Source organism: Microseira sp. BLCC-F43 (assembly GCF_041929235.1).
Classification (GTDB): domain Bacteria; phylum Cyanobacteriota; class Cyanobacteriia; order Cyanobacteriales; family Aerosakkonemataceae; genus Microseira.
In genome coordinates this window covers 1-57,671 of record NZ_JBHFNP010000255.1, presented here as the reverse complement: position 1 = coordinate 57,671, position 57,671 = coordinate 1, and the positions used below count along the sequence as shown (strand labels likewise).

General features: G+C 44.8%; 48 protein-coding genes and 4 pseudogenes (1 of these 52 running past the window's edge). 28 read left to right on the top strand and 24 right to left on the bottom strand.

Annotation, left to right across the window (positions count from 1 at the left end):
• The 4 genes from ACE1CM_RS34235 to prfC all read right to left on the bottom strand — a co-directional run.
• A protein-coding gene (locus ACE1CM_RS34235; RefSeq protein WP_374883348.1) for a M48 family metalloprotease crosses the window boundary here: on the bottom strand, positions 1-635 show its beginning. 1,846 nt of this gene lie to the left of the window's left edge; only the first 635 of its 2,481 coding nucleotides appear in the window; it begins with the start codon at positions 633-635; the stop codon falls past the left edge of the window.
• A gap of 108 nt (positions 636-743) precedes the next feature.
• The gene (locus ACE1CM_RS34230) at positions 744-914 is read right to left on the bottom strand and encodes a hypothetical protein (RefSeq protein WP_374883346.1); all 171 of its coding nucleotides are present in this window, start codon (positions 912-914) and stop codon (positions 744-746) included.
• Between the two features lie 179 nt (positions 915-1,093).
• Positions 1,094-1,753, bottom strand: a complete 660-nt coding sequence (locus ACE1CM_RS34225) for a PEP-CTERM sorting domain-containing protein (protein ID WP_374883370.1) — start codon at positions 1,751-1,753, stop codon at positions 1,094-1,096.
• A 504-nt stretch (positions 1,754-2,257) separates the two neighbouring features.
• Positions 2,258-3,886 carry a peptide chain release factor 3 gene (gene prfC / locus ACE1CM_RS34220; RefSeq protein ID WP_374883345.1) on the bottom strand — a complete coding sequence of 543 codons (1,629 nt, stop codon included), beginning with the start codon at positions 3,884-3,886 and terminating at the stop codon, positions 2,258-2,260.
• 176 nt (positions 3,887-4,062) lie between these two features.
• Here prfC and ACE1CM_RS34215 point away from each other — a divergent pair, with 176 nt between their 5' ends.
• Entirely contained in the window at positions 4,063-4,398 is a 336-nt protein-coding gene (locus ACE1CM_RS34215) for a DUF4870 domain-containing protein (protein ID WP_374883344.1), read from the top strand.
• A gap of 505 nt (positions 4,399-4,903) precedes the next feature.
• Here the strand turns inward: ACE1CM_RS34215 and ACE1CM_RS34210 are convergent.
• A complete protein-coding gene (locus ACE1CM_RS34210; RefSeq protein ID WP_374883343.1) occupies positions 4,904-5,434 on the bottom strand; it encodes a hypothetical protein in 531 nt (176 codons plus the stop codon).
• A 248-nt stretch (positions 5,435-5,682) separates the two neighbouring features.
• Between ACE1CM_RS34210 and cruF the strand changes: the two genes are divergently transcribed.
• From cruF to ACE1CM_RS34195, 3 genes are all read left to right on the top strand, one after another.
• Entirely contained in the window at positions 5,683-6,624 is a 942-nt protein-coding gene (gene cruF / locus ACE1CM_RS34205; protein ID WP_374883341.1) for a gamma-carotene 1'-hydroxylase CruF, read from the top strand.
• Positions 6,621-7,817, top strand: a complete 1,197-nt coding sequence (gene cruG, locus ACE1CM_RS34200) for a 2'-O-glycosyltransferase CruG (protein ID WP_374883340.1) — start codon at positions 6,621-6,623, stop codon at positions 7,815-7,817. Before cruF ends, cruG begins: the two co-directional genes overlap by 4 nt.
• A gap of 120 nt (positions 7,818-7,937) precedes the next feature.
• Positions 7,938-8,228 carry a hypothetical protein gene (locus ACE1CM_RS34195; protein ID WP_374883339.1) on the top strand — a complete coding sequence of 97 codons (291 nt, stop codon included), beginning with the start codon at positions 7,938-7,940 and terminating at the stop codon, positions 8,226-8,228.
• Between the two features lie 60 nt (positions 8,229-8,288).
• Here ACE1CM_RS34195 and ACE1CM_RS34190 read toward each other — a convergent pair whose 3' ends face one another.
• Positions 8,289-8,687 (bottom strand): hypothetical protein, encoded by a 399-nt coding sequence (locus ACE1CM_RS34190; RefSeq protein WP_374883338.1) that lies wholly within the window; start codon positions 8,685-8,687, stop codon positions 8,289-8,291.
• A gap of 273 nt (positions 8,688-8,960) precedes the next feature.
• On the opposite strand from ACE1CM_RS34190, the gene ACE1CM_RS34185 reads away from it, so the two are divergent.
• Entirely contained in the window at positions 8,961-9,263 is a 303-nt protein-coding gene (locus ACE1CM_RS34185) for a LysR substrate-binding domain-containing protein (protein WP_374883337.1), read from the top strand.
• A gap of 136 nt (positions 9,264-9,399) precedes the next feature.
• Positions 9,400-10,023, top strand: coding sequence for a hypothetical protein (locus tag ACE1CM_RS34180; protein ID WP_374883335.1), 624 nt, complete (start codon positions 9,400-9,402; stop codon positions 10,021-10,023).
• 267 nt (positions 10,024-10,290) lie between these two features.
• Here the strand turns inward: ACE1CM_RS34180 and ACE1CM_RS34175 are convergent, their stop codons facing one another.
• The 3 genes from ACE1CM_RS34175 to ACE1CM_RS34165 form a co-directional block, all read right to left on the bottom strand.
• Complete coding sequence (locus ACE1CM_RS34175) at positions 10,291-11,178, bottom strand: bestrophin family protein (protein ID WP_374883334.1); 888 nt, start codon at positions 11,176-11,178, stop codon at positions 10,291-10,293.
• A gap of 285 nt (positions 11,179-11,463) precedes the next feature.
• Complete coding sequence (locus ACE1CM_RS34170) at positions 11,464-11,865, bottom strand: nucleoside hydrolase (protein WP_374883333.1); 402 nt, start codon at positions 11,863-11,865, stop codon at positions 11,464-11,466.
• A gap of 16 nt (positions 11,866-11,881) precedes the next feature.
• Positions 11,882-12,451, bottom strand: coding sequence for a nucleoside hydrolase (locus ACE1CM_RS34165; protein ID WP_374883332.1), 570 nt, complete (start codon positions 12,449-12,451; stop codon positions 11,882-11,884).
• Between the two features lie 1,377 nt (positions 12,452-13,828).
• Between ACE1CM_RS34165 and ACE1CM_RS34160 the strand changes: the two genes are divergently transcribed.
• Positions 13,829-15,163, top strand: coding sequence for a DUF4347 domain-containing protein (locus tag ACE1CM_RS34160; RefSeq protein ID WP_374883331.1), 1,335 nt, complete (start codon positions 13,829-13,831; stop codon positions 15,161-15,163).
• A gap of 38 nt (positions 15,164-15,201) precedes the next feature.
• On the opposite strand, the pseudogene ACE1CM_RS34155 reads toward ACE1CM_RS34160, so the two are convergent.
• From ACE1CM_RS34155 to ACE1CM_RS34145, 3 genes and pseudogenes are all read right to left on the bottom strand, one after another.
• A pseudogene (locus ACE1CM_RS34155) lies at positions 15,202-15,681 on the bottom strand (RDD family protein); the annotation flags it as partial.
• 4 nt (positions 15,682-15,685) lie between these two features.
• Positions 15,686-16,090, bottom strand: coding sequence for an RDD family protein (locus ACE1CM_RS34150; protein WP_374883369.1), 405 nt, complete (start codon positions 16,088-16,090; stop codon positions 15,686-15,688).
• A gap of 117 nt (positions 16,091-16,207) precedes the next feature.
• Positions 16,208-17,005: pseudogene (locus ACE1CM_RS34145) on the bottom strand (protein kinase); the annotation flags it as partial.
• A 341-nt stretch (positions 17,006-17,346) separates the two neighbouring features.
• Here ACE1CM_RS34145 and ACE1CM_RS34140 point away from each other — a divergent pair.
• The 5 genes from ACE1CM_RS34140 (at position 17,347) to ACE1CM_RS34120 (ending at position 19,439) form a co-directional block, all read left to right on the top strand.
• Positions 17,347-17,856 (top strand): helix-turn-helix transcriptional regulator, encoded by a 510-nt coding sequence (locus ACE1CM_RS34140; RefSeq protein WP_374883330.1) that lies wholly within the window; start codon positions 17,347-17,349, stop codon positions 17,854-17,856.
• 185 nt (positions 17,857-18,041) lie between these two features.
• Positions 18,042-18,386 (top strand): hypothetical protein, encoded by a 345-nt coding sequence (locus ACE1CM_RS34135; RefSeq protein WP_374883329.1) that lies wholly within the window; start codon positions 18,042-18,044, stop codon positions 18,384-18,386.
• On the top strand, positions 18,383-18,592 hold the full coding sequence (locus tag ACE1CM_RS34130; protein WP_374883328.1) for a hypothetical protein: 210 nt from the start codon (positions 18,383-18,385) through the stop codon (positions 18,590-18,592). The genes ACE1CM_RS34135 and ACE1CM_RS34130 overlap by 4 nt, the downstream gene beginning before the upstream one ends.
• Positions 18,593-18,771: 179 nt before the next feature.
• A complete protein-coding gene (locus ACE1CM_RS34125) occupies positions 18,772-19,074 on the top strand; it encodes a DUF433 domain-containing protein (protein ID WP_374883327.1) in 303 nt (100 codons plus the stop codon).
• On the top strand, positions 19,071-19,439 hold the full coding sequence (locus ACE1CM_RS34120; RefSeq protein ID WP_374883326.1) for a DUF5615 family PIN-like protein: 369 nt from the start codon (positions 19,071-19,073) through the stop codon (positions 19,437-19,439). The genes ACE1CM_RS34125 and ACE1CM_RS34120 overlap by 4 nt, the downstream gene beginning before the upstream one ends.
• A gap of 18 nt (positions 19,440-19,457) precedes the next feature.
• Here ACE1CM_RS34120 and ACE1CM_RS34115 read toward each other — a convergent pair whose 3' ends face one another.
• From ACE1CM_RS34115 to ACE1CM_RS34105, 3 genes are all read right to left on the bottom strand, one after another.
• Positions 19,458-19,760: a hypothetical protein gene (locus ACE1CM_RS34115; protein WP_374883325.1), complete on the bottom strand. Its 303-nt coding sequence runs from the start codon at positions 19,758-19,760 to the stop codon at positions 19,458-19,460.
• Positions 19,761-19,889: 129 nt separating this feature from the next.
• Complete coding sequence (locus ACE1CM_RS34110) at positions 19,890-20,249, bottom strand: hypothetical protein (protein WP_374883324.1); 360 nt, start codon at positions 20,247-20,249, stop codon at positions 19,890-19,892.
• Positions 20,246-20,581, bottom strand: a complete 336-nt coding sequence (locus ACE1CM_RS34105; protein ID WP_374883323.1) for a DUF433 domain-containing protein — start codon at positions 20,579-20,581, stop codon at positions 20,246-20,248. The genes ACE1CM_RS34110 and ACE1CM_RS34105 overlap by 4 nt, the downstream gene beginning before the upstream one ends.
• 179 nt (positions 20,582-20,760) lie before the next feature.
• On the opposite strand from ACE1CM_RS34105, the gene ACE1CM_RS34100 reads away from it, so the two are divergent.
• Entirely contained in the window at positions 20,761-21,564 is an 804-nt protein-coding gene (locus ACE1CM_RS34100) for a DUF4058 family protein (protein WP_374883322.1), read from the top strand.
• A 531-nt stretch (positions 21,565-22,095) separates the two neighbouring features.
• Here the strand turns inward: ACE1CM_RS34100 and gap are convergent.
• The gene (gene gap, locus ACE1CM_RS34095) at positions 22,096-23,124 is read right to left on the bottom strand and encodes a type I glyceraldehyde-3-phosphate dehydrogenase (RefSeq protein WP_374883321.1); all 1,029 of its coding nucleotides are present in this window, start codon (positions 23,122-23,124) and stop codon (positions 22,096-22,098) included.
• Positions 23,125-23,609: 485 nt separating this feature from the next.
• On the opposite strand from gap, the gene ACE1CM_RS34090 reads away from it, so the two are divergent.
• Complete coding sequence (locus ACE1CM_RS34090; RefSeq protein ID WP_374883320.1) at positions 23,610-23,804, top strand: hypothetical protein; 195 nt, start codon at positions 23,610-23,612, stop codon at positions 23,802-23,804.
• A 120-nt stretch (positions 23,805-23,924) separates the two neighbouring features.
• Here the strand turns inward: ACE1CM_RS34090 and ACE1CM_RS34085 are convergent, their stop codons facing one another.
• Positions 23,925-24,098 carry a hypothetical protein gene (locus ACE1CM_RS34085; RefSeq protein WP_374883319.1) on the bottom strand — a complete coding sequence of 58 codons (174 nt, stop codon included), beginning with the start codon at positions 24,096-24,098 and terminating at the stop codon, positions 23,925-23,927.
• A 117-nt stretch (positions 24,099-24,215) separates the two neighbouring features.
• Between ACE1CM_RS34085 and ACE1CM_RS34080 the strand changes: the two genes are divergently transcribed.
• From ACE1CM_RS34080 to acs, 3 genes are all read left to right on the top strand, one after another.
• Positions 24,216-26,963: a bifunctional acetate--CoA ligase family protein/GNAT family N-acetyltransferase gene (locus ACE1CM_RS34080; RefSeq protein ID WP_374883318.1), complete on the top strand. Its 2,748-nt coding sequence runs from the start codon at positions 24,216-24,218 to the stop codon at positions 26,961-26,963.
• Positions 26,964-27,176: 213 nt separating this feature from the next.
• Positions 27,177-29,072, top strand: a complete 1,896-nt coding sequence (locus tag ACE1CM_RS34075; RefSeq protein ID WP_374883316.1) for a GNAT family N-acetyltransferase — start codon at positions 27,177-27,179, stop codon at positions 29,070-29,072.
• A gap of 412 nt (positions 29,073-29,484) precedes the next feature.
• A complete protein-coding gene (gene acs / locus ACE1CM_RS34070) occupies positions 29,485-31,455 on the top strand; it encodes an acetate--CoA ligase (protein ID WP_374883315.1) in 1,971 nt (656 codons plus the stop codon).
• A 273-nt stretch (positions 31,456-31,728) separates the two neighbouring features.
• Here acs and tnpA read toward each other — a convergent pair.
• Positions 31,729-32,115: pseudogene (gene tnpA, locus ACE1CM_RS34065) on the bottom strand (IS200/IS605 family transposase); the annotation flags it as partial.
• 92 nt (positions 32,116-32,207) lie between these two features.
• Here tnpA and ACE1CM_RS34060 point away from each other — a divergent pair.
• On the top strand, positions 32,208-32,459 hold the full coding sequence (locus ACE1CM_RS34060) for a hypothetical protein (RefSeq protein ID WP_374883314.1): 252 nt from the start codon (positions 32,208-32,210) through the stop codon (positions 32,457-32,459).
• The gene (locus ACE1CM_RS34055; RefSeq protein WP_374883312.1) at positions 32,459-33,472 is read left to right on the top strand and encodes an RNA-guided endonuclease InsQ/TnpB family protein; all 1,014 of its coding nucleotides are present in this window, start codon (positions 32,459-32,461) and stop codon (positions 33,470-33,472) included. Before ACE1CM_RS34060 ends, ACE1CM_RS34055 begins: the two co-directional genes overlap by 1 nt.
• Before the next feature lie 387 nt (positions 33,473-33,859).
• Here ACE1CM_RS34055 and ACE1CM_RS34050 read toward each other — a convergent pair whose 3' ends face one another.
• From ACE1CM_RS34050 to ACE1CM_RS34040, 3 genes and pseudogenes are all read right to left on the bottom strand, one after another.
• Positions 33,860-34,678, bottom strand: coding sequence for a polysaccharide deacetylase family protein (locus ACE1CM_RS34050; RefSeq protein ID WP_374883311.1), 819 nt, complete (start codon positions 34,676-34,678; stop codon positions 33,860-33,862).
• 302 nt (positions 34,679-34,980) lie between these two features.
• Positions 34,981-36,055 (bottom strand): annotated as a pseudogene (locus ACE1CM_RS34045) (Photosystem Q(B) protein 1).
• Between the two features lie 226 nt (positions 36,056-36,281).
• On the bottom strand, positions 36,282-36,617 hold the full coding sequence (locus tag ACE1CM_RS34040) for a hypothetical protein (protein ID WP_374883310.1): 336 nt from the start codon (positions 36,615-36,617) through the stop codon (positions 36,282-36,284).
• 232 nt (positions 36,618-36,849) lie between these two features.
• On the opposite strand from ACE1CM_RS34040, the gene ACE1CM_RS34035 reads away from it, so the two are divergent.
• Positions 36,850-37,959, top strand: coding sequence for a tetratricopeptide repeat protein (locus ACE1CM_RS34035; protein WP_374883309.1), 1,110 nt, complete (start codon positions 36,850-36,852; stop codon positions 37,957-37,959).
• Positions 37,960-38,354: 395 nt separating this feature from the next.
• Here ACE1CM_RS34035 and ACE1CM_RS34030 read toward each other — a convergent pair whose 3' ends face one another.
• A complete protein-coding gene (locus ACE1CM_RS34030; protein ID WP_374883308.1) occupies positions 38,355-39,428 on the bottom strand; it encodes a radical SAM/SPASM domain-containing protein in 1,074 nt (357 codons plus the stop codon).
• A 693-nt stretch (positions 39,429-40,121) separates the two neighbouring features.
• Positions 40,122-41,588 (bottom strand): aminotransferase class I/II-fold pyridoxal phosphate-dependent enzyme, encoded by a 1,467-nt coding sequence (locus ACE1CM_RS34025; RefSeq protein WP_374883368.1) that lies wholly within the window; start codon positions 41,586-41,588, stop codon positions 40,122-40,124.
• 104 nt (positions 41,589-41,692) lie between these two features.
• Here ACE1CM_RS34025 and ACE1CM_RS34020 point away from each other — a divergent pair, with 104 nt between their 5' ends.
• The 4 genes from ACE1CM_RS34020 to rlmD all read left to right on the top strand — a co-directional run bounded on the left by ACE1CM_RS34020 (position 41,693) and on the right by rlmD (position 45,713).
• Positions 41,693-41,968 carry a gamma-aminobutyric acid A receptor, epsilon-like protein gene (locus ACE1CM_RS34020; RefSeq protein WP_374883307.1) on the top strand — a complete coding sequence of 92 codons (276 nt, stop codon included), beginning with the start codon at positions 41,693-41,695 and terminating at the stop codon, positions 41,966-41,968.
• Between the two features lie 55 nt (positions 41,969-42,023).
• The gene (gene ychF, locus ACE1CM_RS34015; protein WP_374883305.1) at positions 42,024-43,115 is read left to right on the top strand and encodes a redox-regulated ATPase YchF; all 1,092 of its coding nucleotides are present in this window, start codon (positions 42,024-42,026) and stop codon (positions 43,113-43,115) included.
• 33 nt (positions 43,116-43,148) lie between these two features.
• Positions 43,149-44,330: a clostripain-related cysteine peptidase gene (locus tag ACE1CM_RS34010; RefSeq protein WP_374883304.1), complete on the top strand. Its 1,182-nt coding sequence runs from the start codon at positions 43,149-43,151 to the stop codon at positions 44,328-44,330.
• Between the two features lie 66 nt (positions 44,331-44,396).
• Positions 44,397-45,713, top strand: a complete 1,317-nt coding sequence (gene rlmD, locus ACE1CM_RS34005; RefSeq protein ID WP_374883302.1) for a 23S rRNA (uracil(1939)-C(5))-methyltransferase RlmD — start codon at positions 44,397-44,399, stop codon at positions 45,711-45,713.
• Between the two features lie 137 nt (positions 45,714-45,850).
• Here rlmD and ACE1CM_RS34000 read toward each other — a convergent pair whose 3' ends face one another.
• Positions 45,851-46,753: a hypothetical protein gene (locus ACE1CM_RS34000; RefSeq protein WP_374883301.1), complete on the bottom strand. Its 903-nt coding sequence runs from the start codon at positions 46,751-46,753 to the stop codon at positions 45,851-45,853.
• A 122-nt stretch (positions 46,754-46,875) separates the two neighbouring features.
• Here ACE1CM_RS34000 and ACE1CM_RS33995 point away from each other — a divergent pair, with 122 nt between their 5' ends.
• The 4 genes from ACE1CM_RS33995 (at position 46,876) to ACE1CM_RS33980 (ending at position 57,557) form a co-directional block, all read left to right on the top strand.
• A complete protein-coding gene (locus tag ACE1CM_RS33995) occupies positions 46,876-47,379 on the top strand; it encodes a DUF3172 domain-containing protein (RefSeq protein ID WP_226582232.1) in 504 nt (167 codons plus the stop codon).
• Positions 47,380-47,803: 424 nt separating this feature from the next.
• On the top strand, positions 47,804-50,353 hold the full coding sequence (locus ACE1CM_RS33990; protein ID WP_374883300.1) for an HD family phosphohydrolase: 2,550 nt from the start codon (positions 47,804-47,806) through the stop codon (positions 50,351-50,353).
• Positions 50,354-51,602: 1,249 nt separating this feature from the next.
• Complete coding sequence (locus ACE1CM_RS33985) at positions 51,603-52,562, top strand: sterol desaturase family protein (RefSeq protein WP_374883299.1); 960 nt, start codon at positions 51,603-51,605, stop codon at positions 52,560-52,562.
• Positions 52,563-52,619: 57 nt separating this feature from the next.
• The gene (locus ACE1CM_RS33980; protein ID WP_374883298.1) at positions 52,620-57,557 is read left to right on the top strand and encodes an amino acid adenylation domain-containing protein; all 4,938 of its coding nucleotides are present in this window, start codon (positions 52,620-52,622) and stop codon (positions 57,555-57,557) included.
• The last annotated feature ends 114 nt before the right edge of the window (positions 57,558-57,671 follow it).

The following is a 57,671-nucleotide window of genomic DNA, read 5'->3' as shown; positions in this document are numbered from 1 at the left end:
TGTTTTGACGCGAGGAGACTGGAAGGTTCTGGTGCAGGAACATTCCTACTGACTGTATCTTTTCTGCTCTTCTGCTCGCCAACAGGGGCGGGTTTAGTTAAATTGTCGCTGGGAGTTGTCAGATTATTGGTAAAACCCGCCCCTACAGCGCTCCCCTGCTCCCCTGCTCCCCTGCTCGCTTGCTCCCCTGCTTTACCCAGGGGGGGAATGACTTGCCTATTTTCTTGAGGCGGTATATTTTCCAGCGGGACAAAGCCGCTAACTTCTGTAGATTGCTTAGAAGATGGCTGGTTTATTTGGGGTATCTGGTCTAACGGGACAAATCCGGTAGGATTTTCTGTGGGTGTAGGCTTGACAGATGTTGAATTATGTGTAATTTCTGCTAGTTTATTATCTGCCCATTGTTTGACTTGGGGATTAACGCTAGTAGTCAGATGCTGACACAGAGCGATCGCTTTTTGCATGTTACCGCTGCTATTGTAAGCAACGACCAACCCCATCTGAGCGCGTACAATGGTGGCTGGGTCTATTTCTACGTCGCAGACGCTTTCTAGGTGAGGGATGGCGCTGTTGAAATCTCCCTTCTTCAAAGCTGCCAGTCCAGCCTCAACAGAAGAGTCAGGAAGTGAGGTCATGGCTAGTCTTCCACTCGGCTTTTACTTAAAGATACCCATACTTCAGCAGTCAGCTATCAGTCAGCGTCACAATTAACTATTTAGGAATAAGGCTCATATTCCCGGTTTCTAGGAAAAATCGTGGGTTTGGTAACCAGAGATATGCCTCCCTTCCGCGCTAGCGCACTCGCGCACGCACTCCCGTTCGCGAACGACGGTTGAAACCGGGTTTCTCGCCTCCTCTTGCATCAGTCCTCCCCCAGCTTGACTGATTGCCCAGTCTAGATAGTAAATATTCATCGGTCATACTGTAATCGTCAAAACCCAACATTCGTTTCAAAGTATGCAAATTTTCACCAGGCGGTAAGTCTTCAAAGGGAGTGGGGGTAAACTTGAAGGTGATGGGCTTTAACTATCTTGTTAAAGCTTGCCCCTACTTAGCTTTTTGCCGCTCTATTCATCCGGTCTCAATTGAGAAATTACCTAATGCCTGTGGGAAATATTTGTTTCCACTTCCCTAGCAACAACCAAGCGCCACCCAGCAAAAATAACCCAGATACCGATGAAGGTTCTGGAACTGAAGCTGCTGCTGGTGTAGGAGTGGGAGTAGTAGTTGGAGTTGGAGTCTCAGTGGGTGTAGGAGTGGGAGTGTCAGTTGGAGTTGGAAACGGTGGCAAAGATAAAGTGTTACTCCATGAAAAATCACTGATTACAATATCCCAATGATGTTGAACTGTACTGATAGATCTGATGGAAAAACTTCCTTTAGCGCCATTACAACTCCTGTCTATACCTAAGTTACAGGTAAACGAAAGTAGATAAATACTCGCTCGCGGGAGCGTAAAGGCATTGCCTTGTACCCTGAATCGAAACTCACCCTGACCAGATGGGATCGGCGATACATAATTACCCCCTAAGTAGTACCCCGAACCAACATCTCCTAGACGTATAATCTCACCTGTCTCTCTTATAAAACTGCCGCCAAAAATATTCCTTACAGCGACACCGCCTGTTACTGTAGACCCATTGATATCACCTGTGAAAATTCCAGCTATCGGAGAGCAAACTGTGTTATGGAAAACCAAACCAACTGCGCTATAAAGTGTGCAAGATGGTAGATTAGTGAATCTGAACGACATTGCTTCAGCCGGAGAAATACTTATGGTTGCACTAGCTGCTATTGTCGCCGCAGCTAGGGAAAATTTGGTGCGATCGCTTAACATAAACTTTGCCTTCCTACTCTCGATGGTGGATGCAATTTAATCGAGATATTGCTGCCCCAAAACCACCTACTCAGTTTCCGGAAAAAGTTTAAGTAAATTTACATAGTTAATTTTTAAGATAAATAATTGAATTTAAATCCAATTTATGCTATATAAGCGGATTGCAACGCGATGAAGTAGAGCCAAAAGGCTTCGTTTGTGCAGGGGCAGCATTAATGCTGCCGCTAGCGCTGGAAACCCGGTTGGTGGGAGAAGGACGATCGGAGAAACCGGGTTTATACGTAGATCTCTAGTTCCAAAGCGACGATTTTTCAGAGAAACCCGGTTTCTTTAGGTAAGTTTCGATCGGCTTAAGTTGCGTTCGCGAAGTGTCTCGGTACGAGAATCGCGCGCGCGCATAATAATACAACAAAATTCAACCTATAAAGATTGCGGTTGCTGACCCGAAACTACAGGTGCGACTGAACTCAATTTTAAATCTGGATGATCGCCTTGAATTTGATGCAAATTCCATTCATTCTTGAACAGTAAAACCGGGCGTCCCCAACCATCTTTTACCGTCACGGTATTAAACAAGCGCCCGACTTTATTTAACGCTTCCCAACCGCCAGTCACCCATCTGGCTACGCTGTAAGGTAATAAATCGAGTAAGGTTTCTACGCCGTATTCGTTTTGCAGGCGGAATTGGACTACATCAAATTGCAACTGTCCGACGGCTGCTAAAATTGGGTCGCGTTTAGCTTCATCGGCTGAATACATGATTTGCACTGCCCCTTCTTCTTGCAATTCCGAAACGCCTTTGCGGAATTGCTTAAACTTAGAAGGATTGGGATTTCTCAGGAAAGCAAATAGTTCTGGAGAAAAACAGGGAATCCCTTCGTACTCTAATTTCTGACCCGTGTAAATTGTATCCCCAATCGCGAACACCCCTGGATTATTTAAACCAATCACATCTCCAGCATAGGCTTCTTCGATCGATTCCCGGTCTTGGGCAAATAATTTTTGGGGTCTTGACAAACGCACCGTTTTACCAGTGCGGGCGTGGTTGACCACCATATCTTTTTCAAACTTGCCGGTACAGACGCGGACGAATGCCACTCTATCCCGATGTTTCGGGTCCATATTCGCTTGCAATTTAAACACAAATCCCGAAAAATCTGGATTTGTGGGCGGAATTTCCCCTGCTGATGAATTGCGAGATCCGGGTTTGGCGGCGAGTTGGAGAAAAGCGTTTAAAAATAGCTGGACGCCAAAGTTAGTCATGGCGCTACCGAAAAATACGGGGGTCAATTCGCCTTGGTGTACTCTTTCGATATCGAGTTCTGGTCCCAATCCTTCCAAAACTTCTAAATCTTCTTTGAGTTGGTAGTATAAGTCTTGCTCTAGCAGCCCTTCGATATTGGGATCTCCCAGCGCTACCGTTGTATCTTTTGCTTCCCGGCTACCGTGGGCGGTACGTTCAAATAGGTGAATTTGGCGTTGCTGTCGGTCAAAGACGCCTTTGAAGCGATCGCCCATGCCAATAGGCCAGTTTACTGCATAAGTCTGCAAACCCAATTCTTTCTCAATTTCGTCCAGCAACTCCAAGGGTTCCCGCCCCGGACGATCCATTTTATTCACAAAGGTAAAAATGGGCAGCCTCCGCATTCGGCAGACTTCAAACAGTTTGCGAGTCTGGGGTTCCAACCCTTTAGCAGCATCGATCAACATTACCGCATTATCGGCAGCGGCTAAAGTCCGATAGGTATCTTCGCTAAAATCTTGGTGTCCGGGGGTATCTAGCAAGTTAATCTGACAAAGGTCATACTCAAACTGCAACACCGTCGAGGTAATCGAAATTCCCCGCTGTTGTTCCATTTCCATCCAGTCAGAAGTTGCCTTACGCTGGGCGCGCCGTGCCTTAACTGCGCCAGCTTCGTGAATCGCACCCCCGTAGAGTAGCAGTTTTTCGGTCAGCGTCGTCTTACCCGCGTCGGGGTGGGAGATAATCGCAAAGTTGCGACGACGTTCAACGGCAGTTTGGATTTCGGTCTGAAGTTCCGTAGTCATGCAAAAATTGAGTGGGAAAAATTTAGCAACGGGAGTGGCATAACAACAATACTAGGATAACGACGATCCCCCCTACCCCCCTTGAGGGTACGGAAATCTCCTCCACCAAGCTGTTGAGCGAATGTGGTAGCTTCGTATCGAAAGAATAAACCAGACTGCATTAGGGAAGAGGTTATATGTACGACGCGGACAAACGGAAGCTTTTATCGGCATTGTGTCACGGATCGATCTTTTTTAGCCTGTTGGGCGTGTCTATCGGCATCCCAATTGCGGTTTTGCTCGTATCCGATGACCCAGTTGTGAAGGAAAATGCTAAAGAAGCGCTCAACTTCCACTTTAACGTTTGGCTGTACGGCATTATCTTTGGCATTCTGACTTGGGTGTTAATTGGTTTCGTGCTGCTGGCTATCTTGCAAGTTGTCAACATAGTCCTGCCAATTTTGGCGATTCTCCACTGTTTGAACAAGAGCGAAGATGCCTACCGCTACCCCTTTATCTTCCGCTTAATCTAAGGATTTTGTCGTAGCAATAGGGCCTTTGGGCGCTGGGGCTATTAGTTAGCTAATCAAGAAACCCGGTTTTTCGAAAAAACCGGGTTTCTTGTAGTCTTTTCAACAAAATCGCCCCACGGCTTGAAGGCTGTAGGGCAAAGGGACAGTTAAACGCTACTTATTAATGTCGTCTAACTTTTGTGCCGTTCAATAGTTCCATTTTGGATAGACAATCATAGACTTGGCGATTATCCTCCTACTCTGGGTTTGAGCAACGCTGGTGAAGAACCCTAGTATGAGGGGAACACAAGCGTTATCTGCCTTGGATGTACGATAAGACATCCCCTATCCCTCATCACGCCTTTGAGTGAATTGGGATTACTTTTGAGTCAGATTAAGATCTTTTCTTAATCTTTGTTGAGGTGGCTTTTGGGATCTCAAGTAATAAAATACCATACTTGACCATTGTCAGTCATAAGTTGAGTGAAGTTTTACAATACCGAGGTTGTGACGATTTATCGATTGTCTATGGGGTGGCGTGCAATGGTACTATTGGGTCTGGATAAAGGTAATTCTGTCCCGTCCAACCCAAGGCAAAGCCAATCAGACAAATCACGGTTAAAATCCAAAAAGCTTGCCACTGACCAAGTCCGGCTCTATAAAGGTCTAGTCTGGCTAGCAGTCCGGCTGAGACTAAAACCAAGAAGCGGATGACAATATCAATCCATATCACAATCGCGGCGGCCAGAAAAGACACAACCAGTACGATGACGAAAGCATTGATATCCGAACTGAGGGTACGGAGAATAATCTTTCGGATATTGGAAAAAGGCGCTGCTAAGGTTTCCGCCAGCAGCAATACCAATGCCGCCGCCAGCAGCAAGGTGTACCAAGGAGACTTAGAAGCGGACAAGATCCACCCTAAGGCAGTATAAGTCACCAACAGTAACATTAAAGATAGTTTAGGTAGTTTTTTGAGGCTCAGCATATCTGGGTTTTCTGGTTTTTCTTTTAACTTACCCCTACCTGTGGCTTTTGCCTCTTCCTCTCCTCCCAATTAACCAAGACGACGCTCTGATGCGGGAGAACAAGACACACCGGACACACCGGACACACCGGACACGGGGAATGAAGAGGACAAGAGGATATGGGGACGCAAAGACGCGGGTAACTCTTCAATCAACCTCTCCCTTGTCACCGCGATCGCTTGTCCTCTTCAACTGCCCAAATCATATAAATTTTTGTTAAACGTTTGTAAACTATTAAGAAGCGCGTTCCAAGCGCGATCTATGTATTGGAGATCGTATGAAGCAACTGATTAGGGCTGAGCGCTTCTGTCTGATAGGACACATTGTCACAATGGTTTTTGGATGGGCGGGGCTGTTATTGGTTTTACCCCATCCGGAAGTGATATTGAATTTACCAGCGTTTGGGCAGAACCTATTCGAGTGGAGTATGGCTGGGGGCGGGGTGGTAAATATCATCTTAGGGGCGATCGCTGTAGCCATTTTTGCCTACCGCACCCTGGGCGCTTGGCACTGGTTAACGTTTATGCTGCCAGCGGTATGCATATCTTTAAGCAGCGAATTGCTGGGCACGGGTACGGGCTTCCCCTTTGGTGACTATCATTATCTGAATGGTTTGGGGTATAAAATTGCGGGGCTGGTGCCGTTTACCATCCCCATTTCCTGGTTTTATATGGGGTTGGCGTCGTATTTAATCGCCCGGGTGGCGCTAAAGCTGGATCAAAAGCCGTCTTGGGTGCGTTGGGTAGGCGCGATCGCAATCGGTGCTATCCTCTTCACTTCTTGGGATTTTGCCCTAGAACCAGCCATGAGTCAAACATCGGTTCCTTTCTGGTACTGGGATAAAGCAGGCGCTTTCTTTGGCACGCCGTACCAAAATTATGCCGGTTGGTTTGGCACTAGCGCTTTATTTATGACGGTAGCAGCGACGATCTGGACTCGAAAGCCCGTCTTGGTGCAGCAAGAAACCCCTCAACCTTTAACGCGAAATCAACTCGGTTTGCCGTTAGTTATTTATTTGAGTAACTACGCTTACGCAGCCATGTTAAGCTTAGCTTCTGGGTTTGCAATACCCGTTGTGTTGGGCTGGTTGACTGGCGTTGTCCCGGCGATCGGGCTGTATTTCCTGGCTCAATCTGCTAAAGCCCCAGTAGCAGCACCAAAATCTGCTACCATCAACACCGAAATCGCCATAACAGCTGTAAAACTTGGAGTTAAGTGAATTTAGATTCGTTGACAGTACAGGGTGCGCTCGTGTTGGGGTTGTTATTAATACAAGCCCCAGCCACGGCTATTTTACTGTCGCGACTGCTAAAAGGGCCGTCGCGTCGTCCTGGAATTGAACCTTGTACCGCCACGCCGGATCTGTTAGGTACCGTCAGCGCGATCGTTCCGACTTTAAACGAGGCTAAGCGCATCCGTCCCTGTTTGGCAGGGTTAAGTCGCCAAAGCTACGAAGTGCGGGAAATTATTGTTGTAGACAGTCGGTCGTCTGATGGTACTCTCGATTTGGTGAAAGCCGCCGCAGAAAAAGATCCGCGCTTTCGCCCGATTACAGATGACCCTTTACCGCCCGGATGGGTGGGACGCCCTTGGGCATTGCATACGGGTTTTTTGCATAGTAGCGACCACAGCGAATGGATCTTGGGCATCGATGCCGATACCCAACCTCGTCCTGGGTTAGTCGCCGCTTTGGTAAAAACAGCCCAAGACGAAGGTTACGATCTGGTTTCCCTGTCGCCCCAATTTATCCTCAAATACCGAGGTGAGTGGTGGTTACAACCGGCACTCTTGATGACGTTGCTGTATCGGTTCGACTCGGCTGGGGTAAATTCAGACACGCCAGAACGAGTGATGGCAAACGGTCAGTGCTTTTTGTGTCGTCGGTCGGTGTTGGCAGCCGTAGGTGGATACACCAGCGCCCGAAGTTCGTTTTGCGACGATGTAACCTTGGCGAGGAATATTGCCGCCGCTGGTTATAAAGTCGGGTTTTTGGATGGGGCGAAGGTATTAAAAGTCAGGATGTACGAAGGTGCAGCGGAAACTTGGAAAGAGTGGGGGCGCAGTTTAGATCTGAAAGACGCCGCTTCTCCCGCTCAAGTTTGGAGCGATTTATGGCTGCTATTATCTGTGCAAGGATTGCCCTTACCGATTTTATTACTTTCTCCTCTGCTCCCCATCACCTCTGCTCCCCTGCTTCTCTTATTGGCGCTAAACTTATTTTTGCTGGCGATTAGGGTGGGGTTGCTGTTTGCGATCGCGCCATCTTATCAAGGAAAAAACCAGAAGTCTCCTCATTTTTTAAGTTTACCTTTTACCTTTTATCTTTCTCCCCTAGCAGATCCCTTAGCTTTTGTGCGAATCTTACTATCTTCTCTGCAAAAGCCTACCCAGTGGCGGGGGCGTACTTATTAATTATTTGCTCAGTAAAAATGTTTATGCTTGAGAATCCGGGTTTCTCTAAGAAAACCAGATTCTGTGGCGCTACGTATAATAATACGTATATAGACTGATTTGCCTTATCAGAGTTGGACTATGCTTATTGGAGCGTCAGCTAGTGTTTATGGTGATGAATTAATTACCGCGACTGAATTAAATCGGCAACCGGGACGAGTTTTAGATTTAGCATGGGAGCGTCCTGTAACTATAACTCGCTCCGAGCAACACTTTGCCTTGTTGCGTCGCGATCGCATGACTGATATGGTCAAGGCAGCTACAATCGGTCAAGTTGTGTTTGAAACAATCGATGTTGCCTACCGATTGCGTCTGGGAGAACAGATTGATTCATCGCATCCCTCGTCTTCAAAAATACCGATGCTTTTATAGGCGCGACTCCTGAAATAGGTAATTTTGGAAATTCTCAGTGCTAACAAAACATTTTGCCTATTATGTTTCAGTCCATAACAGATTTATTCCTTCTATCGTTCCAGAGGTTTCTATCTCTTCAATTTCCTTAACTAAATTTGCTGTCAACTCTGCCGTTAGTACGTCAATCATTTGCATGTTCATAGGGACAACTACTCCCACTTTATCCATTGCTTCCATTAACATATTTTGTTCTGATTCTTCTAGAAAACCATCAGCGTTAATTAAATTCATTAATAAATCATTTTCCTCTAGCAAGGAGCGCAAATCTTTGTCTTGCTGCATAGGCAATAACAATTTTTCATACTTTTCTTCAGGAACGGAAACGGCTAAAGCCAATTGCAACATCAAGCGGAGATTGCTATTCGGAGGAATAGAACATAAAAACGCCATGATTTTGCCGATTTGTTTGGGATCCATTGGCACCCTTAATATTTTGTAATTAAATATACAGTGTAAAAATAAAATGTAGCTAATTATGCCAAAGCCAAATGTATCTTAAGATACATTTTATTTAGTGATGTCCGAAGACCCGTTAAACTCTTCAGAAACATTACCCTGACGCTTTAGCGCCAGCAATGTCAGAATATCAAACTTACTCATCTACATACAGAACGCGATCGCTCATTTTTGCACCCCTTCGTATAGCATTCGTGCAAACAGCCTTGCTCCATTATCGGTCTTCAACCGTGCATGAGCGAGCATTTAGCACCGTCAAAGAAGCATCCCGTACTGACGGCCTTCAACCACACTTGCCACAAAGCTGGCTTTACGCCAAATCTGCACCTATTTGCCGATAGTCATGCTTCAATGATTGCTCTTGTTGCAGCAGGGCAAGGGGTAGCAGTCATGCCCAGGGAAGCAAAAGCACTGCCTCATCCCAAAGTTGTGTTTATGCCGCTTCACCATCCAATATATTACGCCCGATCAACGGCAGTGTGGAGGAAAGAAACACCATACAAATCTTTAGATAAATTTCTCGAAATTTTATTTTAGTCTAATAGTAAACTATAAAAACAACAAATAATCCTAAAATTAGGACTTATACAGCGACAATATACACAATTAATGGTGCCGTACTCTCGTAAGATAGCACCCTACAAACTGATTTTGAACGACTGCACCTAGTGATGTGCAAGCGGAGAGAGTCAGTAAGCTGACATCCAAAGAAACGACTAACTCAAATGCTGTCGAAATAAATGGAATTCGCTTTGAACTTTTGATTCCAAAACGAGTCTGGACAATTCCAGCTAAAAACTCCCAAGTTGAAAACCCGGTCGAAATTGGTATTCGCATTATTAATAAAACTCAAGCACCTGTTCGCTTTACTCGGATCGATCCCTTATCGGTTATTACACTACAGATAGCAAGAACGGGAACTGATGGCTCATTATTAAACCTCACAATAGTTGCGAGAGAGCTACTATTTAATCGCTCTCGAGAGGAGCGACAATCTAATTATAATTGTCAATTAGTTTTACCTGGAGAAAGCTTGACTTTTTTTCCAGAAGCCAAGCTGTTCTGGGAGGATGAGCAGCTGACGCTAGGTGAACCCGATCAAGGGGGTAGTCGATGGTACATTAGATTGCCAGAAGTTGGTACTTATAAAGTGGGCTTCAGGTATAACAATCCCTCTCCGGGAGTAGGGGTAGTAGGGTGTTTTGACCCAAACGCCGTTAGCCCAACATACCTAGAAACAGGACTCTGGACAGGTAAGGTTCTCACTCCCTTTGTTGAGGTTCAAATAGTTGAGTAAGGGTAGGGTGTGTTAGACGAGAGTACGGCACCGAGGCGAGACTCTAAAAACAACAAATAATCTTAATACACAACTAATGGTGCGTTACACTTCGTTAACGCACCCTACTTATTTTATTCGCAGATAGTCGAGATTCCCTGCTGAAAAACCTTCACCGCTTCAGCTAAATTAGTCTCAACGCTCAAAATGCAGCGTTTGAGAAGCTCAATATCCAGCGTTGGCAACCCTGTTTTCGTAGAAACCCGAAATATGAGTTTCTCTGCTATCTTAGTTTGTTTGAGAAGCAATGAATTCTTCAATATTGTTCTGAATTGTTTGACAAATTTTATCTAGTGGTAAGTCATTATGATCGTAACCGAAGGGATTTTCGATTTCCACTCCAATTTCCTCAATCCCAAACAAAGCAAAACTGACAAGTGCTACAAATATACCTGTCCACCAACCTAGCTCTTTGACAAACTGAAAAGGCAGAATTAAACAGTAGATGAGTACCAGTTGATTTAGATGAATGACGTAAGCTGCGGGGATTGGTGTTTTCAAAATGCGTTCGCACCCGCCTACATTATCCATCAATTTATTCATCAGAGTGTGGATGGTAGCCAATTGGTGATTAGTTAAAAGACCTCGCTTGTATTCCTGCTGCAAGTAATCTCCTAACCAACAAGTAATTTCTAAGGGCATATTTTGAATATTTTGCAAAACGCTGTATTGAGACGGCGAAACCCAAGGTTTTAACTCCTCACTAGCTGGTTCATAACGCAGAAGTAGCTTTTCCGAGATCGCAAACGCTGGCAATAAACGTAATGCAGTAATTTTTCGTTCTCGATCTCCCGGTTCAACTTCGTCAACTGCAACCCAAATTTGCCAAGCTAGATTGCGGATAGTGTTAACTGTACTACCCCAAAGTTTCCTTCCTTCCCAAAATCGCTCATAAGCTGTATTAGTACGAAAAACTAGCAATAAACCTAAAACAATGCTGGGAATTACACTACCTAAAATCGGTTGAGAAACTGGAAATTTATTGGCGTAAAGCCACGAAATCAGAAGGCCAAATCCACCACATAATAGAGAAGGTGACAAAACTCCTGGAATAACAGAACCTTTTAATCTAAAGGTTTCTTTAAGCCATATTTTTTTGGGAGTATCTTTTGACATTGTTACCATAAAATTGCACGAATGTACCTGCCGAGATAACGAGCCATAGGATTCCTATGCTGCTAGATATCTGGAGCGGCATATGAGGAATTAATTTGTATTTCTCTGATGTATAATTTTGTTGAAAAAGCAATTAATTCGGCAATATAATTATGCAATTTATGACAAAGTTTGTCAAGGGTAATGTCGTTGGTAATAGGTAATAGGTAATAGGTAATTGTATTCATGGCTCAGTCTACTCTTGACAATTACCCATTACCCATTACCTATTACGAGTGTCACTCGTCAGACAAGTTGCTCGAATAGCTGCATAAACCGTTGAGTATCTACATCTAAACAAGCGTCTACGTTAGGCGGATTCGTTTTCTCATCTCGGCGATCGCGCCGATCTGCTAGTGACATACCTGTCGTAAATCTTCCTTGAGTTTCAACCATCATATAGAGGGACTCTGTTTTGACCAAACTCGGATCGATCGCCACCCCCATCGCCAAGGGATCGTGTAAATAACAGCCGTAAAAGCCTTCGTTGTCACGGTAGAAAGCCATATAAATTTCGGTGCAGTCGGCAATAAACTGGGTAACTTTTGAAGGACGACGCTGTAAGTTATCTTCAACAATTTGACGGGGTAAGGGAGCTTTCATCGCCACATCTAAACCTACTAAGGTGAGAGGAATTTCCGACTCCATTACGATTTGAGCGGCATCAGGATCGACAAAAAAAGTTAAATTCAGCGGCGGCTGAAATATTTCCGGGTACGGTAACAGCGCCACCCATGATGACAATTCGCCCTACTTTTTTCATAATCGCCCTACCTTTCTGAATCGCTGTGGCTAGATTCGTCAGCGGTCCTAATGCAATAATGGTCAGACTATCGCCGTACTCTTGAGCTGCCTGAAGCAGTACATCGATGGCATTCTCTTGGGATGGATCAATAGTCAGTTGGGGATAGCGAGGTGTACCATCAACTTCCTTAAAGCGATGGAGTTCTCCCAAACCATCTGCCCCATGAATTCCTGCGGCATTAAATGGCGGTTTTTTCAGAGGTTTTTCACAACCTTTGGCAACAATAGGTAACTTATCTGGTTCTACAATACTCACTACGCGCAACACATTATTCGCTGCCTGATCGACGTTAATATTGCCAGCGACAACTGTGACGGCTTTCAGGTCTAATTGAGGTGAATTTAATGCCATAATCAGAGCCAAGGCATCATCAACACCAGCGTCTGTATCTACTATTACTGGTATGGGCTGATTTTGTACTTCTATCATGCTAGTTAACGCAAGTTGCTAGTTATCTTTTTAGGGCTGCTAATCGCTAATGGCTAATAGCTAATGGCTAATGGTAGAACCGAAAAATATTCCCATCAGCAATTAGCAATTAGCAATTAGCAATGAGAGCAATCCACGATAATTATAACTAGCAACTTGGGTTAGTTACTGAGGGATTTAACTGAGATATTGCACCTATTCCTGGCGATGAGAAATCGCGGCTATATAAACCAAAAGCGATTGGCAAACGGCAGATGCGGTGCGTCCCTTGCGCGTGCGGTCGGCATATCGCGCCTGGACTGGTTGTCCTAGTCGTTCCGATTGTATTCGCTCACCCTTGAGGGCATCGGTGTCAACTTATATTATGTCCGGTCGATTACCCTGAATTAGGAGTAGGCAACAGGCAACACCTGGGTGAAAAAATAAATAACCAATTGATGCCTTGCCCCTACAAGACAATGCAACCGCATCCAACAGCTGGGTGAAAAAATAAATAACCAATTGATGCCTTGCCCCTACAAGACAATGCAACCGCATCCAACAGCTGGGTGAAAAAATAAATAACCAATTGATGCCTTGCCCCTACAAGACAACGCACAAGAGAAGGTTTTGATTACGGGTGATTCAACGCACATTATATTAAGCCCAAAGGCTCTTGACCGTAGGGGTTGCCGCACAAAGTCTACTTCCCGCTTCTGCCTTTGGAGGTCCGCCTCTTCTTGTCCACGGGCGTCATTTCCGCTCAAGCCTAGCTTACTCGGAACATCAAGAAAAAAAATTGAGGTTTTGCGACAAATGTTTCGCGGTTTTTCTGCCTTGATTTTCGGCAATCTTGTCTAACTTACCACAAAAATACCTCCTCGTTGCCAGTCGGTATCGTTAAGTTTAGTTAAATTCTTTTTGGCTATTTAGTCATGCTCCCATGTCCACTCCACGACTTGGAAATCCCTGAGGACTTGGCAAAAAACTAAAGTGATAGGAAAAATCGTGGGTGATTAGTCGCGAGATTGACCCATCACCTTTGTTTTTGGTTTTTGGAGTTTCTAGGAAAAATCGTGGGTGATTAGTCGCGAGATTGACCCAGCAACCGGGTTTCTGGTTTTTGGCCCCGCGTGGGTAAGCCCTGTCCTGAAAAAAAAATCTGAGTTAGGTATTGCCTATTTTCTGCAAATCGAATAAGCTAACTAACGTTTGAACAAAGACTGAAAAATCTACTATTCCATTTGTCTAAGAAGACAAGAGGCAGAATTTTTTGCCTTAACCTCTTCTTAGCAAATATTTTTGCTTTACATAAAGCACAGCTTAAACACATGGAAAATGGGTTTAACCTGTGCTAGGTATACCCTGTTTTTTAATGAATACAACGCCCCGGTTGTCATGAAAAGAAAACCGCTCAAAACCTTGATAGCCCTCGCCCTGGGATTGTTTTTATGGGTAAACATCTCTTTGGTGAAAACGGCGGCAAGCGCCCTCGCCCTCACCTCATTCCAATCCCCAGAAACGGTCGTTTTTATAGACCCTGCTGTCAAGGAATACGAGAAATTAGCTAAATCTGTAGCGCCCAATACGCGGGCTTTTATACTTGATCGCCATCTTGATGGGGTGGGACAGATTTCGACGGTACTGGGAGAATACAAGGATTTAAAGAGCATTCAAATAGTCTCCCACGGGACAGCAGGTGTTCTGAAATTAGGGGAGGTCGAGTTAACGGCGGAAAATGTCGGTAACTATAGCCAGAATTTAGGTCAGTGGGGGAAAGCACTGGCTAAAGGAGGAGATATTCTCCTTTATGGGTGTGATGTAGCAGCGACTGAAGTGGGCGAGCAGTTCGTGCAACAGGTGAGCGAGTTAACAGGGGCGGATGTAGCAGCTTCTAAGGATAAAACAGGCAATAGTAACCTGGGTGGAGACTGGTCTTTAGAGTATCAGAGTGGGTTGGTATCTTCGTCTCTGGCGTTTCAGGAAGAGGCGATGAAAGACTATAAGGGAGTACTCGAAATTATTAAGGTAACTACTAATAGTGATAGTGGAACGGGTTCGTTAAGAGCTGCGATTGAAAAAGCTTTAAGTAGTTCAGAAGATACAATTATTGACTTAAGAGGGATTAGCGGAACTATTAATCTATCTAGTTCTTTGCCGACTATTACCGGAGGTGGCAAACTCTTCATCGTTGGGGATGGCGATGAAACTATCAGTGGTCAAAACTCGGATCAAATCCTTAGTGTTGACACTACGGATTTGCTCACTTTTGATACCCTAAAACTCTCGAACGGATTAGCCAAAGGTGGCGATGGTCAAAAGGGTGGCGGCGGCGGTTTAGGCGCTGGCGGTGCTTTGTTTATCGATCAGGGAAAAGTCGCCGTTCAAGATGTTACTTTTTCAGGAAATAAAGCCCAGGGTGGAAACTCGCCAGAAAACGCTGGAAAGGGGGGTGATGACGAAAAGAAAGGGGATAACGGTGGCAATGGAGGAAAATTCAATGAAAATGCTGCTTGGAGTCCCTTTACTCCAGGGAAAGGCGGATCTGGTAGCGAGACCTCAGATGAACCAGACAAGAGAAATGGCAAACCTGGGTCAGGGGGAGAATTTGGAACAGGAGGTGGAGGTGGAGGTGGAGGTGGAGGTTCGGAAATCTGTGCCAACACAACTCGTCCACCAATCACTGCTATTGCTAATACAATGAAAAGTTTCCACGGACCTGTGCCAGATTGACCTTTTCCATTGACAACCAAACATCTAGCAATAATGTCATGAAGAGCTTGCTTTTCTGGTGTGAACGCCGCCATCACGTAGCCGATGACTGATAATAACCCTCCAATAATTAGTACCAATCCAGCTACCCCCCAGTAAGGAGAGTTGTCTTTTCCTGTACTTTCCGTCATCAGTGCGATCAACAAAACTATTATCAAACTGAAAAACAAACAAATTGACTTAGCGAAATACCTGCCTGTGGCTCTGCCAAAAGATATTTTATTACCATTAGTATCAGTAACAATAATCCCCAGGACTCTTTTTCCATACGTTCCCTGTAGGGAAGAACTCTCCATTCCTGCAAAGTAAATCCAGCCTATGATAATTGTCAAAAGATTGTACATAATTGCTTTGGGATTATCCAGCGTGGTAAGCACTTTACCAAAAGCAATAAAATATACAAAATACAAAAAAATTGCATCTATCAAAATAGCAACAAATCTTTTTTCAATACCTGCGTAGTAACTTGTATTAGACATAAAATTATTTCCTTAATACTAAAGTTTGGGATATTTGGTCATGAAGAGCCTGTTTTTGATTTGTCCAGCCAGCCATAAAAAAACCTATAAAAATAGTTAAGTAAGACAGCAATTTCATACTATGTCTTTTAGTAGCTTGCTCAAAAGATAGTTTGTTGCCGTTGATATCGGTTACAAAAATACCTAGTAGCTTTTTGCCTAGTGTTCCTTGGAAGTTAGAACTCTCCATGACTGGACAATAGAGAAATCCAACAATTATATAGGTAACTATAAATCTGACCCAAAATTCGTCAGCATTATTTCCACTTGGTAGTGTAATAAAGTCCAAAATTAAACTACCAACCATTAAGATAGTTTTATCAATAATGTCTGCGACCATTCTTGTGGAAAAACCTGCGTATTTTATCAAAGGTTGTGGCGGTGGTGTGGGTGCTGGTATTGGTGTGGGTGTTGGTATTGGTGTTGACTGTCGTGGTGGTGTATAGACTTTAGTTTTTGTCAATTCACGGATAGCTTGCAGTGCTTCTGATGCTGATTGATAGCGCTTACTCGGATTGTAATGCACCATTTTGTCTAAAAAATTAGCCACTTCATTTGTCACCTGCGCTTGGTTTCGCCAAACAACTTGTTGAGTGTTAGGATCGAGCGGAATATGCATTGGAAGTATGCCAGTGAGAGCTTCGATGCCAATCATTCCTACAGCGTAGATATCACTGCTCAACTTGGGCTGTCTGTTTGCTTGCTCGGCAGGCATATAGCCTGGTGTACCAATAGCAACTGTTGTTAATGTTAACTGTCCTTGTGTGTTAAATACTTGAGTAGTTATTTGCTTGATAGCACCAAAATCAATTAGCACTATCTTGTTGTCTGACTTTCTGATAATTAAATTTTCCGGTTTAATATCGCGGTGAATTACTCCACGCTGATGCACAAATTCCAATACTTCTAAAATATATTGCAATAAAAAAGTTACTTGATTTTCACTCCACCGCCTACCGGGATAGATTTCTGTGCGGAGATTATTGCCTTCAATAACTTCTTGAACAAGGAAAAATTATTGTTGTTCTTGGAAGTAAGCTAACAAGTCTGGAATCAGTGGGTGTTTTCCTAAACTTTTCAGCGTTTTTGCTTCCTGCTCAAATGCCTCTTCCACCCACTTCATATGAGACTGATTTTGGGGTTTAAGTCTTTTAACAACACAACGCTCGTTGAATTTGGAAGTATCTACCGCTAGATAGGTTTCCCCAAAACTGCCCTCTCCCAGTTGTTCTGTGATGTAGTAATGTCCTTGAAGCGTTTCCCCAACCAGATTTTTCCCAAACATATAAAGGTTTACCGTATTTGAGTCAGCGATCGCACAACAATCAGACCCCAAGTTCTATACCCGCTCATTTCTTTGCTGAGTAACGTCTCGCGAATCTCTACCTGTCTATCTGGCTTAAGCCCTAACTTTTATGCAAAAAATCTGAGATTGTTACAAACCTTTACATTCATTTTCTGACCTTGACTCTGTTTACACCCCGATCGGTGTCGATTAATATCGACCCTCAGCCAACTCAACCATGTCGGTTTTTACCATGTTAAACTAGCTATACTTAGCAAGCTACTAACCAAGACTATTAGTCTTAGTTAGGCAAGGTTATAAATTTAACCAAACATCCTGCAATGGCTAACGACGAGATGTTTGCAGAGGCTGCAAATCACTGGGACTTGGAAAGGCTGTACGCAGATCTGGCAGAAGCTAAGCGGCAAGTGTCTCCTCGCGCTAGAAAGGGACTGACGGAGCGGGAAAAGCTGTATCTACGCGGGTTGCTGTGCGGTTACAGTCCTGCTGAAATGGCTCGCAAGCTGATTCAGAGTCCCAAGGGGGTTGAGGTTTATGTGTGTAAAACTTTATATCAGTACTTTAAAAACATGGCGGATGTACCTAATGAAAAAGTAGGCAACTGGAGAAATATCAATAACTGGCTAGATGAAGCAGGATATAAAACTAAGAATAAGCCGTCTGTTGAATCTAAATTAGCTAATTCTTTACCGATAGATGCATTAGTAAAGATAGTTGATATGGGGTTTGACAATCAAAATACACTCACAATTGATATTAAGATACGAGTATCGCTACCCTCAGCTTCAGAAGCCCAAGGAACAGAGGACTTGGATTCAGGCGATTCCTAATGCAGCGCGATATGCCGACCGCACGCTGCGCGAACGCACGCACCCGAAACGCGATCGCACACCACAAACAAACAAGCGATCGCATTTTGGCTCAGGAGAGAACTTAGCAATTACGAGCATCCCCCCCACGACAAGCTATCCTAAGTCTGAGCAACATCCGATCAAACCCAAATGAGGAGCATAGCATGGCCCAGTTGCCAGATGAAACGATCGCAATTATTCTCGAATTACAACGCCGACTTGTGAAGCTAATCGATCAAGCAGGCGCAACCGAACTATCTGTTTTTGATAGATTTGGAGAAACAGAAACAACAGCTTCTGTCTTAGAGCAACTGACAAACATCCGAGAACGAGCTACATCTTCCTATTCTCGCCTTTCTAACCTGCTCCTGCGAATTTCTGAATTTCAGCCGATTGCTCCTGCTGCTACCATAGAACTACTGACTCAAACGATTGAACAAGCTGAAGCCACCGCTTCGGCTGGCGAAGCTACCGTCCGAGAAGCTAAGAGTGATTGGAACCTATTATGACTACTCAACCACAACTTCCCGATCCAGAGAAAGTCAAACAGACTGTTACTAAAATGCGCGAAGTTTGTCGCCAGTTTGACAATCTTAATTTAGCTCTTGATGAACTAATTGCCCAGGTAGAAGCCGATATTCGCAAGAGTCCTTTAACAGCTTATCGTTTGGGGAAAATCAAGTCTGTACCTCAAAGTGTAGAGTCAGAAAAATAGTTATCTCATTGCCAAACGCGATATGCCGACCGCACGCTGCGCGAACGCACGCATCCGAAACGCGATCGCATACCATCGAGACAAGAGAAGCGATCGCAAGTCTATCTAGATTTCTAGGGCTAAGCTATCCTCAAAGTAAGAGATACAAAAGACAAGCGAATAGGAGGAAAGCGATCGCCATGCCAGCGACTGAAATTGATATCAGTACATTGATTACTCGTACACCTGGCTTGCACGGAGGTTGTCCTCATATTACAGGCAAAGGCGTTACCGTTCGACGCATCGTATTGTGGTATAAACGAGGACTCAATGCAGAGGAAATCTCTGACCGCATTGGACATTTAAACCTTGCCGAGGTTTATGCTGCACTGGCATATTACCATGCTAACAAAGAAGAGATTGAAGCTGACTTAGCTGCCCAAGCTGCTGAAGCGAAACGCCTGGAACTGTTCTACGAACAAAACGCTAACAACCAAACATGAGTGCCATTCGTCTATACATCGATGAAGATTCAATGGATAGAGATTTAATCCGCGCATTGCGCGCCAGGAATGTTGATGTCATTACCGTTCTAGAAACTGAAACCGAAGGGCAACTTGATGAAGAACAACTGAATTTAGCAACATCCCAAAACCGAGTGCTATACAGTCACAACATTGCTGACTTCTGTCAGCTACATACAGAATTTATCGCTGAAGGTAAAACCCATGCAGGAATAGCCTTGTTGTCGCAAGATTATTCAATCGGCGAACAATTACGCGCCATTTTAGGATTGGTCGCCACTAAAACCGCCCAAGAAATGCAAAATAAATTGGAATTTCTGAGCAAGTATTTGAGAAACGGTTAGTTAAATCCCACAATAAAATTAGCCGCTTCGCGCTATCCCATCCCACAGATCGCTCCTGTTATACTTGTCCTTAAATTCAGCAATTGTTAATTTCATTTGTTTTGTTGCTGGTGGAGGATTATCCCATAAATTATCTGATCTTGGGCTTTCTTTTTCCACTGTTTCTTTTGAAAGTTGGGATTTGCGCCGAACAACTAAACCCTCTGGTACGAGTTGAGGTTGGCGCTGTAGAACTAGGAATATCAGGAGAATTTGTAAAATAATTACTAAAACTAACAGTAAAGTTTCTATCTTTGATCCAAGTAATTCTATCAGTTGCATTCGTCTGCCTCCCTCCAGTGGTTTAATACTATCTTATGTCACCTTGGCAAACGATGCTTCTGCTAAGCGGGCGACGGCGTTGAAGCGCCTACTACGAACGGGGTGATCGCATCCCTTCTACCCAATCCCTTAAAGCGGAATCCAATCCAATTTATCGATCCATTCTTCAGCTTCACTCGTTTCCCAAATCACAAAAAGTTCTTCTGCCCAAATTCGTATTGTCCCACTTGGACGCAACCAAAACACTCCCCAACTATGTCCACCTGTTGCCCAATAATCTTCCAAATGCCCAGGAATACTTCTGCGGTTATCTGTTACCAACAACCTTTGCGATAGTTCTAGATACTGCAACAGTTCCTGATCGAGTGTTCCTAGCGGTGGTGTATTTGGATCGCCCACACGCAGAATATCTATCGCCCCGTTGAAGCGCAAAATTGCTGTTTTGAGTTTTGGCGGCAAATTTTCATCTAATAGGTAGCGTATTTTCACAACCGATTTAGCAACTCCTGTTCTCGTTGGGCTTTTATTGCTCTTATACGTTTTACCACTGGCGATGGTTCAGCAGCTAACCATTCTTGATAACGCTCCTCCCGCCACCTCGCCAACCGCAGCATATAAGCATCCATTTCGGCGCGATTGTGCAAATAATAGGTAATCGTTGCGTGAACTTTCTCCAAATTCAGAGTCGGTAACTCTTCCAGAATCTGTTCTGGCGAATATCCTTGCAGGTAATAATCAATCACATCGTCAATGCCGATGCGATGTCCTTTGATCCGGATGTCATCTGGATGTAAAAATTCAAAATAATCTTCTAGTTGCATCTCTCTACCTCTGCTAAATGTTTAATACTATCTTACCTCAAAGAATTGGTAGCTAGTGGCGGATTTTGAGGCGAGCGCATAACGCTCCCACTCAAACTATCCTTGTGCGATCGCTCTCAATTAATCAAAAAAACCAGTGCTAAAATAATTGAAAAATCAATCCATCTGGAGACTGCCCTATGCCCTCACCCTTTCCCGGAATGGACCCCTACTTAGAACACCCCGATTTCTGGCAGGAAACTCACAATCGATTGATTGTCGCAATTGCCGAATCCGTCATGCCTCAAATTCGCCCCAAATATGAAATCGCCATTGAAAAACGCATCTATGAAATAAACGATACCAACGACAATAACGGCGACTCACTTTTAGTTGGCATCCCCGATGTCGCGATTAAACGCCAACCTAATAGCCCCGATCTTCCTACCAGTTCGGTTGCAACTGTGGCTACAACAGTGCCTACTACCGTCAAAGTCCCAATTCCTGAAAAAATTAAACAAGCTTACCTGGAAGTGCGAGAAATGGCAACTAGGCAAGTTGTGACGGCAATTGAAATTATTTCTCCAGTCAACAAACGCAGTGGAGAAGGAAGAACCACTTACCTTAAAAAACGCCAAAGTATTTTAGGCAGCTTAACCCATTTGATTGAAATCGATCTGCTGCGAGGCTGGCAACCTATGCCAATTATTGACAATTCTATTCAAAGCGATTATCGCGTTTTAGTCAGTCGCAGCGATCGCCGTCCTTTTGCGGAACTTTATGCTTGCAATCTGCGCGACTCTTTACCCGTATTTCCACTTCCTTTGCGCGAGGAAGATGTAGAACCCATTGTTAATTTACCAGAGTTGCTCACAGGTGTTTACGATCGCGCAGGCTACGATTATCGCATCGATTATCATCAAGAACCAATCCCGCCCCTATCGGAACAAGATATGGTTTGGGCAACCGAACTGTTACGAGAAAAAGGACTGCGGGATAATTGATCGCGCAAGTTGCTAATTGCTAATTGCTAATTGCTAATTGCTAATTGCTAATTGCTAATAGGTAATACTAATTTCCTTTTAACATGCTACGGAGCAACATATACCGATTGTAGGGGCGGGTTTTACAAATAACCTTTGTGAAAAACAAACAATTGAAATAAACCCGCCCCGCCCCAAGCTTTTCGGATTCATGGGAAAACGGTATCATATGATGTCCGCTGAATTGCCCGTAATAAAAAAACTTCACAGAGTCGTTGCGTAGGGACTAAGGCTAAAGAGATATCTCGGATAAACAGATAACTTTGATCGTGCCGTGTCCCGGTTCACGATCGTAGGTAATCGACCGGACATGATATTATTGGCAGTTTATTAATACTTGACTAGGGATATGGCTGATAGCGGTGCGTTACACTGCGTTAACGCACCCTACATTTAGAACCTTTTATGCGATCGCTCTCCATTAATGCAAAATTATAGCCAGAAATCCGGTTTCTAAACAGAAACCGGGTTTCTTTAGGCTTCGCGCCGTTGTTAGCTCAAAATCCCTTCTTTTTGCGCCATGTACAGCATTAAATCAATCACGCGGCAAGAGTAGCCCCACTCGTTGTCATACCAGGAGACAACTTTAAAGAAGTTGGCATTTAATTCAATTCCCGCACCGGCATCGAAGATGCTGGAATGGGCATCGCCGCGAAAATCCATCGAAACTACTTCTTCTTCGGTGTAACCTAAAATGCCTTTCAGTTCGCCTTCGCTAGCGGCTTTCATCGCCGCGCAGATATCTTTGTAACTGGTTGCTTTTTCGGTTTTAAAGGTCAAATCTACCACCGAAACATCGGGGGTAGGAACTCGGAAAGCCATCCCTGTAAGTTTACCTTTCAATTGTGGCAGAACCAGCGCCACGGCTTTCGCCGCCCCTGTAGAGGAGGGAATGATATTTTGCGATGCACCTCGTCCGCCGCGCCAGTCTTTCTTGCTGGGACCATCTACCGTTGGTTGGGTGGCGGTCATGGCGTGAACTGTGGTCATTAAACCTTCCGTTAGGCCAAAGTTATCATCGATCACTTTGGCGACGGGTGCTAGACAGTTGGTTGTGCAGCTGGCGTTGGAGACGATTGTATCCTTGGCTGGGTCAAATGTTTGATGGTTGACACCTACCAGTAGGGTCGGAACTTTATCCGGATCTTTTGTTGGGGCGGAAATTACCACCCGTTTCGCGCCTGCCTTTAAGTGATTGGCAGCGCCCTCCTGGTTGGTAAATAACCCTGTAGATTCCACAACGTAATCGGTTCCCAGATTCCCCCAGGGCAATTCTGCCGGATTTCTCATGGAAAAACAGGGAATAAAGCGTCCGTCAATTACAATACCGTCGTCTTTGGCTTCTACTGTGCCGTCGTAAGTGCCGTGGGTTGAGTCGTATTTGAACAAATACGCGAGGTTATCCGGCGGAACTAGGTCGTTTATGCCGACAAACTCGATTTGCGGATTTTTAATGGCGCTTCGCATCACCAAGCGTCCGATGCGACCAAATCCATTGATACCAATTTTTAATGGGGACACAATTAAACCCTCCTTTTCAAATCCGATCGCCTCGACAGAGCATTTGGGATGGGGGATTGGATAAACTGTTCTTCTTTACCCCAGTCCCCATTCCCAGAGCCGATCTTCAAACTGCTCTTTCTCAGTTCTCTTGCACTTAGCATATTAAGGCTCTCACCAGCGGGCTTTAGACCGGACGCAAGCACGCTGTATGAATGTACGAGGGCATTCCAAACCCCTGGGCAAAACAGGAGAGTTTAAGAAAGGTTTTAGAAGTTTACCAAAGCGTCCTCGTGGTTTTGAGTTACCTTAAACTTAATAGAGTAGCCTTTGATACATTTCTTTACGTTATAACTGAGCCATGCTACCTTAATGAACTTTTGTGAAAAAATGCAATGTTTTAATTGCAAATCTTAAAAATCCCAGACAGTTGTAAAAAAATTCATGCATACTTTGACAAGATACCCATCTGGCCTGGAAAAGAGCAAATCAAAGGAAACTTGATTATGACAGCTTTCAATCCCCCTGTTTCAGTCTGTCGGTACTGTCAGCATTACAAACCGATGGGACGGCGCGGAGGTGCTTGCGAAATGCTTAACGTATCGGTGCAAGCAGTATGGAAGGGTTGCCAGCTAGGCGTTCCCACTTTTACAACAGCCTACGAAAGTTATGCCAAATGCGATCTAGTCCGGCAAAACTGAGGGCAGAAACCACAATAATTATCATAATTGTCAAAAAACTTGATTAATTTTGCATTAAAGTAGGGGCGAGTTTAACTAAGGATTCTACGCCAACCACGAGAAATCTGGTAAAACCGGCCTCTACTTTTTTGAGCGCGACTGGGCGAAGACAGCGCCACTACGAATCAGGCGATCGCATCCCACTGGTGTTGGTGATGCGATCGCTTTCTGATTTAAAAGTGATCTAGCTAACTGACAGTCACGCGCCAGTTCCGCTAAGGTGTAATTAAGTAGAGAAGCGCGAAACTTAGGCAAAGCAAGTTGTTAAGAAGTTATTAAAGTTCAGACCGCTCAAAACTGATAGGATATATCGGCTTTTAAGCCATTTCCTCAAAACAGAGAGTCCTAGCATCGATTGGAGAAATCGTCAAAATGGTAACCGTAAAATCGATCAAACCCACCACCGATCCGGCTTATGACATTCTGCGTGCCGAAAGCCAACCCCTCAGTTCAATTTTCACGCCAGAAACTGTCGCCGTGATCGGTGCAACGGACAAACCCGGTAGCGTGGGGCGGACTATCCTGTGGAACTTGATTAGCAATCCTTTCGGGGGAACCGTTTATCCCGTCAATCCCAAGCGACACAGTGTTTTGGGCATTCAAGCATACCCCAACATCAAAGCAATCCCAGAACGAGTTGATTTGGCTGTAATTGTCACCCCAGCAGCAACAGTACCAGAGATCGTCAGCGACTGCGTAGCCGCAGGAGTCAAAGGCGCGATCGTGATTTCTGCCGGATTTAAGGAAATCGGTACCGCCGGGGTAGAATTAGAGCGGCAAATCCTGGAAAAAGCGCGGGGAAAAATGCGAATTATCGGTCCCAATTGCTTGGGGGTGATGAATCCGCGCACGGGATTAAATGCTACCTTTGCCAGCACGATCGCGCGACCCGGTAATGTAGGTTTCATCAGCCAAAGCGGCGCGCTTTGCACCGCCGTCCTCGACTGGAGTTTGGCTGAAAACGTTGGTTTTAGCGCCTTCATTTCGATTGGTTCGATGCTTGATGTGGATTGGGGCGATTTAATTTATTATCTCGGCGACGACCCCAACACCCAAAGCATAGTTATATATATGGAATCGGTGGGAAATGCCCAGTCATTTCTCTCCGCCGCCAGAGAAGTAGCGCTGACGAAACCGATTATTGTAATTAAAGCCGGACAAACTGAAGCCGCCGCTAAAGCATCCGCCTCCCATACCGGCAGTTTGGCAGGTAAAGACGAAGTACTAGATGCGGCATTTCGTCGCTGCGGGGTATTGCGGGTGAACCGCATCTCCGAACTGTTTAATATGGCAGAAGTTCTCTCCAAACAACCCCGACTGCCAAAAGGCCCGCGATTGAGTATTATCACCAATGCTGGGGGGCCGGGAGTACTCGCGACGGATGCTTTAATTGCATCGGGTGGAGAACTGGCAGAATTATCGCCGGAAACAATCGCCGCCCTCAACCAATTCTTACCTACCCACTGGAGTCACGGTAACCCGATCGATATTCTCGGCGATGCCGACCCGCAGCGCTACACTAAAGCTTTGGAAGTAGCGGTTAAAGATCCCAATAGCGATGGCTTGTTGGTGATTTTGACTCCCCAAGCAATGACCAATCCCACCGAAATCGCCGAACAATTAAAGCACCACGCCCAAGGTGCCGATAAACCAGTTTTGGCTAGCTGGATGGGAGGAGATGAAGTCACCACAGGGGAGACAATATTAAACCGCGCCAGCGTTTCCACCTATCGCTATCCAGATTCCGCCGCGCGCCTGTTTAACTTGATGTGGAAGTACAGCTACAACCTGCGCGGTATCTACGAAACGCCGATGATGCCTCCCAATGGAGAAAACGCACCAGATCGGGCAATGGTGGCGCAGATACTGGAAGGAGTACGCCAGTCCGGTCGCACCATTCTCACCGAAGTGGAATCGAAGGAAATTTTAGCAGCATATGGGATTCCGATTGCCAAAACGGCGGAAGCTGATACCGAAGAAGCAGCAGTTGCGATCGCCAATTCCATCGGATACCCAGTCGTCCTCAAACTCCTCTCCAAAACGATTACGCACAAAACCGACGTCGGCGGCGTACAGTTGAACCTCACCGACGCCGATGCCGTCCGTTGGGCTTATCAAAAGATTAAAACATCGGTGAGCCAGAAAGCAGGGTTAGAGCATTTCTTGGGCGTCAGCGTGCAACCGATGTACAATCCCGATGGCAGTTACGAATTAATTATCGGTAGCAGCATCGATCCCCAGTTTGGTCCCGTATTGCTGTTCGGTTCCGGGGGACAATTAGTAGAGGTGTATAAAGATAGCGCGATCGCTCTTCCACCCCTCAACACCACCCTGGCGCGGCGGATGATGGAAAATACCAAAATCTACAAAGCGCTGCAAGGAGTACGCGGACGCAAACCCGTCGATCTCGCCGCCCTAGAACAAATCCTGGTAAGATTTAGCCAATTAGTAGTTGAACAGCGCTGGATTAAAGAAATTGACATCAATCCCCTGCTGGCTTCATCGAATCGACTAATTGCCCTCGATGCGCGGATCGTCCTCCATCCACCGGATACCAAAGAAGACGAACTGCCCAAACCCGCGATTCGTCCCTATCCAACCCAATATGTTTCGCCGTGGACGATGACAGACGGGACTCCAGTGATTATCCGTCCCATCCGTCCCGAAGACGAACCGCTGATCGTTCAATTCCACAAAACCCTATCCGAACAAAGCGTTTATTTCCGCTTCTTCAACTTAATGAAGCTGAGTCGGCGCATCGCCCACGAAAGGTTAACCCGCATCTGCTTCATCGACTACGACCGGGAAATGGCACTCGTGGCAGAATATAAAAACCCCAAAACAGGCGATCGCGAGATTCTCGCAGCTGGACGTTTGAGCAAATTGCACGGCGTCAACGAAGCAGAATTCTCCCTGCTGGTCGCCGATCCATACCAGCGTCGCGGATTGGGTACGGAGTTGCTACGACAGCTATTGCAAGTCGGTCGCGATGAGAAACTCGCCAAAGTGCGGGGCGATATTCTAGCTGAAAATACAGCCATGCAGCGCGTTTGCGAAAAAGTTGGATTTAGACGCGATCGCACCACCAACGATTTAGTTAAAGTCGAGATCGATTTGTAGTTGGTAACGGGTAATAGGCAAAAAACCCGGTTTCTCCCAAAAATCGTGGGTTTAGAGTCGCGAGATTGACGCAGAAACCGGGTTTTTCACCCCGAGTTGCAGGTTGAATATCAGGACTTACGCAAAAAACCCGGTTTCTCCGCAAAATCGTGGGTTTAGAGTCGCGAGATTGACGCAGAAACCGGGTTTTTCACCCCGCGTTGGAGGTTAAATATGACAGACACTGGGAGGGTAACGCTGGATGAACTGAAGCAGAGATATCCGAAAAAGTTTGCTTCAGAAGAGAAAATATTTAGTCGGATTCATCGAGGCGATCGCATCTTTATCGGTACGGGATGCGGCGAACCTCAATATCTCGTTCGCGCTTTAATCGATTATGTCAAATCCCATCCCAAAGAGTTAGTCGATGCGGAAGTTTTGCACGTCTGGACTCTGGGCGTTGCGCCCTACGCCGATGAAAAATTTAAGCGCAATTTTCGCCATAACTCCTTCTTTGTTGGCAAGAATACCAGAAACGCAGTTAATCAAGGACTTGCCGATTATACGCCCATATTCTTATCAGCCCTTCCCAATTTATTCTATCGCGGTCTGGTGCCGATTGATGTAGCCTTGATCCAAACTTCGCCGCCAGACAATCGCGGTTATATGAGTTTGGGCGTTAGCGTGGATATTGTCAAAGCCGCTACAGAAAAAGCCGCGTTAGTCATCGCTCAAATTAATTCTTACATGCCACGGGTGCATGGAGATGGATTTATTCACATCGAGGACGTAGATTTTCTTATTCTCTACGATGAACCGCTTTTAGAATATGAATCAGAAGCAGATTCAGCAATAGCCGAAAAAATTGGCAAGTACGTCGCCCGTCTGATTCAAGATGGAGATACAATTCAGGTGGGATACGGCAGCATTCCCAATGCTATTTTAGCAAATCTTGCTCATAAAAAAAACCTGGGCGTCCACACCGAACTCTTATCAGATGGCATCGTAGACTTAATCAAAAAAGGTGCGATCAAAAACAAAAATAAAACCATCAACCGGGGAAAAACAATCGCTGCCTTCTGCATGGGAAAAAAGGAAACATACGAATACATCCACGATCACCCAACTGTAGAATTTAAAACCATCGACTACACAAACAATCCCCTGATTATCGCCCAACACGATAACATGGTAGCGATTAATAGTGCCTTAGAAATAGATTTAACCGGACAGGCGACAGCGGAATCTATCGGCAAGATATTTTATAGCGGCATTGGAGGACAAGCTGACTTTATGCGAGGGGCAGTTTTGTCCCGCAATGGCAAAACAATTTTAACCATTCAATCTACCGCCGAAAACGAAACAATTTCTAGAATCGTACCGTTTCTGAAATCAGGGGCAGGAATTACACTCAATCGCGGCGACATTCATTACGTCGTTACAGAATACGGCATCGCATATTTACACGGTAAAAACATCCGAGAACGGGCAATGGAATTAATCTCTATTGCCCATCCAAAATTCAGAAATTGGTTGATAGAACAAGCAAAAGCGCGGAATATAATTTATCAATACCAGGCATTTATCCCAGGAAAAGCCGGAGAATATCCAGAAGAATTAGAAACTTATAGAACCACAGAAACGGGATTAGAAATCTTCCTGCGACCTGTAAAAATCAGCGACGAAACGTTATTAAAAGAATTATTTTATGCTTTATCAGACGAGAGCATACATCGCCGCTTTATTTCCATGCGTCCCGATATGCCCCACAAAAGATTGCAGGAATTCGCCATAATTGACTTTACCAAAGAAATGGTAATTCTGGCAGTGCGATCGCCAGCACAAAAACAAGAAATAATCGGCATCGGACAATATGCCATAGACGAAGAAACCCACGCCGCAGAAGTCGCTTTTGTAGTCAGAGACGATTATCAAAATCAAGGCATCGGCACCGAACTACTTACTTACTTAACCTATCTAGCCAAAAAACAGGGACTTTTGGGCTTTACCGCCGAAGTCTTAGTAGAAAATAGACCCATGCTGCATCTATTTGAAAAAATGGGATTTGCCATTGAAAGACGAATGGCAGAAGAAGTATACGAACTGAAAATGGCATTTGGGAATGGGTAATTGGTAATCGGAGAAAAACTGGCCTGCCCAATAAGCAATTAGCAATGAGCGATCGCCGCAGCCAAGCCATTGTTTAATTATGTGTAGCAGTTGCATCCCTTGCGCGCCGCCCCCTTATGATATAGTCAAAGATTTATATCAGACGCAGATTGAGTCAGCAACACCAGAAGCAATCGGCTGCTGCTAGCGCGAGGAGGTGAAGTGCATCTCCAGCAAAACCCTTCCTTACTCCCTTCGCCCTTCGGCGAAAGAACCTCTTCTTTTCTCTTACCTCTGCGTTCTCTGCGCCTCTGCGGTTCAATAAAAAATTACTCTAACGTCAAGGGAGTAAATAACCGATGAAATTAAGGCGAAAAATGATTCCCATCCGCCGCCGAATTATAGTCTCACTTTCAAAAGGGTGTAAACAACTATGTCGCAAGCCACAATAGAATCCATCCTACAAGAAGAACGGCTATTCCAGCCCCCCGCTGAATTCTCCCAAACCGCTCATATCAAAAGCTTAGAACAATATCAACACCTCTACAATAAAGCAAAAACTGAGCCCGAAACATTTTGGGCAGAATTAGCAGAACAAGAACTACACTGGTTCCAAAAGTGGGATAAAGTACTCGATTGGCAACCCCCCTTTGCCAAGTGGTTTGTAGGAGGCAAGTTAAACATTTCCTACAACTGTTTAGATCGCCATTTAACTGACGATCGCCGCGACAAAATCGCCTTAATCTGGGAAGGAGAACCGGGTGATGGCTTAAAAATTACCTACGCCGAATTGCACCGCCTCGTTTGCAAAATGGCAAACACCCTCAAAACAATGGGCGTGCAAAAAGGCGATCGCATAGGCATCTACATGCCCATGATTCCAGAAGTAGCGATCGCTATGCTAGCCTGTACCAGAATAGGCGCCCCCCACACCGTGATATTTGGCGGATTTAGCGCCGAAGCATTAAAAGACCGACTCCTCGACGCAGAAGCCAAAGTTATTATTACCGCTGATGGCGGTTGGCGCAAAGATGCCGTTGTCCACATCAAAGACCAAGTAGATAAAGCACTTGCAGATGAAGGCGTCCCCAGCGTCGAAAAAGTCATCGTCGTGCGACGGACGGGACATCCTATTAATATGCAACCAGATCGGGACTACTGGTGGCACGAATTGCGGAAAGCAGCTGGCGATGACTGTCCAGCAGAACCGATGGACAGCGAAGACACCCTGTTTATCCTTTATACTTCCGGCACTACCGGAAAACCAAAAGGCGTCGTCCACACCACCGGCGGTTACAACCTCTACACCCACATCACCACCAAGTGGATTTTCGATCTCAAAGATACGGATATTTTGTGGTGTACCGCCGACGTAGGTTGGATTACAGGTCACAGTTACCTAGTTTACGGCCCCCTGTCCAACGGCGCTACCACCGTGATGTACGAAGGCGCGCCTCGCGATTCCAACCCCGGTTGCATGTGGGATGTCATCCAAAAATACGGCGTTACTATCTTTTATACCGCTCCCACTGCAATTCGCACCTTCATGAAAATGGGAGAAGCTTTGCCTTTGGCGCGGGATTTATCTTCCCTGCGATTATTGGGAAGCGTGGGGGAACCGATTAACCCAGCCGCTTGGATGTGGTATTACCGAGTCATAGGAGGAGAACGCTGTCCGATTGTAGATACTTGGTGGCAAACTGAAACCGGCGGCATCATGCTGACACCCCTACCGGGTGCGACGCCGATGAAACCTGGTGCAACAACTCTGCCCTTCCCCGGAATTGAGGCGGAGGTGGTAGATTTGGATGGCAATCCCGTGGGTGAAAATCAAGGCGGATATTTGGCGATCAAAAATCCTTGGCCCAGCATGATTCGCACAGTTTACCGCAACCCCGACCGCTACCGCACCACCTATTGGGAGCATATTCCGCCCAAAAACGGTCAATACCTCTACTTTACTGGGGATGGAGCTAGAAAAGATAAACAAGGATACTTCTGGGTTATGGGAAGAGTTGATGATGTGATAAACGTTGCCGGACACCGCTTAGGTACGATGGAAGTCGAATCGGCGTTAGTATCTCACCCGGCGGTAGCGGAAGCTGCTGTTGTGGGAAAACCTAGCGATATTAAAGGGGAAGAAATCGTTGGTTTCGTGACTTTAGAAGAAGGGTATTCCCCTAGCGACCAACTGGCGAAAGAACTCAAGCAACACGTTGCGAATGAAATTGGTGCTTTAGCGCGTCCCGCAACGATCCAATTTTGCGAAGCCTTACCCAAGACCCGATCTGGTAAAATCATGCGGCGACTGCTGCGAAATCTAGCATCGGGTCAAGAAGTCGCGGGGGATACCTCTACACTCGAAGATCGCAGCGTTTTGGAAAAACTGCGCGGCGGTGCTTGAATTTTAGAGGGTGGGGTGCGAACGCATTTTTCATCCCCTGTAGGTTGGGTTTCACTTTGTTCCACAGGACTTACGCAAACACCAAAGTTTCTCTGAAAAATCGTGAATTTGCTGTGGAGAGATCGACAAAGAAACCCGGTTTCTCGCCTCTTCGTGCGTAAGTCCTGGCAAAGAAACCCGATTTCTCATCAAAACACCTCCGTTGCGGGAAACTCTGCGTCTTTAGACCAGAGAGGAACGCACGGTAGCGAATTTATTCGCCTACAGTCTTCTCTAGCCATGATGCGGGTCGTTAATGTAACGCTGGATTGTATCAGCACTGACGTTGCCTGCTGTTGAAAAGAAGTAACTGTTAGTCCACAAAGAAGGGAGTTTCTTGAGTTCTGGGAACTCCTTCCTGAGATAATTCGCTGACCGTCCTTTGAATGCTTTTGCTACTTGAAAGATAGCATCGGTTGGATGAATCTCAACAAAAAGGTGAATATGGTCAGGTGCAACCAAAGGGCGCTCTGATATGCCAACCCTTTTCAGTGGAAGAGCTTCAGAGAAGATTTCGTAGATTCTATCTCGAATCTTTCCCACAAGCACTTTTTTACGTCGCTTTGGTATCCAGACCAAATGGACTACGCATAAACCAACAGCGTGATTGTAGTGTCTGTACTCCTATGAGTTTTTTCGCATTCTATTTACGGATTGACTGTTGTTATGATTGTAGAATAGAAGAGAGAGAACAACAAAGCCAGTGAGGTCGAATGGCTAAACTAAAGAAACAAATGGGTGTTCAGCAAATGTGCTTACACCCAGACAAAGAGACTAAAGCAATCCTTCAATACTTGTGTGAACAGTCTGGGAAACTGTACAACACTGGTGTCTATTTTGCGCGTCAGACTTTCTTTAAGACAGAAAGACTCCTGACAGGTAAATTTGACTTGGTTTACGAACCTTATGTTGGTAGAGGTATTATCGCTCAATCCTTGCCTTCGACTCGGCTCAACAAACATTGATGAGTGTGGCAGAGGCTTTTAAGTCGTACAAAGGATTGCGCGATTTATGGTTTAAAGGACAGCTTCCCAATAAGCCTAAACCACCGAATTACCTCAAGGGTTCAAAGTTATTTAAGGTGGCATACCCCAACTCAGGTGGGCAAAAACCAAAGTTGGTTGATGGTCAGCTTCAGTTTTCACTGGGATTAACCGTTAGGCGTTGGTTTGGAATCGACGGTTTTCGACTACCAGCGCCTAGTAATCTCGATATCAGTGCCGTTAAGGAATGGACGATTCTCCCCAAGAACGGAGCGTTCTACCTAGAAGCCTCTTACGAAGTTTCGGTAGAGAAATACGGGGGTGGAATTGACGACCAGGCTTTAGCTATTGATTTGGGGACGGCAGACAACCTCGCAGCCTGCGTGGATACTCTGGGGAACTCGTTCCTGATTGATGCCCGTGCAATGAAGGCATTCAATCAATACTGGAACAAGCAGGTTGCCACGCGCAAGGAAAACAAACCCCAAGGTTATTGGGATAGTTGGCTAGACCGAGTAACCCGCAAGCGTAACCACAGGATGCGAGATGGGATTAACAAAGCAGCGAAGCTGATAATCAACCATTGCTTAAAATATGGCATCAGTACCATCGTTCTAGGTTGGAATGAAGGCTTCAAAGAGAATGCCAATATGGGTAGAGCGAACAACCAAAAGTTCGTTCAAATGCCCCTAGCCAAACTGAAAGACCGACTTGAACAACTGTGCAACAAGCACGGAATTAAGTTCGAGGTCACAGAAGAGTCCTATACCAGTAAAGCCAGCTATCTAGATGGAGACTCCCTACCTAAATATGGCGAAAAGCCAGATGGGTGGAAAGCATCAGGTAGAAGAACAAAGCGCGGGTTATACAAAAGCAAAAATGGCTCAATAGTGAATGCTGACCTAAATGGTGCTGCAAACATAATGAGCAAAGTAGCCAGAAAGCTAGGCATTGACCTAGACCGACTGGGTAGACGGTGCAATGACCGACCGTAGCGAGAGTCAGATTGTGGGTGCTACCTCAGTCTACTCTGTCCGCAGAATCCCCGTCTCTTTAGAGCGGGGAGTGTCAACACCTCTTGCGTAAGTCCTGCATAAATTTCGCACCTGTAGGGACACGGCATTCTAGAAACTTTGGGTAAAAATCAAAATTTCTTCTGCGCCGTGTCCCTACTGTGCGATCTCCAGCTATTTTCCCAGACGATGAGATCGCATACAGGGGCGGGTTTAGTTAAATAACGCAAGTTGCTAGTTATAAACAAGGGCGTTGCTAATTGCTAATTGCTAATTGCTAATATAGGATTTTTACTGACATTAGCCATTAGCCGCTCCCAGAGAGATCGCTAGCAACTTGAGTTAAATGCCCCTATATTGCTTACCTGCTTACCTACTCACTTGCTCAACTTTTGGCTTCGACTTTGGTGCTTGCGCCTGCATTTCCAACAGTTGGGGTATCGTTACAAACCGATAGCCGCGCTGTCTGAGTCCGGCAATAATTTGCGGTAAAGCTAGCACGGTTTTCGGGTGAACGTCATGCAGCAGGACAATACCCCCTGGCGTCGCCATCTTCACCACATTTTTCACATACCCAGCGACTGTATTGCGGGGTCGAAATTCTCCTGGCTCGGAATTCCACATCATAATACCATAATTTTTACTGCGGGCATAAGCGACTAGCCCATTATGCATAAAGCCACCCGGCGGACGGAAAAGAAATGTTTGTACGCCTGTAGTTTGATAAATCAGCTTCGACGTATTTTCTATTTCCGCCGCAGCCGTCGCCGGATTCATGTGAAAATACCAATGATGCCAGGTATGGTTGCCTATTGCATGGCCTTCTGCTACTACTTGCCGCCCAATGTCTGGATACTTTTTCAGGTTTCTGCCTATCCAAAAAAACGTTGCTTTGATGTTGTTTTGCCTGAGAATGTTTAATACCTGAAACGTAGTGTCAGGCCATGGTCCGTCATCGAATGTGAGCGCGATCGCTTTTTCTTGGGCACCCAATTGCACCTGTGTGACGATTTTCCCGCGCAACTGTGGGGGGGGAGAAAAGGTAGGCGTATAGCGTGTCAGAGCCGTCTGTTTATAGCTGTCAGCTAGGCGTGAGGGTAACAGCAGGGAAATGCCTAACAACCCTGTCACAGCGATCGCCGTTGTTACAAACCTGGGATACCAAAAAAACGTGCTACGGTTTTCCATATTAAAGTTTGTTTAAAATATAGCCTCCCGATTACAGGAACGTGCTAGCGCGGACATCTATCTGCGGGCGGATTTCACTGTGCTTGCTTGGGACATTCTATATTTTACAGACCAACGTGGCAGCTCTGAGAATTTTATCGCTATTTTTTCATCAAAACAAACAGAAACCCGGTTGCTTTAACCAAAGAAACCGGGTTTCTCGGAAAAATCGTCCCAGCAAGAAACCCGGTTTCTTTAAGAAACCGGGTTTCTCAAAGGTAGCTGGGTTTCTTTAAGAAACCGGGATGCTCAAAGGTAGCTGACTACCCAATGATTGGAACTGTTTCACCTGCGCTCAAAAGCGGTGGGAAATGGTGAACGTTCACTTCATGCATCACTTGAATGCCGATCGTAGCGCGGTTGACAATATCCGCATTAGTCGGAATCGGTCGCCCTTGGCTATCTAGGATCGAGTGGTTGAAATTGAAACCGTTGAGGTTCAACGCGACCAAACAAATCCCTGCTGTAGCGAACCAAATACCTATCGTCGGTAAAGCTGCCATCAAAAAGTGTACAGCACGGCTATTGCGGCTGGCTAACGATGGAATAAACAGCCGTCCTAAGTAGCCATAAAACCCAGCCAGATAATTGTAGGTTTCTTCGAGTTGACCAAACTTGTAACCCGCCGTCGCCGATTCAATTTCTGTTGTTTGCCGAATTAGGCTCGCAGTTGTCAATGCACCATAAGATGCGCTCATGAATGCACCGCCAAACACACCGATAATGCCTAACAGGTGGAAAGGATGCATTAGAATATTGTGACCGGCTTGGACGGCTAACATGAAGTTAAACGTGCCGGTAATTCCTAAAGGCAACGCATCAGAAAAACTACCTTGACCGATGGGATAAACTAGCAATACTGATGTCGCGGCGCCAACTGGCGCACTGAAAGCCACAGCAATCCAGGGGCGCATCCCTAAGCGGTAGCTGAGTTCCCACATTTGCCCCAGGTAGCACCAAATTCCAATCAGGAAATGCAGCACAATTAATTTGATAGGGGCCACCGTTGTAAAGCCATTCATCGAGAGAACCAGCAGCCCAAATCGGATAAAAATGCAAGCCAATTGCCGCAGAGGTCGGTACGACAGCAGCCGTAATGATGTTGTTACCGCCCATGAGAGAACCGATCACGGGTTCCCGCACGCCATCGATATCGACGGATGGGGCGGCGATAAATGCGATCGCAAAACAAATCGCAGCAGCACACAGAGTAGGAATCGCCAGTACGCCAAACCAGCCAATATAAATCCGGTTCTCCGTACTCGTTATCCAATCGCAAAACCCATCCCAATATTTTGCGACATCTAGTTCGGCACGACGTTGAGTAATAGTGTTCATAGGAAAAGCGCTCACTTCCAAAACTACGCCGAAAAAAGGAAATTAAACAGCCAGCTAAAAAAAATCGGCTAATTTTTCACACACAATTGTGGATTAAATTTTTCTCTCCGCTTCTGCTAGTGCGTTCAAGCTCTTTGATTGCAGTTAATTTAGTTACTCATTCACCATCACTTACAAAAAATTCTATAAAAACTTTCGATTAGCTTGCACATTTATGAAACATCTTTTAATTTAAATTTAAAATAAATTCAATAAACATAATATTTTGATAATTTGTTTTAATATAACGTAGCAAATCGGGGGTCGAAGGTTTTTCCTCATAGCCGATGCCAAGAGCGTTCCGCCGTCCCATGCCCCTCTGAAGATTGATAGATTCAGGACTGACGCAAACACCAAAGTTTCTCTGAAAAATCGTCGCAGAAACCCGGTTTCTCAGATCGTCGTGGGTAAGTCCTGAGATTCTTACTTTCACCTGGGACGCCGGACGCATCTGGCAGAATAAAACTGGAATCTGCGCCGTGCCGGTACCGGCGTCTAGCACCAGGGCATTGGTTGGTGGCAATTTAATCGCCTGCTTCCGGTTCCAACAGTCTCTGCATGGTAAATACCCTGAAAGGAGTGGCAAACTTTGTATTAATTTTTTCACAATTGTGAAATTACTCGCAGGTTTGGGAACAATAAAACAAGTTCTTGACATAATTTTCCAGGAAATTATGCCCGTAACCCTTCTTAAGTGACTTATGTCACAAATAAAAGCCATAAGAGCCGAAAAAATTTTTCAGGAGATAGAAGCTATGAAGAATCGGGTTTACCGAGGAAATGGGGAGCAAATGCGCGAAAATCGCGATAGTCCTGCGGACGCGCTCTTGGAACGCGAGCGAGGGACGATGGCGCACACACTCGATGCATACATGCAAAGCCAAATCCTGGATAAAACGGAAAGTAATTCCCGCCTCAGTTTGGCAAACCAATTAATCGAGGAAGGGGTCAAGTATGGTTCGTCGTTGCAGTTTAAGGAAGCATTGCAGTATTTGCAGGAGGCACTTAAAATCTACCGAGAACTGGAACATCTTCGCGGAGAAAGCAAGGCGCTGGGAAATCTGGGTAATGTTTACTATACTGCGGCAGATTACGTAAAAGCGATTGAGTATTTCCAACAGTGCTTAGCGATCGCGCACCAACTCCAAGACCGCCGCAGCGAAGGACAGACCTTAGGACATCTGGGAAACGCTTACCGTCACCTGGAAGACTACGCCAAAGCGCTGGAGTATCAGCAGCAGAGTTTGATCGTTGCCAGAGAAATTAAAGACCGGCGCGGCGAAGTTGCAGCACTCAATAACATGGGACTCGCGTACAAAGCGTTGGGTAATTTAAACTCGGCGATCGAGTACCAACTGCAAAGTCTGGCGCTGATGCGGGAGTTGCAAGACCGGGAGGGGGAAGCACAGGTGCTGAGAAACTTGGGAAATGCGTTTTATGCGTTGGAAGACTATCCCCAAGCAATTAACTACTACCAACAGCGCTTGGAGATCGCGCGTCAAATGGAAGACTGGCGCGGAGAAGGACAAGTGCTGCGAAATTTGGGAAGTGCTTGCTATGCTTTGGGCAATTACACCGAAGCGATTGAATATTACCAACAGCGGTTAGCGATCGCCAAACGTCTGAATGACCGCCGAATTGAAGAGCAAACTTTAGGGAGTTTAGGCGTTGCTTGCGAATCGATTGGTAATTTTACCACAGCGATAGAGTGCTACGAACAACGCTTAGCGATCGCGCGCCAACTCCAAGACAAGCGAGTCGAACAACAGTCACTGGGAAGTCTGAGAATTGCTTGCTATGCGATGGGTAACTACGCTAAAGCTTTTGATTATCAATATCAGCATTCCACCACCTTACCAGAATGACCGTTTAATTTATTGGCTTTGCTTGCCAAGTTAAAATCCCATCTGCCTTGGAGGTTTTCATCTAACTTGTTTCAATCTTTATTTATCAGGGTCAATACAATAGACTTCTGGCAAAAATCATTGGGACGGGCAGGATGCCCATCCCACAAAAGGCTTTTTTTCTTGTGGGGTAGGCGTCCCGCCTGCCCAAAAATTAATGGAAAAAAAACTTTTGCAACAGGTAAAATAACTGACGGGATTGCCGTCCCGTCAGTTTTTTTACCAGAAACGCTAGCAGGAACAGATCGGTGACTTACGCACGCGAGGCCAGAAACCCGGTTTTTTCGCATATTTCTGGCTGTCAACCCCGGGATTTTTCATCAAAACCGGGTTTCTTTGCGTAATTCCTAATATCGTTAGTTTCGCAGCAGTTTCAACCCCATTGCCACCTTGTCTAAAAGCGTTTTTTGCGACACGCAGGTAATCAGGCAGAGTTTACCACAACCCACGGTTTGGCGGCGGATTTCCTGAGCTTTTTCACCGTACCAAATTTCACGGGCGCTCTGCTCTTTGATATTACCAACCACGGGATATTCGTCGCATAATTTCACATCTCCCCGCGTGTCAATCCAGAAATTACGCAAACCCACGCGACAAGGACGAGATTCGGGGGGTGCTTGTTCTTCGCGGAAGTGGGGTATCATCAGCCTGAGTACTTCATCGCTGTTCATAATGGGAGCGCCGTTTTTCTTCATTTCAATTAAGCGATCGAGCATCTGTTCAAATTCCGCCATATCTTCGTCTTCGATCCACAGTTCTTCGTATGTTTCTTGCGTCCAACGATTTACTGGCTGGAAATTAACAGTTGTCGCTCCCAGGTGTTCCGCCCATTTGACTATTTCTGGCAGCACGCGGAAATTTAGTTTGTTAATCGTCGGTTTTATATTGATCGGAAACTGCACGCCTTGTTTTTCTTGCTCGTCGCGCAGATACCGAACACCGTTAGAAAGCCTGTCAAATAATCCCGGTTGTCCCCGCAAATAATCGTGGAGTTCTGCATTGTGACCATCCAGCGACATGTTCACGTTAAAGGGATGCGCTGCTACAGTTTTGGCTGCATTTTCTTTCGTCATGCAGTAACCATTTGTTGTGACGCCGCAGTTTATGCCATTTTGATGACTAAAGGTAAGCAAGTCAACAAAACCTTTTTTAATGTATGGTTCGCCACCGCTAAAGTTTATGGAAAAATCGCCGACAAATTCTTTAACTTTCAATAACGCATTCTGCCATTCTTCGATGGTCATTTCGTCTTTGTATTCTTTGAGTCGCCAATACTCGCATTGACGGCATTTAACATTGCAGCGCTCGTTGACAATCCCGTAAAACGTGACCGGCTTGGTCATGTCATAATTGTAATTTATGTAAAGCGATTCCGCGACAGCATTTTGGGTATGTTTGACTGCAAGCTTAGATAAAGTTAAGGCGTCCATGGGTTTCTCCTCTTAGATTACTTTTATAATCGTCTTGAATCCGAGGCGGTGATCTTTGAACTATCCTAATCAATTATTGAAATCTTTTTTCCAGAAAGCGCTATCTTGATTAAATCTTTAGATCTTTAATCCTTGTAACATATAAGTATTTAAAATGATTAACTGGTTAATTTTTGATAAAAACGCCGAAAAGCTGATTAAATAAAGGCTGGCACTGGTGCGATCGCTGCTTCAAACTCAAATGGCGACATCCCACGCCTGTGATTTTAGACTAAATGTTTAATTTTCCTATATCCTTAACGAGTTATTTTGGCTTGATATTGCAATATAGTTTCAGCTTTCTTAACATAAATTAAAATAATGTTACCTTTTTTAAATAAATTGAGACAGTAGAATTACGTAAATACGCAGGTAGATAAATTAAAGTTATAGGAAACTCGGAAGTCAGCAGACCTGGAAAGTTTACAAAATCTTTACAAAACAGACAAATCCAGGACTTACCCACGAGGATGTTAGCAACCGGGTTTATCGGCAGATTTCTGGTTCTTTTGGCAATATTTTACCGAGAAACCCGGTTTTTTGGCACAAATCCAGGACTTACGCCCGAGGATGTTAGCAACCGGGTTTATCGGCAGATTTCTGGTTCTTTTGGCAATATTTTACCGAGAAACCCGGTTTTTTGACCGATTGCACTCACAGGGTCAAGACTTTAAGGGTTTTTAGCGTAGCATCGGCACAACCGCTAATCACTCCACCCATAGTTTGAATCTGTTGTAGGTAATCGAGGGCGGATTTTGTAATGACTTCACCGGGTAGCAAAACGGGAATACCAGGCGGATAGGGACAGATGAGTTCGGCACAGATGCGAGACTTCGCCTGTTCTATCGGTAAAATTTCCGTTGGGGCAAAAAATGCTTCGCGGGGGGAGAGTAGGGGAGTAGAGGTACAGAGAGGCACGACGGCGGGTGGGTAAGGGGGACGTCGATATTCTGTGGTGAGGGTGGTGAAAGCTTGCACAAGTTGCTCTATATCTGCTTCTGTATTGCCCAGACTAATAATAAAAGTTAGATGTTGCAGGGATGCGAACTCAGCCGTAACGCCGAGATATTGATAGAAAATATCATCAACTTCAAACCCGGTTAAACCCAAACCGGATACCGTCACGGTTAGTCGCGTTCGATCTAAAGTAGAAAATATCGGTATTTTTACGGAGGATAGAACAGACAATCGGCGAATTTGCTGAATTTGTTTTATGGCTGCATCAGCTAACTGTAAAGTTTTAGTCATCAAAGCTTCTCCGTGCAATGCCATTTGTTGGCGCGCCGCATCGAGGGAAGCTAAAAGAATATAACTGGGACTGGTAGATTGGACTAACTGTAAAGCTTTGCTGAGGCGATTTCTATCGATGCGATTACCTTGGACGTGTAACATAGACGCTTGAGTCATCCCAGCCAAGGTTTTGTGGATAGATTGTACGGTTAAATCTGCACCTGCTGATAGCGCCGAGGTCGGTAAGTCGGGATGAAAGGCGAAATGGGAGCCGTGGGCTTCGTCTACAAGTAGGGGAATATTATATTGATGGGCGAGGCGAGCGATCGCACCCACATCGCCACAAACCCCATAATAAGTTGGATAAACCATCATCACCGCCTTCGCATCCGGATGCTGCTTTAAAGCATCGGCTACCGCAGCGGGTGTTATAGAGTGGGCGATATCTAGAATCGGGTCGTATTCTGGGAGAACGAAAATCGGGATAGCACCGGAGAGGATGAGAGCAGCGATTGCAGAAGAATGCACATTGCGCGGCAAAATAATCTTATCCCCCGTTCCGCAAGTAGCCAAAATCGCCGCAATTATTCCCGAAGTAGAACCATTGACCAAAAACCAAGTTTGTTCCGCACCAAACGCCGCCGCCGCCAGTTCCTGCGCTGACCGAATCACCCCATCTGGCGCAAATAAAGCATCCAATTCTGCTAATTCAGTCAAATCCGCTCGAAATACAGCCGTTCCCAGCAATTCTGCCAAACTAGGAGCAATACCCACACCCCGCTTGTGTCCCGGCGTATAAAAAGCAGCGTGCGGTTGATTCGCACACAGTCGTAAAGCATCCAACAAAGGCGTTTCTACTTGAAAATCCCGCCAACTTTTACTTGCACTCATTCCCCACTCTTCTTCTCCCTCTGCGTTCTCTGCGCCTCTGCGGTTCATTCAAATATTCTTCTCCCAAAAGCGAGTAATCTCAAGAACGTCCCAAGAGGTAGCTAATGGGAGGGATGTTATTTTATCAGTTTTTCCCTACCTTTATAGAGTTAAACGATAAAATAACAAGTCTTATGATAGGCATTCCCGAACCGCAAATTCCCAGTCCAGAACCCATCCCCCAGCCACCAGTACCGGAACCCTTACCAGCACCCATTCCCCAGCCAGTACCAAGTCCAGTACCAAGTCCAGTACCAGAACCAATACCGGAAACCGTACCAGCACCAATTCCTCAGACAGTTCCGGCACCGATTCCCCAAACGATTCCCGAACCTATCTAAAATAGATCTGGTTCAAAATCAACCCAGTTTCTCATCTTTTAACCTTTACACTCAAATGCTCAGAGCCGGAATAGTCGGACTACCCAACGTTGGTAAATCTACCTTGTTTAACGCCTTAGTTGCCAACGCTAAAGCCGAAGCAGCCAACTTTCCTTTTTGCACCATCGAACCCAATGTAGGCGTCGTAGCGGTTCCCGACGAACGGTTAAACGTGCTAGCGGAAATCTCCAAATCCAAGCAAATTGTGCCGACGCGGATTGAATTTGTCGATATTGCTGGATTGGTGAAAGGCGCAAGTCAAGGCGAGGGACTGGGGAATAAATTTTTATCCCACATCCGGGAAGTGGATGCAATTGTCCACGTCGTGCGCTGTTTCGAGAATGACGATATCATCCACGTTTCCGGTTCGGTAGACCCTCTGCGGGATATAGATGTAATCAATTTAGAGCTAGCATTAGCAGATTTAGCACAAATTGAACGCCGCATAGACCGCACCCGCAAACAAGCACGCGGTAGCAAAGAAGCCCAAATTGAACTAGCCGCTTTGGAAAAAATCAGCGCCGCCTTAAATGAAGGAAAACAAGCGCGGCAAATCACTTTAACCGAAGAAGAAGAACCGCTGATTCAACAACTTTGCTTGCTCACCCGCAAACCCATTATTTACGCCGCCAATGTATCCGAAGATGACCTGGCGACGGGGAATCAATGGGTAGAACAGGTGCGACAACTTGCAGCACAGGAACATGCCCAAGTCGTCGTAGTTTCCGCTCAAGTTGAGGCGGAATTAGTCGAATTACCAGAAGAAGAAAGAGGAGAATTTTTAGCATCTTTAGGCGTCGAAGAAGGCGGGTTAAAATCTTTGATTCGCGCCACATACGAACTTTTAGGCTTGCGGACATACTTAACAACAGGTCCCGAAGAAACCCGCGCCTGGACAATTACCGCCGGAATGAAAGCACCCCAAGCAGCGGGTGTGATTCATACAGATTTTGAACGCGGCTTTATTCGTGCCGAAACTGTTGCTTACAAAGATTTAGTCGAAACTGGTTCGATGACTGCTGCTAAGGAAAAAGGCTTAGTTCGTAGTGAAGGGAAAGAATATGTTGTGCAGGAAGGAGATGTGATGCTGTTCCGGTTTAACGTGTAGCAGGTTAAATCAATAAAGCAAGTTAACAGCTTGATGAAACGGCGAAAATTATTGGAGTATGGAGCGCTAAGCAGCGCTTCATTCTTAGTTAATCAAAAGTGGCTAAACTCTACTCATGACAAGGCAAATTTACCTAAAAGTATGAAGGAAAAACATAGTTATGAATGGAGCGTTTTATACTGGATGCCTTATGACAATAATTTATCACGATTTGGCACTCCTATACTGGAGATGCTGACCAGAGGTGTACAGAGCGACAATATTCTTGTAGTAGTAGAATCAGACTTTAGCGGCGCGAAGCAACTTTCCAGAAATATTATCGCTAAAGGTAAGATTAACCTGCAACAACTAGAAACGGCAAACAGTGCTAGCGAAGAAATATTTGCCGAATATCTTAACTGGGCGAAATCGCAGTTTCAAGCCGAAAAATGGGCGATTGTCTTTTTAGGACATGGGGGTCGTTTAGATGAAATTAGTCCAGATGAACATCCCGAACCTGGATCGTTTTCAGTAACTAAATGGATGAATATTTATAAGCTGAGTCAGATTATAAGTAACTTTAACCAAGAATTAGATAATCGTGTAGAGTTAGTATTCTTTCAAAACTGCAATAAAGGAACGATTGAAGCACATTACACCTTTCGAGATACAGCTAAATATACACTTTATTCTCAATTGGTGCTGGGAGCGCCTAATTATTATTATGAGTCATTGTTTGAATTTTTGGGTCGTCACCCAGAGATTAACGGCGGACAACTAGCGGAAAAGATTATGGAATTTGAGCGGAGCGACATGTACCATAGCTACACAGTCACCAACAATCTTGCTGTGCGCGATCTACCCGCCAAAATTAATCCTCTAATTGAAGAGATTCTTTCGTCTAATACAGATAATATCAAAATCGGTGAAATAAAGAGTTATAATTATATGAGCGATCGCTTTGTAGATGCAGTTGCATTTTTTGAAGCGATCGCTAATCAATCCGATGCCAATAAACAGAAATGCCAAGATTTTGTTGATTCGATCAAAAAATCAATAATTCACAAGTTTTATCCGAATCAAACTATGTTACAAGGAGAACCAGATTATAAAAATTTTTCTGGTCTTGGTAGATTTTTACCTGGAAATAGACAAGCGCTAGAGCAATACCGCTACTTACCAGTATTTTCAGATTTAAAACTGAGCGAAATGTTTGATAAAATTATTTTTAATTAACGACGATATTCACCACCAGTATAAAACGAACAACGTAGTAAAAAACTGAACAACCGAGCCTTATTTATGCCAAAAAACTTTCCCATACTGACTTTAAATATCGCAGAATTGGATGAGCGCGGTTACGGCATTGCTCAACATGGAAATAAGATAGTACAGGTACTAAATGCCTTGCCAGGAGAAACAGTCGAAGCGCAGATTTTTAGAAGAAAAAAAGGAGGATTACAAGGCGTAGCTACACAAGTTTTACAAGCTTCCAATTTGCGCGTAGCACCTCGGGAAGATCATTTTTTATGTTGTTCGCCGTGGCAAATTATAGATTTTGAGGCGGAGAATCACATTAAGGTATCTTCAATCAAAAAGTTTTATCAAGCAGAACAAATAGATTTGCCTGATTTTGATATTATTAGCCTGCCTGACCAAACTTGGAATTATCGTAATAAGGCTGAATTCTCTTTCTATAGCGATGAGACAGATCAATTAAATCTCGCCTTTTTCGGGAGAGATAGTAGAAGTAAGTATCCCCATACTGGTTGCGTTTTAATGGCTGAGCCTATTAATCTAGTAGGCAGAATATTTTTGGATTTCTTAAATGCCCGAAAGATTCAAGCGAGGCAATTAAAAAGCTTGATTTTGCGCTATTGTTATGCTCAAAATAAGGTTGTAGCTTGTCTGTTTTTTAAAGATGAAACTTTGTCATTTAATCCAGAAGAGTTGTCATTTCTTTTAGATGAGGTTTTACAGGGGGTTAGCATTATCTATTCTACTCACAAATCTCCCGCTCCAGTTGTAACTGAAATCAGGCATCAATTGGGCTGTATGGAGTTAACAGAGTCGATTTATAATGTGAATTTAACCTATAACTGGGATAACTTTTTTCAGATTAATCCGCCGGTGTTTGAACTAGCGGCTAAAGATTTGGTTGAGCAAATTAAAGCTACGCCGGATTTTAGTAATTTACCCGTGGTAGAAATGTATGCTGGGATTGGAACTTTAGGGTTATTGGTGGCACGTTTGGTGCCAAAGGTTTTGGCGGTGGAAGTGACTCCGGGTTCCCAGGAACGCGCTATTAGGAATGCGGCACAAAATAGGGTTGGGAACTTTGAATTTATAGAGAGTTTAGCGGAAGAAAGCGTGAGTGCGATCGCCTCGAATCAAATCCTAATTTTAGACCCCCCCCGCGTCGGCTTACACAATAAAGTGATCGAGAAAATTATCGCAGAATCTCCCAAGCATATTGTCTATCTTTCATGCAACCCAAAAACACAGGCAGCCAACTATGCAGCGCTGCAAGAAAAATACAAAATTAGATGGATGCGAGCATATAATTTTTACCCCCATACACCACATATCGAAAGTCTGCTAGTCCTTGACAAAAGATAGAATGCTAATTGTTAATGGCTAATAGCTAAAAACAATTAGCCATTAGCAATTACAGTCATGACGCTCTTCGGAGGCCAGAAACCCGGTTTCGACCTCGAGTTAATTGCTAATAGCTAAAAACAATTAGCAATTAGCAATTAGCAATTCCCAAAATTTACAGATGAACCCAGATTTTCATCATCGGTTCCGAAGATGACGCCGCCAGCAGCACCAGGGACGAGTTCAATCGCTTCAATTTTGCGATAATTGTCATGATAAAGCGGAACCAAATCGGGATTGGAACGGAAATTGATGGCATTTCCTCCCACTGCAAAAGCACCAGCAGTGTAAACAGCAGACTCAAATGGCCCATCATTTCCAGGATCTGTTACAGAGGCAATAAAAAGAATACCGGCTTTATCTACTTTTAAATCTGAAATGTGGCGCAGATTACTGCCAGTCGGGAGGGGAACTTTTAAATTAGCTGAACTTGTTTGAGTAATTTGATAAGTATTCAAGTTGAACTTGCCCCAATAAATTGTAGCAGCTTCTTCTCCTCCACCTCGGTGCGCCCAAATAGCTACTAAATTTCCCTCGATTGCTTGTAAGGTAAATCCTTCTAAATTAGTTGTTGGCGTAATTCCCGGTAAAGTAAAGACCTGGAGAACCGAGATAGTCTTGTTATTGTTGAATCTGATATGATAAACTTTGCCAGAACTGCTTAAGGCCATGAAAGCGTTTACCGTACCGGGAACGGAGGCGATCGCTTCCAAATCCCCAGGCAATTCGACGTTACTAGGCCAAGTTAAAGCAACGTATTCTGGTTGTGCTTCACCCTTGATAGTAATAAACCCTAGACGACCCTCATTTTTACCTTTATTATCGTGAACGATCAGGAAATCCATCTCATGGCTTTGCTGTTTTACCAAAGCCATCCCGCTAATGCCAAAAAGTATGCCACCCCGAACCGGACGCCACTGTTGTGCTAAAGCTGGATGGGGACTCAGCAACATAGCGTTCAAAAGCGCCCCAGTTATCAGCAAATTGAGAAACCAATGCATGTTGTATGTCTGAAAAACAGTTGCATAATTTTAAGGGCATACTGGGAACAGTAGAGACATGGCGCGCAAAGTCTTTACTGCAACCGACTCCCTGGTAAAATGGCGCGAAAGGACAGACAAATATGAGACGCAAATCTACATCCTCCGGCTTCTTTAATTCTACGATTCTGGCAGTTCTGGCAGGCGTGTTTATTTTGGGGGTGGGAATTGGTATCGCCTTTAGCTCGACGGCGACATTGACCCCGACAAACGTGGCGTCGCGGGAATTCATCGACCGTAGTGCGCCAAACGCAGACTTGTGCGTGCAATATGGAGCCAGTGCCATTGTCACCGATACCCGCGTGTTTGTGACGCTAAATCCCTTCAACGTCTACGTGACCCAGCCGCGTATGCAACCAGGGTGCGTGCTGCGTACCAATAACTGGTCAATTCTAGAACAAAGAAAAGCGGTGAGCGGGGATGATGTGCGCCAGTGTAAGAACCGGATGAACACTTTTGGCTACACGGGTGACTTGGGAGATAAACCCCTAGTTGACTGTATCTATCAAAACGATGCCGAGAAAAACCGCTTCCTCAATCAACCAGGTTCTATCGGCGCTCCCGCACCAGAAACCAACCAATTCTAATTATTTGAATTCAACAACCCCCACTTAAAATCGCCTAGAGCATCGGTCAAGGATTGGGTATCGGATTATGACCGAGGCTCTAGGCTTTTACCTTTGAAGCGGGTGGGGGTATTCTACCCTAGATTACAGCTTGTAACTTGTGCTAAACAATGGATCGGGACTTACGCACGCGGGGGCAGAAACCCGCTTTTTTCGCAGATCTTTAACTTCCCAACTGGGGATTTTTCGTAAAAACCGGGTTTCTTTGCGTCAGTCCTGTGGATTTTTCCACACTTGCACTATGCCCGTTGATGCAAAATGCAAAAGCAGTATTGGATTTTAGAGCAGGCAGAGTATAGTTTTCTAAGGGCTTGCACTGATAATGCCAAAAGCCCCCTGTGTGTCAGTTCCACAGAGAGTTTAGGGTGTTTACTGTCGCAAATATATGAAAATGCTCCATTCGATGACGCAACATCTCAACAACTTGCGGCGCTCTGCCAGCGCTTGCGCTTTGAAGAAAACCATCGGTGGCGCTTCGGTTTTATCGGAACCCGCGATCAATTTGCTGCAAAAGAAATTTTCCGCGTTGCTACGTAGTGCCAATTGCTCTCAAAGGCAACCAAAGCGCTACAGTAGCACCTGTGCGCGTACGCGTAACTGCCCCACGGTTGTGTTTGTTGTCGCCGTAGCGTCTCTCACCAGCGTTCTAGGTTATCGCTTCTACAACCAACCTAAATTAGTGGTTGGAACAGTTGCCCCGCAAACAATTTGGGCACCAGAGGACGCTACGGTCGAAGATACTAAAACCACCGAAGCCAAACGAAAAGCAGTCCGCAGGAATTTAGCACCCGCGTTGATGGTCGATCGGGAAGTGGATCGACAAATTTACCAGCAACTTCAAGAAAGTATCGATAAAATTAACTCGCTCAGGCAACTGCTGGCTCCGTTTCCCTTTACCAATACCTCAACCCTATCGATTTCTACCCAACTTTATTTGCTCGAAACTCCAGAATGGCAATGGCGAACCGTGCTAGCAAACCTAGACGCACATAGGACAACCGATGAGCTATTTTCCACTCCCGCCGTTGCGCCTTCCTCCCCTTCAGCGGAACTACAACGCGCCATTACCGAACTGCAAGCTTATCAACGCACTGCATATTCCGCCAATTTATCCGCACTGATCGATCAAATTACCCAGGCTCGACAGCGTTACCAAAAGGCGCTATCAGTTCTCAGTCAGGAGTGTAAAGACGAGGGAATTGGGTCGTTAGTCAGTCAAAGCGCGACTGGGGTCTACGTTAGGTCTGCAATGCTCAGCAACGCCCTCGATACCCCCGACTGCGGCTATGCTGCTTTCTTGGTAGCATCCCAGTCAGACTGGCAAAAAACCCAAACGGGTATCCGCAACGCTGCCGAGTTAATTCTCACCCAAGGCATCCCCCCTGGTTTACCGCCTTCCCATTTGCAGGAAACCGCGAGTATCCAGGTGCAAAATCAAGTGCCGCAAAGCCTGCAATCTTCCGCAACGGCGTTGTTAATATCCCTCCTGGAGCCGAATTTAAAGCAAGATGCCGCACAAACGCAACGTTTGGCAGAACAAGCGGTACAAGCTGTCCCACCGGAAATTATCCAGGTGCGGCGAGGCGAGATCGTAGTCCGGGCGGGGGAGGTCATTACCCAACCGGATTTTTTACTTTTGGATTATTTCAACCTCAGTCGTCGGGGGCTGAATTGGCTGGGGTTAATTGGCTTTGCTGGAGTGAATTGCCTCGGTGTGAGCGCGTTTTGGCTGGTGCAGCGGCGATTTCATCCTGGGATGCGCCGCCGCGACTATATTATGGTGCTGCTGTTGACGCTCTCGACGCCGCTGATGGTAAGTTTGGGCTGGCACTATACCAGCTTGCCTGCGATTGGTTTATTGATGGGTAGCTTTTACGGTTCGGCGTTGGGCGTGACAACGGTTGGGTTGATTGCCTTATTTCTTCCAGTTAGTCTACCCATTAGCTGGGAGCATTTGCTTGCCGATGCTGTTGGCGGGCTGCTGGGTGGTTTAATGGCAGGAAGGATGCGATCGCGCGAAGAACTCGCCCTCTTGGGCGTCGCCGTCGGCTTAGCTGAAGGCACAGTCTACCTGCTACTTAATCTAACCATGGGCGCTGCTTCCGGTTTGCTCTGGTATGCTTTACTCCGCAAAGCCGCGTTATACAGTCTCACGGGTTTGGCTTGGAGTGTGGTAGCGCTGGGTCTCTCGCCTTATTTGGAACACCTGTTCGACTTGGTAACCTCGATCCGCTTATCCGAATTGGCTAACCCCAATCGACCTTTGCTCAAGCGTTTGGCAGAAGAAGCAGCGGGAACTTTCCAGCATACCCTGTTTGTCGCCACTCTCGCCGAAGCTGCGGCTAAAGCTTTGGGATGCAACGTCGAACTCGTTCGCACGGGGACTTTGTATCACGATATCGGCAAGTTGCACGACCCCCAAGGATTTATTGAAAATCAAATGGGCAAGCCGAACAAGCACGACGCAATTAACGATCCTTGGAAGAGTGCCGAAATTATTAAAAAGCACGTCACCGAAGGATTGGCGATGGCGCGCAAACACCGACTCCCCAAGGCAATCTGTGCATTTATCCCCGAACACCAAGGCACGATGCTGATTGCCTATTTTCATCACAAAGCCCAGCAAGAATCCAGCGAACCCATCCCGGAAGATGATTTCCGCTACGATGGCCCGATTCCCCAGTCCCGCGAAACTGGTATCGTCATGTTGGCAGATTCTTGCGAGGCGGCGCTGCGCAGTCTCAAAGATGCATCTTATGACGAGGCTTTACTCATGGTGAATAAAATTCTCAAAGCTCGTTGGCTAGATAATCAACTCGTCGATTCCGGTTTAAGACGCGAAGAAATGCCCCTCATCGCTGAAATTTTTGTCCAAGTTTGGCAACAGTTCCATCACAAGAGGATTGCTTATCCCAAAATAGGCGTTAAAACTTAGCAATTTTATCCCTAAAGGCTAGGAATCTAACGGCTCCTATTAATCGCATCCTAACTGCTAATGCAGTTGCTATAGTTTAATTTTTCCTTAAAAAAGAGGAAGGGTTGATTTCAGGGTCGATTTTTGTGGTATTATAAGTTTATTCTAATAATGGAATATTTTTAATTTTTATATTTATGTATAAATTACCATAATATGAAATAAGTATAGCAGAAATTGGGAGCGATCGCAACCCCCTATCAGCAGAAAAATCGCATCTTTTGATAAAAAAAATAAATGAGTAATGGCTAATTGGTAATGGTCAATTGGTGATATAGGGTTTTTCCCGATTGAGGGATGAGGGATTATACCAATTTCCTTTGAAAATGCTACAGCTCGACGTGTGACGATTGTAGGGGCGGGTTTTACCAGTAATGTGGGGAAAAAACTTTCAATTTCTCGAAACCCGCCCCCAAGTGTGGCGAATTCATGGAAAAAGGAACTATTAGCCATTAGGTTATCCCATGGTTAAAGCGAGCGCAACAATTGAGCGATCGTTGTCAGATCTTGCAGATACAGCAGTGTGCGGGCTGCCATTTTTGCTGCCCGCACACTGCTATCCTTCGGTGTACCTCATAGGGCTGCAAACCGCTATAAAGATCCGCGATCCCAAAGGATTGGTTAACACTATGCTCAACCCACCCTACGAATAATTAGATAATTTTATATAACCATGAATTATTCGGCGTCAAGGATTGTGTTTTCATGGGCGGTGTTGTATAGTTAAAAACTGGAATAGGTTCTCGTCAATGAAACCGACCGCTAAATTGGCGTAAAGTAACCCGTGACTCGCTTGCCCAAAGGGAAGGTAAATCAGGGCTTGATCTGCCGCTCCACCCAAACGTATGTAATCAATTTCGTACAGCTATGTTTGATTGTGTTTAATTGAAGATTTGGATGATTGCGAGAGAGGAAAGAACCTCATAATCAATTATACTAAATTTAGGTCAGGGAGAGTAAATCCCCTGTCGCTGTCTAATCGCAATGAGTTCTGATTCTGGATATAACTGCAGAGTTTGTATACCACAGCAGTCAAACATAACTTGAGGGGGTGGCAAGTTATATCATGTCCGCTTGAATACCCATAGTTAGGACTGACGCTCTGATGCAGAGAGTGTTAATTATAGGTGATTTGCGGAAGATTATACTACCAGGGATGGAGTAGTATCATACTTTTTTGTCTCAGATAATGGTCAACATAGCAAAAATCATGGAAAAACTAAACATAATTTTGTACCCATTTCAAGTACCATTTTTGGCATCATCTCAAATATATTGGGTATATATACTTTCAGCTATTTTCATAGCGACATTAATATATGTATTTGGGAGAGGGAATCAAGAGCGGGATAAAAATTTACTGCAATACCTTTTACCCAAAGAAGTCTATTTACATCGCTCATCGATTACGCAGTACAAATATTTTTTTCCGATTTGCTTATTTGAGATAATTTTCTTAGTGCCAACTACAATATATTTAGCAAATATTGCCGAGATAACAGACAAAACTTTGACAGAAATAACAGGCATTACGGCACCTTTTGCTATAACGATTCCCCAGCTATGGCAGAATATACTATTCACCTTTTTTATAGGATTATTGGCTGACTTTGCTAATTTTTTATACCATTATCTGTCTCACAAAATTCCGGTTTTATGGGAATTCCATAAAGTACATCATTCTGCCGAAGTCATCACACCATTGACTGTATATCGCACCCATCCAGTGGAGTTGTTTTTCGGGACAATAACGATTGTTTCAGTCGCCGTTTTCGGAACGGGTATCGGGATGTATTTGTTTGGCACCGAGATGAAACAGCTATTAATTTATGGAGTTAGCTTTGAGCGGTTTATCTTTTATTTAGCCGGGTATAACTTGCGTCATTCTCATATCTGGTTAGCGTATCCTCAGTGGATTAGCCATGTTTTAATCAGTCCAGCGCAACACCAAATTCATCATAGTGTAGAACCAAAACATTATGATAAAAACTTTGGTTATATATTAGGTTTTTGGGACTGGATGTTTGGCTCCTTATACGTACCAACCAGTTATGAAAAACTGAATTTTGGTTTAGCCGATGGAGAATCAAACTTGTTTAATAGTGTCCCCAATATCTTTTTGCAACCATTTAGAGCAATTTGGCAGCGAATCAGCCAAATCTCAGTCTAATCGAAATCTAATGGATATTTTCATCTCTCGCATTCACGCAATTGACAACCTATAGCTGTGGTCAATTTAAAAACTGATGAATTTCAACCAAAAGACAATCTTGATCTCATTTCCCTAAGAGTTAACATGAGCCACGCCGCCCTAAATTACAACTATCAAACCACCGGAGTTACTCAAGATTTAGAACTGACAACAGAAAGTTGGTATTCACAAAGCCAGTGTATTCATCAGCTATTTGCACAACAGGTAGAAAAAACACCAGATGCACTAGCCATAGTATTTGAAAACCAACAATTAACCTACCGAGAATTGAACGCCAAAGCTAATCAACTGGCACATTATTTGCAAGCAATCGGCGTAGGGCCAGAAGTATTAGTAGGTTTATGTGTAGAGCGTTCTATAGAAGTAGTTATCGGAATTCTCGGTATCCTCAAAGCCGGTGGTGCTTACGTTCCTTTAGACCCTGCCTATCCCCAAGAACGCCTAGCATTTATATTAGAAGATTCTAACTTAAAAGTGGTTTTAACTAAAACCCAATGGCTAGAAATCCTACCTGTTATTAAGGCTTCAGTTTTATGTTTAGATGCAGACTGGCAAAAAATTGATCAACAAAGTCAAGAGAATCCTAACTGTGATGTCACACCAGAAAACCTGGCTTACCTAATATATACCTCCGGCTCTACTGGGAAGCCAAAAGGAGTCCAAATGCCTCATGCCAGTATTTGGAATTATCTTCAGGGCATCACTAAAATCATCCCAGTCAACAGCAACGATATTTATCTCCAGACAGCATCTTTCTCATTTACCGCCTCAGTCAGACAATTATTTTTACCTTTGTCCCAAGGTGCGACAAGCGTTATTGCTACCCGCGAACAAACAAGAACTCCCCTCAGCCTATTTCAATTAATCCAAACCCAAGGAGTTACTATCTCTGATGGTGTACCTTCGGTGTGGCGTTATGGACTCATGGCTTTAGAAAGTTTAGATCAAAAATATACAAAAGCCCTGAGTGAATCAAAACTAAGATTTATCATCTTTGGTGGAGAATTACTCCCCTATCAACTAATTAAAAAGTTACGCAAACTATTTCAAACCCCAACCCGATTTTTTAATATCTTAGGTCAAACCGAAAGTATTGGCAATGGTTTTTATTCCATTCCAGAAAACTGCGATATTGAAGAAGGATACGTTCCCGTTGGTAATCCCCTCCCAGACATTCAGCAGGTTTACGTCCTCAACTCCCAACTAGAACCAGTAAAAAATGGAGAATCTGGAGAACTACATATAGCAGGTGCTACCTTAGCGCGTGGTTATTTAAACCGCACCCAAGCCAATAGCGAAAAATTCATTAATAATCCCTTTAATCCCCAACAAAAACTTTTCAAAACCGGGGATGTAGCGAGCTACTCCCAAGAAGGTAATTTAGAAATTCTTGGTCGCATCGACTTTCAGGTAAATATCCGAGGGATGCGCGTTGAGATCGAAGAAATCGAAGCCGTATTAAAACTGCATCCATCAGTTCGAGAAGGTGTAGTTTCCCTGCGAGAAGATATCCCCGGAGATCAGCGCCTTGTCGCCTATATAGTCCCAAACAATCAAGCCTTAGATTTGGCAGAAATCCGCAGCTTTATAGAGCAAAAACTACCAGATTATATGGTTCCTAACGCCTTTGTGCTGCTGGAAAAACTGCCATTATTACCCAACGGAAAATTAGACCGCAATAATTTACCAGCACCAAATATATCGGCAGAAATTCGTAACTATGTTGCCCCCCGTAACCCCCAAGAACAACTAATCGCCGACATTTGGGCAGAAGTTTTAGGATTAGAAAAAGTAGGCATTTATGACAACTTTTTAGAACTGGGAGGACATTCCCTACTTGCCAGTTTAGTTATATCAAGATTGCGCGAAGCCTTAGCCGTAGAATTACCAGTCAGCGCTTTATTTGAATCGCCAACCGTAGCCAGTTTAAGCGAAAAAATTGAAAAATTATCCCAGCAAAACCAAACCCATCAAACCTTACCGATATTAGAACCTATTGCTCGTTCTGTTGAATTACCTTTATCTTTGATTCAACAGCGATTTTGGATTCTTGACCAAATAGAAGGAGCCAACGCAGCTTACAACATTACCAGAGCTTTGCGTTTAGTTGGTTCCCTGAATTTAACCGCACTTCAACAAGCAATACAGTCAATTATTCAACGTCACGAAACTCTGCGGACTTCCTTTGGCATGGTAGAAGGAAAACCCGTGCAATTTATCGCAGAAACTGTACCATTGACTTTACCTTTGGTAGATTTACAAGACTTGCCAGAAGTTGAGCGAATGGCGGAATTGGAAAGATTAATTACCGCCGAATATACACAACTTTTTGAGTTAAGCACAGCACCTTTATTAAGAGCCAAACTGATTCGCCTAGAATCAGATTCCCATGTGTTGCTAGTGACAATGCACCACATCATATCCGATGCTTGGTCAGCAGGAATTTTCCTCAAAGAATTGTCGAATTTATATGCAGATTATCCCTTACCAGACTTGCCAATTCAGTATGCAGATTACGCTTACTGGCAACGTCAATGGCTGCAAAATGAGCTTATCAATACCCAGCTAAACTATTGGCAACAACAGTTAGCAGATGCTCCCCCAGTAATAGAATTACCAACAGATTACCCCCGTTCTGCTATTCAAACATTTCGCGGTAGTATCCAGCGGTTTAAATTAGGTAATGACCTGACTAACAAACTGAAAAAATTAAGTCAGAAGTCGGGTACTTCCCTATTTATGACTCTGCAAGCGGCTTTTGTCACCTTTCTTTATCGTTACACTGGTCAAGAAGATATTGTTATTGGCTCTCCCATTACCAACCGCAACCGTCCAGCCCTTGAGTCATTAATTGGGTTTTTTGTCAACACCCTAGTTTTACGCACTCGCTTAGAAAACAATCCCACCTTTAAACAATTATTATCCCAAGTCCGACAGGTTGCCCTTGATGCTTATGTTCATCAAGACTTACCATTCGATCGATTAGTTGAAGCTCTGCAACCAGAACGGCACAAAAACCTGAGTCCACTGTTTCAGGTAATGTTTGTCTTGCAAAATTCCCCAGTAGAAAAACCAAACCTACCAGGTTTAAATGTAACGCAGATTGAATTAGATAGACCCACCGCAGGAGCGACTTTTGATTTAACGCTGTCCATGCAAGAAATAGATGCAGAACTCACCGGAGCATTGGAATATAATGCCAACTTGTTTGATGCTGCAACTATTGCCAGAATGGTAGATAATTTTCAAACTTTGGTAGAGGCTATTGTTAATAATCCAGAGCAGCGAGTAGGACAATTACCATTACTCACCACAGCGCAACAACATCAGCTACTTGTAGAATGGAATCAAAACCAAACTAATTATCCTCATCAATGTATTCATCAATTATTTGAGCAGCAAGTAGAAACAACACCAGAGGCGATCGCTGTAAAATGGGAAAATCAACAACTTACCTATCGAGAGTTAAATAATCGAGCTAATCAACTAGCACATTATTTGCAAAAGTTGGGTGTTGGTGCAGAAACTTTGGTGGGAATTTGTTTAGAGCGATCGCCTAAAATCATCGTAGCTATGCTAGGGATTCTCAAAGCAGGTGGTGCTTATTTACCCCTAGATCCCAGCTATCCTAGCGATCGCTTGCAGTTTATGCTCCAAGATGGACAAGCCTTTTTAGTCTTAACAGAACAGCAACTATGGGGACAACTCACCTCGGTTGAGCAGATTTGTTTAGATCGGGACTGGTGTGTAATTTCTCAAGAGAGCCAACAGAACTTAAACTGTCATATAACCGCCGATAATTTAGCGTATGTTATCTACACATCAGGGTCAACAGGTCAACCTAAAGGTGTGATGGTTCCCCATCGCGGAGTAGTGCGATTAGCAGTCAATACTGACTATGTAAACTTGCGATCAACAGATGTAATTGCCCAAGCTTCTAATACTTCCTTTGATGCTGCTACCTTTGAAATTTGGGGAGCATTACTTAATGGGGCAAAAGTAGCGATTCTCAACAGAGAAACCATTCTATCACCACAAGATTTTGCCAGCAGTTTAGAAACAGAAGAAATTACCATCCTGTTTATTACTACGGCACTATTTAACCAAATTGTTCAAGAAGTACCCTCAGCATTTCGACATTTACGCTACTTATTATTTGGCGGTGAAGCTGTTGATACTCGGCGAGTGCAACAGTTATTAGCAGGAGAGTCCCCCCAAAAATTGTTGCACGTTTACGGACCTACCGAGAATACCACCTTTTCCACCTGGTATCATATCCAGCAGATAAAACCAAAAGCAGAAACAGTTCCTATTGGTCGAGGAATAGCTAATACCCAAACCTATATACTCGACCGCTATCTACAACCAGTTCCCATTGGTGTTACTGGAGAACTTTATGTTGGTGGTGCAGGTTTAGCCAAAGGCTATTTAAATCGTCCCGACTTAACATCCGAGCGATTTATTACCAATCCCTTTATCCCCAATGAACGCCTGTATAAAACCGGAGATTTAGTCCGCTATTTACCCGATGGAAATATTGAATTTATAGGACGCATCGACCACCAAGTAAAAATTCGCGGATTCCGCATTGAACTAGGAGAAATTGAAACCCTTCTCCATCAACATCCCCAAGTTCAGCAAGTAGTAGTAATTGTCCGCGAAGACAATCCAGGCAATAAATATATCACCGCCTATGTTGTCAATGAAAACTTGACCCTTACCAGTAACGAATTGCGTCAATTTGTCAAAGAAAATTTGCCGGAATATATGATTCCATCGGCGTTTGTAATCCTCAACGCCTTTCCCCTCAATCCCAACGGAAAAATAGACCGTCGCGCCCTACCTGTCCCCAATTTAGCAGAAAATCGCCAAACAGCCTTTGTACCCCCCAGAAATCCCACCGAAGAAATCATTGCCGACATTATCGGTGACATACTCCCTCACCAACCTTAACAGGTATGGTGAGGGCTTCTTGAAGCCCGATTAAGGGTATGCAAGATTTCCTTCGTGGTACTGTTATCTATAGTTCCAACTATAGTCAGATTCCCACTACGGCGTTTTATACTA

Excerpts from the sequence above, each read along its gene's own strand:
- ACE1CM_RS34125 (WP_374883327.1), top strand. The coding sequence starts at position 18,772 with ATGCCAGCGACTGAAATTGATATCAGTACATTGATTACTCGTACACCT.
- ACE1CM_RS34060 (WP_374883314.1), top strand. The coding sequence starts at position 32,208 with ATGGCTAAACTAAAGAAACAAATGGGTGTTCAGCAAATGTGCTTACAC.
- ACE1CM_RS34050 (WP_374883311.1), bottom strand. The coding sequence starts at position 34,678 with ATGGAAAACCGTAGCACGTTTTTTTGGTATCCCAGGTTTGTAACAACG.
- ACE1CM_RS33985 (WP_374883299.1), top strand. The coding sequence starts at position 51,603 with ATGGAAAAACTAAACATAATTTTGTACCCATTTCAAGTACCATTTTTG.
- ACE1CM_RS34190 (WP_374883338.1), bottom strand. The coding sequence starts at position 8,687 with ATGGATCCCAAACAAATCGGCAAAATCATGGCGTTTTTATGTTCTATT.
- ACE1CM_RS34025 (WP_374883368.1), bottom strand. The coding sequence starts at position 41,588 with ATGAGTGCAAGTAAAAGTTGGCGGGATTTTCAAGTAGAAACGCCTTTG.
- ACE1CM_RS34140 (WP_374883330.1), top strand. The coding sequence starts at position 17,347 with ATGGCTAACGACGAGATGTTTGCAGAGGCTGCAAATCACTGGGACTTG.
- acs (WP_374883315.1), top strand. The coding sequence starts at position 29,485 with ATGTCGCAAGCCACAATAGAATCCATCCTACAAGAAGAACGGCTATTC.
- ACE1CM_RS34135 (WP_374883329.1), top strand. The coding sequence starts at position 18,042 with ATGGCCCAGTTGCCAGATGAAACGATCGCAATTATTCTCGAATTACAA.
- ACE1CM_RS34130 (WP_374883328.1), top strand. The coding sequence starts at position 18,383 with ATGACTACTCAACCACAACTTCCCGATCCAGAGAAAGTCAAACAGACT.
- ACE1CM_RS34170 (WP_374883333.1), bottom strand. The coding sequence starts at position 11,865 with ATGGAGTCGGAAATTCCTCTCACCTTAGTAGGTTTAGATGTGGCGATG.
- rlmD (WP_374883302.1), top strand. The coding sequence starts at position 44,397 with ATGCCAAAAAACTTTCCCATACTGACTTTAAATATCGCAGAATTGGAT.
- ACE1CM_RS33990 (WP_374883300.1), top strand. The coding sequence starts at position 47,804 with ATGAAAATGCTCCATTCGATGACGCAACATCTCAACAACTTGCGGCGC.
- ACE1CM_RS34020 (WP_374883307.1), top strand. The coding sequence starts at position 41,693 with ATGGGAGGGATGTTATTTTATCAGTTTTTCCCTACCTTTATAGAGTTA.
- ACE1CM_RS34090 (WP_374883320.1), top strand. The coding sequence starts at position 23,610 with ATGACAGCTTTCAATCCCCCTGTTTCAGTCTGTCGGTACTGTCAGCAT.
- ACE1CM_RS34055 (WP_374883312.1), top strand. The coding sequence starts at position 32,459 with ATGAGTGTGGCAGAGGCTTTTAAGTCGTACAAAGGATTGCGCGATTTA.
- ACE1CM_RS34120 (WP_374883326.1), top strand. The coding sequence starts at position 19,071 with ATGAGTGCCATTCGTCTATACATCGATGAAGATTCAATGGATAGAGAT.
- prfC (WP_374883345.1), bottom strand. The coding sequence starts at position 3,886 with ATGACTACGGAACTTCAGACCGAAATCCAAACTGCCGTTGAACGTCGT.
- ACE1CM_RS34000 (WP_374883301.1), bottom strand. The coding sequence starts at position 46,753 with ATGCATTGGTTTCTCAATTTGCTGATAACTGGGGCGCTTTTGAACGCT.
- ACE1CM_RS33995 (WP_226582232.1), top strand. The coding sequence starts at position 46,876 with ATGAGACGCAAATCTACATCCTCCGGCTTCTTTAATTCTACGATTCTG.
- cruF (WP_374883341.1), top strand. The coding sequence starts at position 5,683 with ATGAAGCAACTGATTAGGGCTGAGCGCTTCTGTCTGATAGGACACATT.
- ACE1CM_RS34030 (WP_374883308.1), bottom strand. The coding sequence starts at position 39,428 with ATGGACGCCTTAACTTTATCTAAGCTTGCAGTCAAACATACCCAAAAT.
- ACE1CM_RS34010 (WP_374883304.1), top strand. The coding sequence starts at position 43,149 with ATGAAACGGCGAAAATTATTGGAGTATGGAGCGCTAAGCAGCGCTTCA.
- ACE1CM_RS34195 (WP_374883339.1), top strand. The coding sequence starts at position 7,938 with ATGCTTATTGGAGCGTCAGCTAGTGTTTATGGTGATGAATTAATTACC.
- ACE1CM_RS34225 (WP_374883370.1), bottom strand. The coding sequence starts at position 1,753 with ATGTCGTTCAGATTCACTAATCTACCATCTTGCACACTTTATAGCGCA.
- ACE1CM_RS34100 (WP_374883322.1), top strand. The coding sequence starts at position 20,761 with ATGCCCTCACCCTTTCCCGGAATGGACCCCTACTTAGAACACCCCGAT.
- ACE1CM_RS34115 (WP_374883325.1), bottom strand. The coding sequence starts at position 19,760 with ATGCAACTGATAGAATTACTTGGATCAAAGATAGAAACTTTACTGTTA.
- ACE1CM_RS34215 (WP_374883344.1), top strand. The coding sequence starts at position 4,063 with ATGTACGACGCGGACAAACGGAAGCTTTTATCGGCATTGTGTCACGGA.
- ACE1CM_RS34185 (WP_374883337.1), top strand. The coding sequence starts at position 8,961 with ATGAGCGAGCATTTAGCACCGTCAAAGAAGCATCCCGTACTGACGGCC.
- ACE1CM_RS34175 (WP_374883334.1), bottom strand. The coding sequence starts at position 11,178 with ATGTCAAAAGATACTCCCAAAAAAATATGGCTTAAAGAAACCTTTAGA.
- ychF (WP_374883305.1), top strand. The coding sequence starts at position 42,024 with ATGCTCAGAGCCGGAATAGTCGGACTACCCAACGTTGGTAAATCTACC.
- ACE1CM_RS34105 (WP_374883323.1), bottom strand. The coding sequence starts at position 20,581 with ATGCAACTAGAAGATTATTTTGAATTTTTACATCCAGATGACATCCGG.
- ACE1CM_RS34075 (WP_374883316.1), top strand. The coding sequence starts at position 27,177 with ATGACAGACACTGGGAGGGTAACGCTGGATGAACTGAAGCAGAGATAT.
- ACE1CM_RS34035 (WP_374883309.1), top strand. The coding sequence starts at position 36,850 with ATGAAGAATCGGGTTTACCGAGGAAATGGGGAGCAAATGCGCGAAAAT.
- ACE1CM_RS34080 (WP_374883318.1), top strand. The coding sequence starts at position 24,216 with ATGGTAACCGTAAAATCGATCAAACCCACCACCGATCCGGCTTATGAC.
- ACE1CM_RS34165 (WP_374883332.1), bottom strand. The coding sequence starts at position 12,451 with ATGATAGAAGTACAAAATCAGCCCATACCAGTAATAGTAGATACAGAC.
- ACE1CM_RS34160 (WP_374883331.1), top strand. The coding sequence starts at position 13,829 with ATGAAAAGAAAACCGCTCAAAACCTTGATAGCCCTCGCCCTGGGATTG.
- ACE1CM_RS34230 (WP_374883346.1), bottom strand. The coding sequence starts at position 914 with ATGAATATTTACTATCTAGACTGGGCAATCAGTCAAGCTGGGGGAGGA.